Annotated in this window: 57 protein-coding genes (2 of these 57 running past the window's edge); 24 read left to right on the forward strand and 33 right to left on the reverse strand. The window is 67.7% G+C overall.

Translation table 11 applies throughout. The features are described from left to right. The 5 genes from BMZ17_RS17035 to BMZ17_RS17055 form a co-directional block, all read left to right on the forward strand. Window positions 1–334, forward strand: the 3' portion of a protein-coding gene (locus BMZ17_RS17035; RefSeq protein ID WP_093141433.1) for an MlaE family lipid ABC transporter permease subunit. It extends 416 nt beyond the left edge of the window; the window shows 334 of its 750 coding nt (coding positions 417–750); the start codon falls outside the window, past its left edge; it ends in the stop codon at window positions 332–334. Between the two features lie 103 nt (window positions 335–437). Beyond that, on the forward strand, window positions 438–983 hold the full coding sequence (gene mlaD, locus BMZ17_RS17040; RefSeq protein WP_093141436.1) for an outer membrane lipid asymmetry maintenance protein MlaD: 546 nt from the start codon (window positions 438–440) through the stop codon (window positions 981–983). Beyond that, window positions 980–1,642, forward strand: a complete 663-nt coding sequence (locus BMZ17_RS17045) for an MlaC/ttg2D family ABC transporter substrate-binding protein (protein ID WP_093141440.1) — start codon at window positions 980–982, stop codon at window positions 1,640–1,642. Before mlaD ends, BMZ17_RS17045 begins: the two co-directional genes overlap by 4 nt. Window positions 1,643–1,649: 7 nt before the next feature. Next, window positions 1,650–1,961 (forward strand): STAS domain-containing protein, encoded by a 312-nt coding sequence (locus BMZ17_RS17050; RefSeq protein WP_093141444.1) that lies wholly within the window; start codon window positions 1,650–1,652, stop codon window positions 1,959–1,961. Window positions 1,962–2,012: 51 nt separating this feature from the next. Continuing rightward, window positions 2,013–3,020 (forward strand): MlaA family lipoprotein, encoded by a 1,008-nt coding sequence (locus BMZ17_RS17055; protein WP_093141448.1) that lies wholly within the window; start codon window positions 2,013–2,015, stop codon window positions 3,018–3,020. A gap of 69 nt (window positions 3,021–3,089) precedes the next feature. Here BMZ17_RS17055 and BMZ17_RS17060 read toward each other — a convergent pair whose 3' ends face one another. Both BMZ17_RS17060 and BMZ17_RS17065 read right to left on the reverse strand, forming a co-directional pair. After that, complete coding sequence (locus tag BMZ17_RS17060; protein ID WP_093141452.1) at window positions 3,090–3,632, reverse strand: glutathione peroxidase; 543 nt, start codon at window positions 3,630–3,632, stop codon at window positions 3,090–3,092. 224 nt (window positions 3,633–3,856) lie between these two features. Beyond that, window positions 3,857–4,303 (reverse strand): hypothetical protein, encoded by a 447-nt coding sequence (locus BMZ17_RS17065; RefSeq protein ID WP_139202992.1) that lies wholly within the window; start codon window positions 4,301–4,303, stop codon window positions 3,857–3,859. A 386-nt stretch (window positions 4,304–4,689) separates the two neighbouring features. Between BMZ17_RS17065 and msrB the strand changes: the two genes are divergently transcribed. Continuing rightward, window positions 4,690–5,202 carry a peptide-methionine (R)-S-oxide reductase MsrB gene (gene msrB / locus BMZ17_RS17070; RefSeq protein ID WP_093141459.1) on the forward strand — a complete coding sequence of 171 codons (513 nt, stop codon included), beginning with the start codon at window positions 4,690–4,692 and terminating at the stop codon, window positions 5,200–5,202. Window positions 5,203–5,230: 28 nt separating this feature from the next. After that, window positions 5,231–5,962 carry a peptide-methionine (S)-S-oxide reductase MsrA gene (gene msrA, locus BMZ17_RS17075; RefSeq protein ID WP_093142350.1) on the forward strand — a complete coding sequence of 244 codons (732 nt, stop codon included), beginning with the start codon at window positions 5,231–5,233 and terminating at the stop codon, window positions 5,960–5,962. A gap of 25 nt (window positions 5,963–5,987) precedes the next feature. Here msrA and rmuC read toward each other — a convergent pair whose 3' ends face one another. Continuing rightward, window positions 5,988–7,571 carry a DNA recombination protein RmuC gene (gene rmuC / locus BMZ17_RS17080; protein WP_093141462.1) on the reverse strand — a complete coding sequence of 528 codons (1,584 nt, stop codon included), beginning with the start codon at window positions 7,569–7,571 and terminating at the stop codon, window positions 5,988–5,990. An 86-nt stretch (window positions 7,572–7,657) separates the two neighbouring features. Here rmuC and BMZ17_RS17085 point away from each other — a divergent pair, with 86 nt between their 5' ends. After that, entirely contained in the window at window positions 7,658–8,023 is a 366-nt protein-coding gene (locus BMZ17_RS17085) for a ribonuclease E inhibitor RraB (protein WP_175485654.1), read from the forward strand. Between the two features lie 88 nt (window positions 8,024–8,111). On the opposite strand, the gene BMZ17_RS17090 is transcribed toward BMZ17_RS17085, so the two are convergent. Next, a complete protein-coding gene (locus BMZ17_RS17090; protein ID WP_093141470.1) occupies window positions 8,112–8,624 on the reverse strand; it encodes a hypothetical protein in 513 nt (170 codons plus the stop codon). Between the two features lie 57 nt (window positions 8,625–8,681). After that, complete coding sequence (locus BMZ17_RS17095; protein WP_093141474.1) at window positions 8,682–9,695, reverse strand: zinc-binding alcohol dehydrogenase family protein; 1,014 nt, start codon at window positions 9,693–9,695, stop codon at window positions 8,682–8,684. Between the two features lie 100 nt (window positions 9,696–9,795). On the opposite strand from BMZ17_RS17095, the gene BMZ17_RS17100 reads away from it, so the two are divergent. Beyond that, the gene (locus BMZ17_RS17100) at window positions 9,796–10,707 is read left to right on the forward strand and encodes a LysR family transcriptional regulator (protein WP_093141478.1); all 912 of its coding nucleotides are present in this window, start codon (window positions 9,796–9,798) and stop codon (window positions 10,705–10,707) included. Window positions 10,708–10,716: 9 nt separating this feature from the next. Here BMZ17_RS17100 and BMZ17_RS17105 read toward each other — a convergent pair whose 3' ends face one another. From BMZ17_RS17105 to BMZ17_RS17140, 8 genes are all read right to left on the reverse strand, one after another. Beyond that, the gene (locus BMZ17_RS17105; protein WP_093141482.1) at window positions 10,717–11,223 is read right to left on the reverse strand and encodes a hypothetical protein; all 507 of its coding nucleotides are present in this window, start codon (window positions 11,221–11,223) and stop codon (window positions 10,717–10,719) included. 84 nt (window positions 11,224–11,307) lie between these two features. After that, on the reverse strand, window positions 11,308–12,756 hold the full coding sequence (locus tag BMZ17_RS17110) for a heavy metal sensor histidine kinase (protein WP_093141487.1): 1,449 nt from the start codon (window positions 12,754–12,756) through the stop codon (window positions 11,308–11,310). Continuing rightward, window positions 12,753–13,436, reverse strand: a complete 684-nt coding sequence (locus tag BMZ17_RS17115; protein ID WP_093141491.1) for a heavy metal response regulator transcription factor — start codon at window positions 13,434–13,436, stop codon at window positions 12,753–12,755. Before BMZ17_RS17115 ends, BMZ17_RS17110 begins: the two co-directional genes overlap by 4 nt. Before the next feature lie 345 nt (window positions 13,437–13,781). Next, window positions 13,782–15,176 carry a cytochrome c gene (locus BMZ17_RS17120; RefSeq protein WP_093141495.1) on the reverse strand — a complete coding sequence of 465 codons (1,395 nt, stop codon included), beginning with the start codon at window positions 15,174–15,176 and terminating at the stop codon, window positions 13,782–13,784. A gap of 10 nt (window positions 15,177–15,186) precedes the next feature. Beyond that, window positions 15,187–16,962: a GMC family oxidoreductase gene (locus BMZ17_RS17125; protein WP_093141500.1), complete on the reverse strand. Its 1,776-nt coding sequence runs from the start codon at window positions 16,960–16,962 to the stop codon at window positions 15,187–15,189. 4 nt (window positions 16,963–16,966) lie between these two features. Then, the gene (locus BMZ17_RS17130; RefSeq protein WP_093141505.1) at window positions 16,967–17,701 is read right to left on the reverse strand and encodes a gluconate 2-dehydrogenase subunit 3 family protein; all 735 of its coding nucleotides are present in this window, start codon (window positions 17,699–17,701) and stop codon (window positions 16,967–16,969) included. A gap of 192 nt (window positions 17,702–17,893) precedes the next feature. After that, a complete protein-coding gene (locus BMZ17_RS17135; protein WP_175485655.1) occupies window positions 17,894–18,805 on the reverse strand; it encodes a LysR family transcriptional regulator in 912 nt (303 codons plus the stop codon). Between the two features lie 179 nt (window positions 18,806–18,984). Then, window positions 18,985–21,780 carry a TonB-dependent receptor gene (locus tag BMZ17_RS17140; RefSeq protein ID WP_093141515.1) on the reverse strand — a complete coding sequence of 932 codons (2,796 nt, stop codon included), beginning with the start codon at window positions 21,778–21,780 and terminating at the stop codon, window positions 18,985–18,987. Between the two features lie 274 nt (window positions 21,781–22,054). Between BMZ17_RS17140 and BMZ17_RS17145 the strand changes: the two genes are divergently transcribed. Continuing rightward, window positions 22,055–23,434, forward strand: a complete 1,380-nt coding sequence (locus tag BMZ17_RS17145) for a glycoside hydrolase family 30 protein (protein WP_093142355.1) — start codon at window positions 22,055–22,057, stop codon at window positions 23,432–23,434. Window positions 23,435–23,437: 3 nt separating this feature from the next. Here the strand turns inward: BMZ17_RS17145 and BMZ17_RS17150 are convergent, their stop codons facing one another. The 6 genes from BMZ17_RS17150 to BMZ17_RS17175 form a co-directional block, all read right to left on the reverse strand. Beyond that, on the reverse strand, window positions 23,438–25,426 hold the full coding sequence (locus tag BMZ17_RS17150; RefSeq protein ID WP_093141522.1) for a S9 family peptidase: 1,989 nt from the start codon (window positions 25,424–25,426) through the stop codon (window positions 23,438–23,440). Then, the gene (locus tag BMZ17_RS17155; RefSeq protein WP_093141526.1) at window positions 25,423–26,406 is read right to left on the reverse strand and encodes an alpha/beta hydrolase; all 984 of its coding nucleotides are present in this window, start codon (window positions 26,404–26,406) and stop codon (window positions 25,423–25,425) included. The genes BMZ17_RS17150 and BMZ17_RS17155 overlap by 4 nt, the downstream gene beginning before the upstream one ends. Further along, entirely contained in the window at window positions 26,403–27,044 is a 642-nt protein-coding gene (locus tag BMZ17_RS17160) for an FMN-binding negative transcriptional regulator (RefSeq protein WP_093141531.1), read from the reverse strand. The genes BMZ17_RS17155 and BMZ17_RS17160 overlap by 4 nt, the downstream gene beginning before the upstream one ends. Continuing rightward, complete coding sequence (locus tag BMZ17_RS17165) at window positions 27,044–28,495, reverse strand: amidase family protein (protein ID WP_175485656.1); 1,452 nt, start codon at window positions 28,493–28,495, stop codon at window positions 27,044–27,046. The genes BMZ17_RS17160 and BMZ17_RS17165 overlap by 1 nt, the downstream gene beginning before the upstream one ends. Next, a complete protein-coding gene (locus tag BMZ17_RS17170) occupies window positions 28,482–30,056 on the reverse strand; it encodes an APC family permease (RefSeq protein ID WP_093141541.1) in 1,575 nt (524 codons plus the stop codon). Before BMZ17_RS17170 ends, BMZ17_RS17165 begins: the two co-directional genes overlap by 14 nt. A 157-nt stretch (window positions 30,057–30,213) precedes the next feature. Next, window positions 30,214–32,466: a TonB-dependent receptor gene (locus tag BMZ17_RS17175; protein ID WP_175485657.1), complete on the reverse strand. Its 2,253-nt coding sequence runs from the start codon at window positions 32,464–32,466 to the stop codon at window positions 30,214–30,216. Between the two features lie 316 nt (window positions 32,467–32,782). Between BMZ17_RS17175 and BMZ17_RS17180 the strand changes: the two genes are divergently transcribed. Further along, a complete protein-coding gene (locus BMZ17_RS17180) occupies window positions 32,783–33,259 on the forward strand; it encodes an Lrp/AsnC family transcriptional regulator (RefSeq protein ID WP_093141551.1) in 477 nt (158 codons plus the stop codon). Window positions 33,260–33,268: 9 nt separating this feature from the next. Here the strand turns inward: BMZ17_RS17180 and BMZ17_RS17185 are convergent, their stop codons facing one another. The 7 genes from BMZ17_RS17185 to BMZ17_RS17215 form a co-directional block, all read right to left on the reverse strand. Continuing rightward, window positions 33,269–34,633 carry an Hsp70 family protein gene (locus BMZ17_RS17185; protein WP_093141556.1) on the reverse strand — a complete coding sequence of 455 codons (1,365 nt, stop codon included), beginning with the start codon at window positions 34,631–34,633 and terminating at the stop codon, window positions 33,269–33,271. 181 nt (window positions 34,634–34,814) lie between these two features. Continuing rightward, complete coding sequence (locus tag BMZ17_RS17190) at window positions 34,815–35,237, reverse strand: hypothetical protein (RefSeq protein WP_093141561.1); 423 nt, start codon at window positions 35,235–35,237, stop codon at window positions 34,815–34,817. Between the two features lie 121 nt (window positions 35,238–35,358). Then, window positions 35,359–36,513: an aldo/keto reductase gene (locus BMZ17_RS17195; protein ID WP_093141567.1), complete on the reverse strand. Its 1,155-nt coding sequence runs from the start codon at window positions 36,511–36,513 to the stop codon at window positions 35,359–35,361. Between the two features lie 120 nt (window positions 36,514–36,633). Beyond that, a complete protein-coding gene (locus BMZ17_RS17200) occupies window positions 36,634–36,894 on the reverse strand; it encodes an SHOCT domain-containing protein (protein ID WP_093142359.1) in 261 nt (86 codons plus the stop codon). Window positions 36,895–37,071: 177 nt separating this feature from the next. Then, on the reverse strand, window positions 37,072–37,410 hold the full coding sequence (locus tag BMZ17_RS17205; protein ID WP_139202994.1) for a hypothetical protein: 339 nt from the start codon (window positions 37,408–37,410) through the stop codon (window positions 37,072–37,074). A gap of 144 nt (window positions 37,411–37,554) precedes the next feature. Continuing rightward, entirely contained in the window at window positions 37,555–37,881 is a 327-nt protein-coding gene (locus BMZ17_RS17210; RefSeq protein ID WP_093141577.1) for a hypothetical protein, read from the reverse strand. A gap of 69 nt (window positions 37,882–37,950) precedes the next feature. Further along, the gene (locus BMZ17_RS17215) at window positions 37,951–39,186 is read right to left on the reverse strand and encodes a dipeptidase (RefSeq protein ID WP_093141582.1); all 1,236 of its coding nucleotides are present in this window, start codon (window positions 39,184–39,186) and stop codon (window positions 37,951–37,953) included. Between the two features lie 205 nt (window positions 39,187–39,391). On the opposite strand from BMZ17_RS17215, the gene BMZ17_RS17220 reads away from it, so the two are divergent. The 3 genes from BMZ17_RS17220 to BMZ17_RS17230 are packed head-to-tail and all read left to right on the forward strand — an operon-like array spanning window position 39,392 to window position 41,807. Next, the gene (locus BMZ17_RS17220; protein WP_093141587.1) at window positions 39,392–39,985 is read left to right on the forward strand and encodes a hypothetical protein; all 594 of its coding nucleotides are present in this window, start codon (window positions 39,392–39,394) and stop codon (window positions 39,983–39,985) included. Between the two features lie 18 nt (window positions 39,986–40,003). Continuing rightward, window positions 40,004–41,416: an XVIPCD domain-containing protein gene (locus tag BMZ17_RS17225; RefSeq protein ID WP_093141590.1), complete on the forward strand. Its 1,413-nt coding sequence runs from the start codon at window positions 40,004–40,006 to the stop codon at window positions 41,414–41,416. A gap of 31 nt (window positions 41,417–41,447) precedes the next feature. Next, window positions 41,448–41,807 (forward strand): VOC family protein, encoded by a 360-nt coding sequence (locus BMZ17_RS17230; RefSeq protein WP_093141594.1) that lies wholly within the window; start codon window positions 41,448–41,450, stop codon window positions 41,805–41,807. 21 nt (window positions 41,808–41,828) lie between these two features. On the opposite strand, the gene BMZ17_RS17235 is transcribed toward BMZ17_RS17230, so the two are convergent. Then, entirely contained in the window at window positions 41,829–42,995 is a 1,167-nt protein-coding gene (locus tag BMZ17_RS17235) for a class I SAM-dependent rRNA methyltransferase (protein WP_093141599.1), read from the reverse strand. 414 nt (window positions 42,996–43,409) lie between these two features. Here BMZ17_RS17235 and BMZ17_RS17240 point away from each other — a divergent pair, with 414 nt between their 5' ends. From BMZ17_RS17240 to BMZ17_RS17265, 6 genes are all read left to right on the forward strand, one after another. Next, window positions 43,410–45,641 (forward strand): NADP-dependent isocitrate dehydrogenase, encoded by a 2,232-nt coding sequence (locus BMZ17_RS17240; protein WP_093141604.1) that lies wholly within the window; start codon window positions 43,410–43,412, stop codon window positions 45,639–45,641. A 112-nt stretch (window positions 45,642–45,753) separates the two neighbouring features. After that, window positions 45,754–46,098, forward strand: coding sequence for a gamma-glutamylcyclotransferase family protein (locus BMZ17_RS17245; RefSeq protein ID WP_093141609.1), 345 nt, complete (start codon window positions 45,754–45,756; stop codon window positions 46,096–46,098). Window positions 46,099–46,327: 229 nt separating this feature from the next. Beyond that, window positions 46,328–47,311: a hypothetical protein gene (locus tag BMZ17_RS17250; protein WP_093141613.1), complete on the forward strand. Its 984-nt coding sequence runs from the start codon at window positions 46,328–46,330 to the stop codon at window positions 47,309–47,311. Then, complete coding sequence (locus BMZ17_RS17255; RefSeq protein ID WP_093141617.1) at window positions 47,308–47,853, forward strand: GTP-binding protein; 546 nt, start codon at window positions 47,308–47,310, stop codon at window positions 47,851–47,853. Before BMZ17_RS17250 ends, BMZ17_RS17255 begins: the two co-directional genes overlap by 4 nt. Beyond that, entirely contained in the window at window positions 47,846–48,244 is a 399-nt protein-coding gene (locus tag BMZ17_RS17260; protein ID WP_093141621.1) for a roadblock/LC7 domain-containing protein, read from the forward strand. The genes BMZ17_RS17255 and BMZ17_RS17260 overlap by 8 nt, the downstream gene beginning before the upstream one ends. 106 nt (window positions 48,245–48,350) lie before the next feature. Continuing rightward, window positions 48,351–48,677: a hypothetical protein gene (locus tag BMZ17_RS17265; RefSeq protein WP_217645848.1), complete on the forward strand. Its 327-nt coding sequence runs from the start codon at window positions 48,351–48,353 to the stop codon at window positions 48,675–48,677. A 57-nt stretch (window positions 48,678–48,734) separates the two neighbouring features. On the opposite strand, the gene BMZ17_RS17270 is transcribed toward BMZ17_RS17265, so the two are convergent. The 6 genes from BMZ17_RS17270 to BMZ17_RS17295 form a co-directional block, all read right to left on the reverse strand. Further along, complete coding sequence (locus BMZ17_RS17270) at window positions 48,735–49,133, reverse strand: VOC family protein (protein ID WP_093141632.1); 399 nt, start codon at window positions 49,131–49,133, stop codon at window positions 48,735–48,737. A 68-nt stretch (window positions 49,134–49,201) separates the two neighbouring features. Further along, entirely contained in the window at window positions 49,202–49,837 is a 636-nt protein-coding gene (locus BMZ17_RS17275) for a Vat family streptogramin A O-acetyltransferase (RefSeq protein ID WP_093141638.1), read from the reverse strand. A gap of 59 nt (window positions 49,838–49,896) precedes the next feature. Then, window positions 49,897–50,367: a TfoX/Sxy family protein gene (locus BMZ17_RS21400; RefSeq protein WP_093141642.1), complete on the reverse strand. Its 471-nt coding sequence runs from the start codon at window positions 50,365–50,367 to the stop codon at window positions 49,897–49,899. Between the two features lie 16 nt (window positions 50,368–50,383). Beyond that, window positions 50,384–50,998 (reverse strand): glutathione S-transferase family protein, encoded by a 615-nt coding sequence (locus BMZ17_RS17285; protein WP_093141646.1) that lies wholly within the window; start codon window positions 50,996–50,998, stop codon window positions 50,384–50,386. A gap of 10 nt (window positions 50,999–51,008) precedes the next feature. Then, complete coding sequence (locus BMZ17_RS17290; RefSeq protein ID WP_093141649.1) at window positions 51,009–51,374, reverse strand: VOC family protein; 366 nt, start codon at window positions 51,372–51,374, stop codon at window positions 51,009–51,011. A gap of 11 nt (window positions 51,375–51,385) precedes the next feature. Continuing rightward, window positions 51,386–51,865 (reverse strand): Lrp/AsnC family transcriptional regulator, encoded by a 480-nt coding sequence (locus BMZ17_RS17295; protein ID WP_093141653.1) that lies wholly within the window; start codon window positions 51,863–51,865, stop codon window positions 51,386–51,388. A gap of 128 nt (window positions 51,866–51,993) precedes the next feature. Here BMZ17_RS17295 and phhA point away from each other — a divergent pair, with 128 nt between their 5' ends. The 4 genes from phhA to BMZ17_RS17315 all read left to right on the forward strand — a co-directional run. Further along, complete coding sequence (gene phhA / locus BMZ17_RS17300) at window positions 51,994–52,884, forward strand: phenylalanine 4-monooxygenase (RefSeq protein WP_093141656.1); 891 nt, start codon at window positions 51,994–51,996, stop codon at window positions 52,882–52,884. A 131-nt stretch (window positions 52,885–53,015) separates the two neighbouring features. Further along, complete coding sequence (locus tag BMZ17_RS17305; RefSeq protein WP_093141659.1) at window positions 53,016–54,008, forward strand: alpha/beta hydrolase; 993 nt, start codon at window positions 53,016–53,018, stop codon at window positions 54,006–54,008. A 117-nt stretch (window positions 54,009–54,125) separates the two neighbouring features. Next, window positions 54,126–54,782, forward strand: a complete 657-nt coding sequence (locus tag BMZ17_RS17310) for an HAD-IA family hydrolase (protein ID WP_217645835.1) — start codon at window positions 54,126–54,128, stop codon at window positions 54,780–54,782. A gap of 141 nt (window positions 54,783–54,923) precedes the next feature. Continuing rightward, window positions 54,924–54,958, forward strand: partial view of a hypothetical protein gene (locus BMZ17_RS17315; protein ID WP_093141662.1) — the beginning only. The gene runs 277 nt beyond the window's last position; 35 of the gene's 312 nt are visible here — the first part of the coding sequence; its start codon is at window positions 54,924–54,926; its stop codon lies off the right edge, out of view.

A 54,958-nucleotide genomic window follows, 5' to 3' on the forward strand; every position in this document is an offset into this window, starting at 1 on the left:
GGCCGCGGTGCTGACGGTGCCGCTGCTGACCGGCTTCTTCTGCTCGCTGGCGATCAGTGCCAGCTGGTTCGAGGCGGTCAAGGTGCTGGGCCTGGACAACGGGACGTTCTGGTCGGCGCTGCAGGGCAGCGTCGATATCTGGGACGACTTCGGCGTGGCATTGCTGAAGTCGGCCGTGTTCGGCGGCGTTGCAGCGCTGGTGGCCTCGTATGTCGGCTTCAACGCCGAGCCGACGATCGAAGGCACCTCGGTGGCCACCACCCGCGCGGTGGTCAACGGCTCGCTGCTGGTGCTGATGCTGAACTTCGTTCTTTCCGCCCTTTTGTTTCAATGATGCGAGTCCCTCGCAAGAGCCCGCACATCCATGTGCGGGGATTCAACAAACAGCTGGCTTCGATCCAGGTCGTGGCCATGTTCCGTACACAGGTGAAATAACCATGGCCGCACGCGGACCACGACTCGAATTTGCCGTCGGCGCCTTCCTGCTGCTGGCGCTGGCCTCGCTGCTGGTGCTGGCGCTGGCCTCGACCAACCGTTCCTTCGGCTTCGGCGGCGGTGGCCGCTACGAGCTGAAGGCGCGCTTCACCAACCTGGGCCAGCTGCGCGTGCAGGCGCCGGTCAAGATCGGCGGCGTGGTGATCGGCCAGGTAGCCGACATCAGCCTGGATCCCAAGCAGTTCGACTCGATCGTGACCCTGCGCATCGACGGCCAGTACAAGGATCTGCCGGCGGATACCTCGGCCGGCATCTTCACCAGCGGCCTGCTGGGCGAGAACTACATTGGCCTGTCCCCGGGCGGCGACCCGGACGTGCTCAAGCCCGGCCAGGAAATCGCCTACACCCAGCCGGCGGTGGATCTGCTGCAGCTGGTCGGCAAATACATGTTCAGCGGCGGTGGCAAGCCTGCCGGCGACGATTCCGCGACACCGCCGGCGGCGCAAGCCGCGCCGGCGCCTGCCGCCCCCACGGGAGACACCCAATGAAGCGTTCCATGATCACCCTCGCCCTGGCCGCCGTGCTGGCCGCGACCGCGCCGACCGCCGTGCTGGCGCAGGCCCCGGCCGCCGCCGCCGCCCCGGCGCAGAACTCGGCCAGCGCCCTGGTGCTGGGCAATGCCACCCGCGTGCTGTCCACGCTGGAGCAGCGCCGCGCCGAGTTCAAGTCCAACCCGGCCGCGCTGAAGACCTTCATCAAGACCGAGTTCAACACCGCTTTCGACGGCAACTACGCCGCGCGCCTGGTGCTGGGCCTGCATGGCCGCGGCGCGTCCGATGCCGAGGTCAACGGCTTCGCCGATGCCCTGGCCGACAACCTGACCGCGCGCTACGGCCAGTCGCTGCTGGACTTCAACCAGCGCCTGCGCGTGCGCATCAAGTCCGAGACCCCGCTGCCCAACAACAAGGGCGTGCGTGTTTCCAGCGAGATGCTGCGCGAGAGCGGCGACCCGGTGCCGGTGGATTACCTGCTGCGCAACGTCGGCGGCCAGTGGAAGATCTTCGACGTGATGATCGAAGGCATCTCTTACGTGCAGACCTTCAAGAACCAGTTCGACGCCCCACTGCGGACCAAGTCGATCGCCCAGGTCACCGCCGATCTGCGCGCCGGCCGCCTGCAGGCCTCCGGCAGCAACGGCGGACGTTGAGATCCCCATGAACCAGGCTTCGGTCCAACGGGATGGCAACGCGCTGGTGTTCCGCGGCGCGCTGGACCGTGCCGCGGCCCAGGCGCTGTGGCCGGCCGCCCAGCGCGCGCTTGAGGGCGCGCAGCGGCTGGACCTGACCGCCGTGCCGTCGCTGGACAGCGCAGGCCTGGCGCTGCTGGTGGCGCTGGCCACGCGCCTGCGCGGCGCCGGCACCACGGCGGTAGCCGTGGAAGGCACGCCGGCCGGCCTGGCCGAACTGTGCGCGGCCTACCGGCTGACGCCGGCACTGGATTACCTGCCTGCCGCTCGGCCGGCCTGATTGCCCACGGATGCGCCTGATGCGCGCCCGTTCCCCATAGGGATTTTGGAAATGAAGACGCTGCACCTCGCTCCCCTGTTGCTGTCCAGCGCGCTGCTGGCGGCGTGTGCCTCCAACAAGCCGGCCGACACCGCGCCGCAGGTTGCCTCCACCGTGATCGCCCCGCCGGCGACCGCGGCCGAAGCCGCACCTGCCGCCGATCCGGCCCAGGCCGCTGCACCGGCCACGCAGGCGCCGGAAGGCGCCCCGCCGACCGCGGCCGAGCAGGACTTCAGCGCGATCTACAACCCGGTCGCCGATCCCACCCTGCCGCCGCCGGCCGAAGGCGCGCCGCCCAGCTACGACCCGTGGGAGAAGTGGAACCGCAAGGTCCACGCCTTCAACAACGTCGTCGATCGTGGCGTGGCCAAGCCGCTGGCCACCGCCTACGTCAAGGTGGTGCCGCGCCCGGTGCGCAACGGCGTGCACAACTTCTTCGACAACCTCGGCCAGCCGCTGACAGTGGTCAACAGCCTGCTGCAGGGCAAGCCGGGCGAAGCCTGGGACGCCTTCGGCCGCTTCCTGATCAACACCACCGCCGGCGTCGGCGGCGTGTTCGACGTGGCCACCCGCGACCAGGTGCCCAACACCAGCGAGGACTTCGGCCAGACGCTGGGCGTGTGGGGCTGGAGGCAGTCACGCTATGTCGAACTGCCGCTGTTCGGCCCGCGCACCGTGCGCGACACCTTCGGCCTGGTCGGCGACGCGCCGTTCTCGCCGGTGCAGCGCATCGAGAACGACAAGGTCCGCATCTTCACCCAGGGCCTGCAGCTGGTGGACGTGCGCACCCAGCTGATGGCGATCGACTCGATGCGCGAAGGCGCGCTGGACGAGTACGCGCTGTTCCGCGACGGCTGGCTGCAGCGCCGCAACTACCAGATCAGCGACGAGGGCGAGCGCAACCGGCGCAAGGGCAAGGCCAGCGACGACCTGCCGGCCTACCTGCGCGACGAGGACGACAACCCGACCGTCCCGATGGACGCGATGCCGACGCCCAACATGTTCCCGGGCGGCGGCTGATCGCCACGCGCATTGCATGAAAAAGGCCGCCCGGTGGGCGGCCTTTTTTGTTCCGGCAATGCGCGTGAATCAAGCCGCCAGCGCGGCGTCCACTGCGGCCAGCAGGCCTGCGTCATCCGGTGCGGTGTCGGGCGAGAAGCGCGCGACCACGCGGCCGTCGCGACCGATCAGGAACTTCTCGAAGTTCCACAGCACGCCCGGCGCCGGGTTCACCTTGATGTCCATGCCGGCGAGCTTCTCGCGCAGCGGGCCTTCGCCTTCGGCCACCGGCTGGGCGTTGATCAGCGCCTGGTACAACGGATGCACCGAGTTACCGGCCACCGAGATCTTGGAGAACATCGGGAAGGTCACATCGAACTCGGTGCTGCAGAAGCTGGCGATGTCGGCATTGCTGCCCGGCTCCTGCTCCAGGAAGTTGTTGGCCGGGAAGCCCAGCACTTCCAGGCCGGCCTCGTGCTTGGCGCGGTACAGCGCTTCCAGCGCGGCGTACTGCTTGGTCAGGCCGCACTTGGACGCCACGTTGACCACCAGCAGCACCTGGCCGCGATAGTCGCCCAGCGTCGTCGGCTGGTCTTCGATGGTCTTGAGGGGGATGTCGTAAAGCGTCGTCATGGGGGGGCCTGCGGAGCATGAGTGGGAGGGCTGGCGGCGCAGTCTAAGCGCACGACGCCCGCGACGGTGTTAGCGCGATGTCGGGATCGTGTGGCAAGGGTTGCAAGGCACCCCGATCCACTCGAACGCAGCCGCGTGCTGGCTGGCTTGGTCGACCTGCGGTCTCGTGCTGCCGCGCTTGATCCTCTGGCGACCGCGGACAGGCGCGCAGCCCTCGAGGCGCTTCAGAACGCGACCGGTTTCGAATCCAGGGTGCAGCCCGCCTGCGGCGTTGGCGTCCGGTAGAGATCCTTCGAACCGACCTCGACCTTCTTCTCGAACGAAAGCGCTTCTTCCTGCTCGGTTCCAAGGTTGTCGGAAATCATGAGCCTGTAGGTGCCGTGACGCGTGAACAACGGCACGGAGACAGGATGTCCCTCCAAATCCCACACCACGCCCACCGCGGCGTGCGGATCGACGTAAAGCACCCCATCGACGACCACGATGCCCGGGCAATCGATCTCTGGCGTTTTCAGGAAGAAAAAATCGCCACCCTTCTGGTACGCCCCGATCTCATTCTGGAGCGGGTCGATGGCGGCGATGCGCCTGTATCCGGATGAAGGCGTTCCCGCGCGGACCTCGCAACTGCACAGCAATGACAGCAGCACGAACGCAACGGTCTTGGTCTTCATCGCTGTGTCCGCATGCATTCAGACGACCTCCTGTCCATGAAGTTCACTCGTGTGCCGTGAGCCCGGCGCGTCGCCCAGCGGCCCAATCTTCGCACCGTTGCGATGGCCCTCGATCTTTGGTGTGTTGAAGGCCGACCAGACCCGCGGAAGGAACGATCTGCGCGCCCAGCGCATTGCAGACGACAGTGGCAGCGCGCCCACGCCGGAATGGCAGGGTTATCGCCCGATCGGCCTGGGCCAGTCGCCGCACGCTTCGGCCCGGCAAGGCCAGGCGCTGATTCAGCCGCCTGAACCCTGGCCTTCCCGCCGAGGGAATAACGCACGCCACCAGACGTTTTCATAGAGACGCCCGCATCCGCTGGGCGGCCCGGACCGTAGAAGGTCATATGAAAACGCACCTATCCCGCAGGCGGTTGTTGATCGGTGGGAGCCTGGCCGCAACGGGCGCCCTGTTCGGACTGAGCGCGAGTGGCGCATCGCCACCCGCGCCCGCTGCGCCGCGCCGCAGCGCCTACGCGTTCACCCTGACCGAAGCCCAATGGCAGGCGCGGCTGACGCCAGCCCAGTACAACGTGCTGCGCCGCGCCGGCACCGAGCGCCCCTATTCCAGCCCGCTCAACCGGGAGCATCGCCACGGCACCTTTGCGTGTGCCGGCTGTGCGCTGCCGGTGTTCTCGTCCAACACCAAGTTTGAGAGCGGCACCGGCTGGCCGAGCTTCTGGGCGCCGCTGGCAGATGCCGTCGATGAGGATCGTGACACCACGCTGGGCATGGCACGCACCGAGGTCCATTGCCACCGCTGTGGCGGCCACCTGGGCCACGTCTTCGAAGACGGCCCCCGGCCGACCGGCCTGCGCTACTGCATGAACGGCGTGGCCATGACCTTCACCCCTGCCTGACCCGCTGATATCCCTGTTGGAGCACACCATGCACATCGCATTCGACAAGCTGATCGCAGGCGCCTGTTCGGCAGGCATTGCCGGCCTGCTGCTCGTGGGCTTTTTCACCGCGCAAAATCATGTCGCGATGGCGGCAGAGACCGCGACCGACGTGCCCGCGCCGCTGCAGGCGACCGCGCCCACGGCAAGCACGCCGGACGGGACGCAGACGGCCATCTTCGCTGGCGGCTGCTTCTGGGGCGTGCAAGGCGTTTTCCAGCATGTGAAGGGCGTGCAGAGCGCGGTGTCCGGCTACACCGGCGGCGCGGCGAACACCGCGCACTATGAGGTTGTCAGCAGCGGTCGCACCGGGCACGCCGAATCGGTCCGGGTGACCTACGACCCAAGCCAAGTGAGCTACGCGCAATTGCTGCAGCTGTTCTTCTCGGTGGTGCACGACCCGACCCAGCTGGATCGCCAGGGCCCGGATCGCGGCACGCAGTACCGCTCGGCGATCTTCACCACCACGCCGGACCAGCAGCGCGATGCCGCCGCCTACGTTGCCCAGCTGCAAGGCGCGCACACCTTCCCCGCGCCGATCGTGACCACGGTGCAGCCGGCCAAGCCGTTCTACGCCGCCGAGCGCCATCACCAGGACTACCTGACCCTCAATCCGGGTGCGGCCTACATCCGCTATTACGACGCGCCCAAACTCGCCGACCTCAAGCAGCGCTACCCCGCGCTCTATCGGGAGACCCCGGTGCTGGTTGCCAAGCGCTGAGTCGATATCGAGCGCTGCGCCGCGATCAACCCTCGTCGTCTTCGCCTGTCGTCTCCGCCTCATCCGCAGCGTCGCTGCCCAGGTCCCCCAGCAACGCTTGTGACTGCGAATCGGTGAGCGTTTCCACGCCGCGCAGGCGGCGTTCGATAGTGCGGGTCTTGCGGCTGGCTTCGCCCAGGCTCTTGCCGACGGTGTTGATCTGCTTCTCGGCCTTTTCCAGGATGCCGGCGAACTTGCCGAACTCGCCCTTGACCGCGCCCAGCAGTGCCCAGACCTCGCTGGAACGCTGCTCGATCGCCAGGGTGCGGAAGCCCATCTGCAGGCTGTTGAGCAGCGCGGTGACGGTGGTCGGGCCGGCGATCACCACGCGGTGTTCGCGCTGCAGCAGGTCGACCAGGCCGGGGCGGCGGATCACTTCGGCATACAGGCCTTCGGTGGGCAGGAACATCACCGCGAAGTCCGTGGTCTGCGGCGGGGCGATGTACTTGTCGCTGATCGACTTGGCCTGGATGCGGATCGCACGCTCCAGCTGCGCGCCGGTCACGCGCACGGCGTCGACATCGCCGGCTTCCTGCGCATCGAGCAGCTTCTCGTAATCCTCGTGCGGGAACTTTGAATCCAGCGGCAGCCACACCGGCGTGTCCAGGTCGCCGCGACCGGGCAGGCGCACGGCGAAATCCACCATCTCGTTGCTCTCCACGCGCACCTTGACGCTGCGCGCGTACTGGTCGGCGGTGAGGGTCTGTTCGAGGATGTTCTCCAGCTGCACTTCGCCCCAGCCGCCGCGCGACTTGACGTTGGTGAGCACGCGCTTGAGGTCGCCCACGCCGGTGGCCAGCTGCTGCATCTCGCCCAGGCCGCGCTGGACCTGCTCCAGCCGCTCGGACACCAGCTTGAAGGACGAATCCAGGCGCTCGTTGAGCGTGCCCTGCAGCTTCTCGTCCACGGTCACGCGCATCTGCTCCAGGCGCGCGGCGTTGTCGGCCTGCAGGCGCTGCAGCTGCTGGTCCAGGGTGGTGCGCATCTCGGTGATGCGCGCCTCGTTGCGCTGGGTCAGTTCGGTCAGGCGCAGGCCCTGCGCGTCGGCGAAGCGCTGCTGCGACTCGCCCGCCTCGCCGCGCGCCTTGCGCGCGTCTTCGGCCAGCTGCTCGCGCAGGGACTTCATGTGGGTGTCGCTGCGCGTGATCAGCTCGGTGAGCTGCTGGCCAAAGGCCAGGATCCGTGCCTCCTGCTGCTGGCCGAACGCATCGAGCTGGGTGCGCATGTCCTGCAGGCGCGCGCCGAGCAGGTCGGCCGTGCGCTGCTGGGCCTGCGCGCCTTCCTCGCGGGCCTTGCGGGCGTCCTCGCCCAGCGCTTCGCGCAGCTGGTCCAGGCGGGTGTCGGTGCGGGTGGAGAGTTCGGTCAGGTGGCGCGCGAAGGTGTCCATGCGCGCGTCCTGCTGGCGGGCCAGGCCTTCGAGCTGTTCGCGCAGTTCGCCGCGGCCACTGCGTTGCTCTTCTCGCAGGGCGTTTTCCAGCGCGGTGGTGTTGGAACGACGCAGCAGCAGGGCCAGCTGCAGGATGAGGACGGCGACGATCAGGCCGCCCAGGATGAGGAATTCAGGTTGCATGGACCGCAGTGTATCGGGCGGTGTCTCAGCAGATGCGTCGGACGGCGCTATCCTGCCCGCCCGTCCCATGGCCAAGGACCGCCAGCATGCAGCGCAACCCCACGCTTTTCCCCGACGACGACAACGGCGATGTGCTGTGGCGCCTGGCCAGTGCGGGCGATGACCTGAGCATCCCGCGCGAGATCGACTTCACCCTGGATTTCGACACCGAGCAGTCGGCGCTGGACTGCGGGATGTTCCTGTTCCGCAACGAATTGAAGGTGCAATTGGAAGCGCCGGACGACGAAGACGAGGACGCGGCCTGGACCGTGCTGGTGGTGGCCAACATGCTGCCGCGCCACGCCGAGATCACCCACTTCGAGCAGTACCTGCAGGACGTGGCCGAGCACTACGCCGGCCACTGCACAGGCTGGGGCTGCGCGCAGCAGGCGGGACTGCCGGTTGGGAATTGAGGGCCGGAAGTGTGGGCGCTGCTTCAGCAGCGATGTGGCTTCACCGGGAAAGCGCAATCGCTGCTGAGGCAGCGCCCACAACAATCCATCAGCGGCGCGGCCTCTGTGGCGGCCAGAGCCTTGCGGCGACACTCCGCGCTGCAGGCGTGTCCGCCACGCCGACGCCGATGCCGCGACGGGCGAGTTGTTCGGCCAGGTCAATCACGGCCGCATCCGGCAGGCTGCGCAGGTTGAGCACCAGCGGTTTGGTGCCGTGCACGGCCAGCACCAGCATCGGCAGCGCGCGCCAGTAGGACCAGGCGCCGCGCGGCGCTTCGATCCACGCGGCGCTGACCTGCTCCAACGACAGCGTGCGAACGTCAAGCAGGGTGCGCAGGCGCAGTTGGCGCGAAGTCACTTCCAGCCGCAGCCGCCAGGTCACCAGCAGCGGCAGTGCTCCGACCACCAGCGCGATGGCCGCCAGCACGAACTGCCCGCTGCGCAGGCCGGCGCCGGCGAACACCAGCGCCAGCACGCCGATCACCGCGCTGCCTGCATAGGCCAGCGCGGTGGCGCGATAGGTCCGCACGCCTGCGGCGGGTGGCTGCTGCCGACCGTCCATGTCCCCGTCGTCCCCTGTGATGCCAGGGGCGAGTATGCGGGACGCGGACGGCGCGACTCAGTCGTCGAAGCCTTCCAGCACCAGCTTGCCCTTGGCCTTGCCGCTTTCGATCAGCGCATGCGCGCGACGCAGGTTGGCGGCGTTGATGCGGCCGTAGTGCTCACCGAAGGTCGTGCGCAGCGTGCCGGCGTCGATCAGGTCGGCCACGCGGGTCAGCAGGTCGTGCTGGGCCTGCATGTCCGGGGTCTGGTAGACCGAGCGGGTGAACATCGACTCCCAGTGCAGCGAGATGCTCTTGGCCTTGAACGGCATCACGTTGAGCGTGGCCGGGTCGTCGATCAGCGCGAACTGGCCCTGCGGCGCCAGCAGTTCGACGAACTGGTCGAAGTAGCTGTCGGTGTGGGTCAGGCTGGCGACGTGATCGACCTGGTCGATGCCGGCGGCCTTGAGCTGCGGGCCCAGCGGCTGGGTGTGGTCGATGACGTGGTGGGCGCCGAGTTCGGCCACCCAGGCTTGCGTCTCCGGGCGCGAGGCGGTGCCGATCACGGTCAGCTGGGTGAGCTTGCGCGCCAGCTGGACCAGGATCGAGCCGACGCCGCCGGCCGCGCCGGTGACCAGCAGGACCTGGCCTTCGCCCTGGCCTTCGGGGATGCGCAGGCGGTCGAACAGCACTTCCCACGCGGTGATGGCGGTCAGCGGCAGGGCCGCGGCCTGGGCGTCGTCCAGGCTGGCCGGCTTGAGGGCCACGATGCGCTCGTCGACCAGCTGGTACTGCGCGTTGCTGCCGGCACGATTGATGGTGCCGGCGTAGTAGACGACCTCGCCCGGCTTGAACAGCGTCACCGCCTCGCCCACCGCCTCCACGGTGCCGACCGCATCGAAACCCAGCACGCGCGGTTCGGTCGGCTGGGCGCGATGTCGGACCTTGGTGTCGACCGGGTTGACCGAGACAGCGTGGACCTTGACCAGCAGATCCTGCGGGCCGGGCTGCGGCCGTGGCAGGTCGAGGTCGATCAGCGCGGCCGGATCGTCGATCGGCAGGGCGGCTTGGGTGTAGGCGACGGCTTTCATGGGACAGCTCCAGTGGACGGGGGAGAGACCTGCATTGTGACGGGCGCTTTTCCACGAAAAACCCGCACAATCGGGAAGCAGTTTCACTGCTGGAGTGAAAATGATCCGTCTAGACGATCTGGGCCTGTTCGTCCGTACCGCGGCGCTGGGCAGTTTTTCGGCGGCCGCGCGCGAGGCTAACCTGCTGCCCGGCCAGGCCAGTGCGGCGATCAAGCGGCTGGAGCGCGAGCTGGACCTGCGTCTGTTCGTGCGCTCCACCCGCACCCTGCGCCTGACCACCGAGGGCGAGCAGTACCTGGAGACGGCGCGCGAGGTGCTCGACACCCTGCACGCCGGGCATGAGCGCCTGCGCGCGGCCGATGGCCCGCTCAGCGGCGTGCTGCGCGTGGCCGCGCCGTCGGACCTGGGCCGCAACGCGCTGCTGCCGTGGCTGACCGAATTCCGCGCCGCGCATCCGGCGCTGGTGCTGCGGCTGTTCCTGTCCGACCAGGTGACCGATGTGTTCCGCGATCCGGTCGACGTGGCGTTCCGGCTGGGGCGGTTCGAGGACGCCCGTTACGTGACCCTGCCGCTGGCGCCGGCCAACCGCCGGGTGCTGGTGGCCTCGCCGGCCTACCTGGCCGCACGCGGGCGGCCCCAGTCGCTGGACGAACTGCGCCAGCACGATGGCCTGCTCTACACCCTGGGCGGTCGCACCCACGACCAGTGGGCGTTCGAGGTGGACGGCCGCCGCCAGGTGGTGCCGATGCGCGCGGCCCTGCTCAGCGACGATGCCGAGATCACCCGGCGCTGGGCCGTGGCCGGCCAGGGCATCGCCTACAAGTCGTGGCTGGATGTGTGCGACGACGTGCGCGATGGCCGCCTGGTGGCGCTTTTCGCCCAGCATGGCGAAAGCGTGCCGCTGCACCTGGTGTGTCCGCACCGCAAGCAGTTCTCGCCCGCGATCCGCCAGCTGCACGCGCTGCTGCGGCCGCGCTTCGAGGCGTTGACCGATCGGCTGCCTACTGGCTGATCCGGCGCCTCAGACGATGCAGGTCATCAGCACCAGGAAGGCCTTGGGTTCGCCGACGATGCTGGCGCTGAAGCCGGCCACCGGCGCGTCCAGGCTGCACGCGCCCTGCTCGGTGCGGATCACCGGCACCAGCGCCTGGCGCGGCGCCGACCAGACCGCGACGCGGCCGGCTTCGATCAGCGGGATCAGGGCCAGGCCGGCGTCGCCGGCCTCGGTCAGGCTGAGCGACTGGCAGCCCTGCGCATCGCGCGTGGCGGTCTTCACCTGGGCGACCAGCGTCTTGGCGCGCATACCCATGATCCGCGCCATGCGCGCGTCCAGCGGCAGGCCGGCGGCGTCGGCCTTGGCCAGGGTCTCCAGCGCGTCGGCGGAGACCAGCAGGTGCGAGCCTTCCGGCGAGCCCTGGTAGACGGCGACGCAGCGTGCAGGCAGCGTGGCCTGGACCTGCACGGCCTGGGTGGTGGGCGCAGCGGCCGCCGTGGCAGCCAGCAGCAGGGAGAAGACGGTTGCGAACATAGGCCTTCCGCGCCCCGGCGCGGGGCGATGCGTTGGCCGGCACTGTAACGGCGACACCGGCCCGCGGGCCAGCCGCGAACGGGCTCAGGCCGAGGGCTGCGGACTGACCTTTGGACTGCGGCCCGGGCGCGTGGCCGGGCGCTCGACGCGTGCCGGCTGGCCCAGCACGGCCACCCGCGGCAGGCGCAGGCCGACCGAGACGTAGCCGCCCTCGGACATCGCGAACACCGTGCCGCCATGCAGCTGGGCGATCGCCTTGACGATGGCCAGGCCCAGGCCATGGCTCTGGTCGCTGCCGGTGCGCGACGGATCGGCGCGGTAGAAGCGGTCGAACAGATGGTCCAGCGCCTCGCGTGTGATCGGCTTGGCACGATTGCGCACGGTCACGCTGACCGTGTCGCCGGTCTCGGCGATGAACACCTCGATGCTGCCGCCAGGCTCGCCGTGGCGCAGCGCGTTGTCCAGCAGGTTGGTGATGGCGCGCGCGTACAGCGAGCCCTCCACGCGGGCGCGGGCATCGCCTTCCACCTGCAGGACCATGCCGGCGTCTTCCATGACCATGTCCATGAACTCGGCGGCCTTGGTGGTCTCCTCGCGCAGCGAGACATCGACCAGGTCGCGCGCCGATTCGCCGCGGTCGGCCCGGGCCAGGAACAGCATCGAGTTGACGATGGCGCGCAGCCGCTCCAGTTCTTCCAGGTTGGACTGCAGCGTGGTTTCCAGCGCATCGGCCGAACGCGCGCGGGCCAGGGTCACCTGGGTCTCGCCGATCATGTTGCCCAGCGGCGTGCGCAGTTCGTGGGCCACGTCGGCGTTGAAGGCGTTGAGCTGCTCGTAGGCACGCTGCAGGCGGGCCAGCGCCTCGTTGAGCGACATCACCATGCCGTCCAGCTCGGTCGGCAGGTTGTCGGCCGGCAGGCGCAGGGTGAGGTCGCGTGCGTCCAGCCGGCGCGCGTAGGCGCTCAGCCGGTCCACCGGCGCCAGGCCGCGACGCGCGATCCACCAGCCCAGAGTCGAGACGGCTGCGATCGCCACCAGCGACAGCACCACGATGCCGACGGCCAGCAGCCATTCGGCCGATTCGATGCTGCGCTGGCCCTCGGCCACGATCAGCTGCACGGCCGGACGCTCGCCGGCGGCCGGCAGCGTGTGGGACAGGGTCAGGTAGCGCTGGCCATTGGGCAGGACGGCATTGCCGAAGCCCTCGGCATGGCCATCGAACTCGGCCTGGTCCAGGAAGGTCTTGCCCACGCGATAGCGCGGATCGTCGCTTTCCACCAGGAAGTACAGGCTGCCGTCTTCGGGCGTGAAGTCGGCCAGCTTGTCGCGGAAGTACGCCCAGTGCTCGCCGTCGTTGGCCCGCGCGGACAGGCGCTCGACGATCACCAGGCGTGCATTGAGCTGGTCGCGGTTATGCCGCTGCAGCTCGTAGGACTGGAACAGGAACAGCGAAACGGCCAGCACCGCCAGCACCACCGTGGCGGCCAGGCCGAACATCAGGCCCAGCCGTGCCGCGATGGAGCGGGTGTTCACTCGGCCTCGTCCTCGCGCTGCTCCAGCACGTAGCCCATGCCACGCACGGTGTGCAGCAGCTTGGCTTCGCCCGGGTATTCCAGCTTGGCGCGCAGGCGCTTGATCGCCACTTCCACCACGTTGGTGTTGGTGTCGAAATTGATGTCCCACACCGTCTCGGTGATCACCGTCTTGGACAGGATCTGCGAGCGGCGGCGGGCCAACGCGGCCAGCAGTGCGAACTCCTTGGCCGACAGGTTCAGGCGACGCCCACGACGGGTGGCGCGACGGGCCAGCAGGTCGATATGCAGGTCGCCGACCTGGATCTGGGTGGACTCATGCGCGCGGCCGCGACGGGTGATCGCCTGCACGCGGGCCAGCAGCTCCAGGAACGAGAACGGCTTGACCAGGTAATCGTCGGCGCCCGCCCCGAGGCCGCGCAGGCGGTCGTCCACCTGGTCGCGGGCGGTCAGCATGATCACCGGGGTGTCGCGCTGGGCGCGCAGCGACTGCATCACCTGCAGGCCGTCCATGCCAGGCAGCATGATGTCCAGCACCACCGCGTCGTAGTCGCCGGTCAGCGCCAGGTGCAGGCCATCCACGCCATTGGCGGCATGGTCGACGCTGTAGCCCTCTTCGCCCAGGCCACGGGTCAGGTAACCGGCGGTCTTGGGTTCGTCTTCGATGATCAGCAGTTTCATGGCGTCATGGTACGGCGTTGGAACGTGGCTCATGCGGCGGGGTCCATGGGTTCGTCCAGACGCCCGAAGGCGGCTGCAGCGGTGGGGAATCCGCTCCACGGGCCCGGACACCTCGCCCGTGGAGTGTGCTCCGGGCGACCGTGAATCCTGGTCACCCGGCTCCCCCGCCCGCGCCGGTACAGCCGCGCCTCGCCGCCGGGGCAGCAAAGGAAAGAAGGGGAGTGCCACCGATTCTGTCGGCCGGCCCCCATCACCTTCCTGACATTGCGCTGACAATCCCGTCAGCCGGAAACGACAACGCCCGGCGGGCCGGGCGTTGTCGGGTGCTTCGGGCGGGACGCGGGCTTACTTGTCGCCGGCGTCGGCCTGGGTCGGGTCGTGCGGGGCGCCGTGCTTGGCGGTGCCTTCCTCGGCCAGGCTGGCGCGCACGGCCTTGACCTGGGCCACGGTGACCGCCGAGGCCTGGTTGCCCCAGCTGCTGCGGATGTAGGTGCCCAGCTGGGCGACCTCGTCATCGCTCAGGCGCTCGGCGAAGCCGGGCATGCCCAGGTTGGACGGCGCGGCCTGGGTGGAGGGCAGCGAACTGCCCGCCAGGATCAGGCGCACCAGGGTGGCCGGGTCCTTGGCCAGCACGCTCGGGTTGCCGGCGATCTTGGGGAAGGCATGGGCATAGCCCTGCGCGTCGGTGCGATGGCAGGCCGCGCAGTTGTCCACGTACAGCTCGGCGCCGCGGCTGTCGTTGATGCCGGCCTGCAGCGCGGTGGCGGTGGCCGGATCGGCGTTGAAGCTGGCCACGTCGCCGGGCGCGGCCGGCAGCGTCTTCAGGTAGGCCGCCATCGCGTTGAGATCTTCATCGCTCAGGTGCTGGGTGCTGTGCTCGACCACGTCGGCCATCGCGTTGCCAACCACGGCGGTGTGCGGATTGCGCGCGGTCTTGAGCGTGTCGACGATGTCCTGCTGCGACCAGCTGCCCAGCCCATCGGCGGTGTTGCCGCGCAGGTTCACCGCGACCCAGCCATCGATCACCTGGCCACCGGCCAGGTACGCGTCGGCCTGGCCGTCGTGTTCGCTGAGCGCCACTTCCTGCAGGGTTTGTGCGCGCGGGGTGTGGCAGGTGCCGCAGTGGCCCAGGCCTTGCACCAGGTAGGCACCGCGGGCCAGTTCGGGATCGCTGTAGGCGCCGGCCTCGAAGCCGGTCTGCTGCGGATCCGGGGCGAAGGTCTTGCGCCAGATCGCCAGCGGCCAGCGCATCGACAGCGGCCAGGCGATGTCGGCGCTGCGATTCTCTGCCTTGATCGCCGGCACGCCGAACTTGAAGTACGCATACAGCGCGCGCGTATCGGCATCGGTCATGCGGATGTAGGACGGATACGGCATCGCCGGATACAGCGTGCCGCCGGCCGGGGTGATGCCGTGGCGCACCGCGCGGTCGAAATCGTTCAGCGTGTACGTGCCGATGCCGGTGTCCGCATCCGGAGTGATGTTGGTGCTGTAGATCGTGCCGATCGGCGAGGCGATCGGCAGCCCGCCGGCGAACGGCTTGCCGCCCGGCGCGGTGTGGCAGGCGGTGCAGTCGCCAGCCGCAGCCAGGTACTTGCCCTGCGCGATCAGCGCGGTATCACTGGCGGTCGGCTCGCCGCCGGCGACGGCCGGCGTGGTGGTCGGCAGGAAGGCGTACACCAGCGCGGCGACCAGCACGATCACCGCCAGCGCCACCAGGATCAGAAGCAGCTTCTTCATCGTCTGCTCCTTATGCCCGCACCATCGGGCCGGGCGACTTGATGTACTGGGTGCGGATGTTGTGCGCCGCCCAGTACGCCAGGCCGCCGACCAGGCCGGTGGGGTTGTAGCCGTTGTTCTGCGGGAACGCGTTGGCACCGATGGCGAACACGTTGGGCACGTCCCACGACTGCAGGTACTTGTTCAGCGCCGAGGTCTTGGGATCGTCGCCCATGATCGCGCCGCCGCAGGTGTGGGTGCTCTGATACTTGGTGATGTCGTAGTGGCTGCCGTCCTTCTTCGCATCGCCGGAGATCGACGTCGGATTGAGGAAGCGCGTCATCTGTTGGGCCTGGTCGACGAAGAACTGCGAGGCCTTGATCTCGTTGGGATGCCAGTCGAAGGTCATGCGCAGCAGGGGCCGGCCGAAGGCGTCCTTGTAGGTCGGGTCCAGGCTCAGGTAGTGCTGGCGATACGACATGCACGCGCCCTGCACTTCGTAATAGAACGAGTGGCGGAAGTTGTCGGCCACGGCCTGCTTCCACTTCGACCCCCAGCTCGGCGTGCCCTCGGGCACGTTGATGCCGCGCACCGGGCCGGCGCCGGGCTGGCGCGCCCACACCAGGCCACCGCCGACGAAGCCGACCTTGCTGTTGTCCAGCTGGTTGCCGTTGAGGTCGTCCATCGTCGTGCCCGCGCCGCCGATGCCGATGAACTGGTTGGCCTGCACGCTCTTGTCGAAGAACATCACCACGCGGTTGAGGTTTTGGTAGGAGTAATTGCGCCCGATCGTGCCGGTGTTGGATTCCGGGTCGTAGGGCTGGCCGATGCCGGAGACCAGCATCAGGTGCACGTTGTAGAGCGAGAACGCGCACAGCAGCACCATGTCCGCCGGCTGCTCGACCTCGCGGCCCTGCGCGTCCAGGTAGGTCACGCCGGTAGCCTTCTTGCCGGTGTTGTCCAGGTTGACCTTGAGCACGGTGGCGTGGGTGCGCAGCTCGAAGCTCTTGCGCTGGCGCAGCACCGGCAGGATGCAGGCGTTGGGACTGGCCTTGGAGTAGTTGAGGCAGCCGTAATCGCTGCAGAAGCCGCAGGCGTTGCACGGCCCCATCTGGCAGCCATACGGATTGACGTACGGGCCCGACGCATTCGACGCGGGGATCGGATATGGATGCCAGCCCATCTGCTTGGCCGCGCCATAGAACATCTCCGCGCCCAGATAGTTGGGATTGGGCTTGAGCGGATATTCGCTGGAACGCGAGCCTTCGAACGGGTTGCCCCCTTCCTGCAGCACGCCGTTGAGCACGCCGGCCTTGCCGGAAGTGCCGCAGACCTTTTCGAACATGTCCAGATGCGGTTCCAGGTCGTCATAGCTGACTGGGAAATCCTGGATTGTCATGTCTTCGGGAATGAACTTCTTGCCGTAGCGCTGCTCGACATTGCTGCGCAGGCGCATGTCTTCGGGCAGCGGGCGGAAGTGGCAACCCGACCAATGGCTGCCGGCGCCACCGACGCCGGTGCCCGGCTTGAACGACCCCATCTGTCGGTACGGCACGGCGGTGTCGCCGGGCGTGTGGCGTACGGTGACCGTCTCCTGCGCCAGGCTCTGCAGGTAGCGGCGATGCACCGAGCCTTCCAGCTCGTCGACCACGCGCGGATAGGCGAAGTCCGGCTGCGTATCGCGGTCCGGGCCGCGCTCCAGCGCGACCACATTCAAGCCCGCGTCGGTGAGCTCCTTGGCCAGGATGGCGCCCGTCCAGCCCATGCCGACGATCACGGCGTCCACTTTCGGTTTCACGGTTGCCATGTCATCAGCCTCGCTTGCCGGCCAGGTCGACCGGCGGCAAGGGATAGGCCTTGTCGCGCACGGTGATCCAGTCCATGTAATCGGCGCGCATGCCCGGATACCCGATCATTTTCCACGCGCCCATGTTCTTGTTGCCGCCATGCTTCGGGTCAGCGAAGTAGCCGTTCTTCACTTCGCCCAGGAAGTAGGAGAAGAAGGTTTTGGCGGAGATGCCCTCCAGTTCCACCTTGCCGTCCTGCGCGGCCTTGAGCAGGGTGTCCTGCGCATCGGCATCGAGCTGGGCAAAGGTCTTGCCGTCGAAGGTCTTCTTGCAGTGCGCGTCCATCGCGCCGATGCCCACGCGCAGCATGTCGCGCAGCGCCAGCTTGCCCTGGTAGCCGAACTCCTTCGCCGCTTCGACGAACGGGCCCTGCATGTACCAGATCGCACCGGCGGCGTAGGCGCTCTGCATGTGCTTGTCGAGGAATTCCGGCACGCCGGCTTCCACCGCGCCCGGGCCGATGTCGTCATGCGGAATCAGCCGGCCGCACGCGGCCACGACGAAGGCGTATTCGACGTCATTGAAGAAGCTGGGCTTGAAGTCTTCCGGCTTGGACGAGGCAGACGCCGCACCGTTGGCGGCGGTCTTGTCGTCACTGCAGCCGGGCAGCGCCGCGGCCAGCGGGATCAGGGTCAGACCCTGGAAAAAACGGCGGCGCGAAGGCGACACCGACGATGCATCGTCGTCCGAGGCGGACATGGCTGGCTCCCTGGAGAGAGTTGGCTGGGCGTCGCTCGCCTGGGGTCCGGATCGGGCACACAAACACGCAACGCCTGCGGCAAACCTTGCAGCAGGCTGTCATTTTTGACGTGAACGCTTCAGCCGCCCAATGCCGTTTTTACATGGCGCGATGCACCAGCGGTATCGGCCTGCGTGAGGCGGCGCGTTGATCTAGCGTGCGTGCGCGGTCGCCGCGGCCCACAGGATCTCCGCCGCAGGCGTCAGCGGCGCGGTCTTGCGCTGCAGGCAGATTTCCATCGGCACATCCCAGCTCGCGTTGCCGGCGCGCACCAGCGTGCCGACATCCAGCTGGGTGCGCACCAGCGTCTCCGGCAACCAGCCCACGCCACGGCCTTGCACCGCCATCGCCGCGACCACGCTGGAGGCATGGGTCGCGAACACCGAACGCAGGTGTGCCTTGGTTTTCAGCAGCGCGTCGATACTGTCCACCACCCGCCCCAGCCCGGCCTGCGCGGTGTAGGACAGGTACGCGGCGGGTTCCTCGCGCGTGCCCGGCAGGCGATGCAGCGGCTGCTTCCCGCCCGGCTTGGCCGGCGCCGAGACCGGCATCAGCACGTCCACGTCCAGCACCTTCTGCAGGTAGTCGGCCGAATCCAGCGGGCCGTTGGAGCCGCTGGGCCGATGGGCCAGCAGGAAGTCCACTTCATCCTTGAGCAGCATGCGTTCGCAGGCTTCCAGGTGATTGGTGGTGAACTGCACCTGCAGGCCCGGCACCTGCGCTTCGAAGCGCGAGATCCAGTGCGGGAAGAAGCTGAAGGTCAGCGCGTTGGTCGCGCAGAAACGTACTACGCCCGGCGGCTGGAATGCCGCCGCTTGGGCCACGCCGCGGGCCACTTCGAGCCGGCTGAGGATGTCGCGCGCCGCAGGTAAAAAGCTCTTGCCGGCCTCGGACAGGGTGACGCCAGCCGGCGTGCGCACGAACAGCGGCACCCCGACCCAGTCTTCCAGCGCATGGATGCGCCGGCTCAGCGCCGGCTGGGTGACATGGCGCACGCGCGAGGCCGCGGCATAGGTGCCCGACTCCACGATCGCAACCAGGTCCTTGAGCCAATCCAGCAGCATGGCGACGTCGTTTCCCCCAAACGAAAGACGGCCATTATACGAAGCGTGGCGAAACGATCCGTCACCTGAACCCGCAAAAACAGCGGTTTTCCGCGGTGTCATCGCTTGGCGCTGCGCGAAGATCCCAATGGACGCCCACGTCGTCACCCCGCTGGCGAGGTGACGACGCGCGGCCTTGCTTACAGCTCGTAGCGGAAGCCGAGCATGTATTGGCGCCCGTACTTGGTGTACTCCTCGGGGAAGAACAGGCCGGTGCCGGTGCTCTCGCTGACCTCGACCCGGAATGGCTCGTCGGTGAGGTTGTTGACCTGGCCCAGCAGAGTCAGGCCATGCAGCGCGCTGGTTTCGGGGAACTCATAGCTGAGCTGGAAATCCACGGTGCGCTCGCTCAGCGTGTTGCGGTACTGGCGCTGGCCGAACAGGGCGCTGTATTCGCCGCGGTAGCCGTCACGATAGCGCTGGCTCAGGCGCGCGGAGAACCCGTGCTTCTCGTAGTAAAGCGTCGCGTTGGCCACGACCTTGGACAGGCCGGGAATCGTGTCGGTGCCCGGCGAATCGTCGTTGGGATCCGGGTCGATCGACGATTCGGTGTAGCTGACGTTGAGCTGCGTGCCCCAGCCGTCCAGCCAGTCGCTGAGCAGGCTGCCGGACAACGCCGTGGAAAGCTCCGCGCCCCGCATGTAGCCACCGGTGCCATTGGCCCAGGTGCTGAAGGTGCCCATGTTGGAAATCGGCGGCGGCGCGTCGGGGTCGGGCGTGTAGCCGCTGAAATCCCAGTCCAGGTTCTGCCGGTAGATGTAGGTCTGCAGGTTCTTGCGGAACAGCGCCAGGCCGACATAGCTGCCTTCGCCGAAATACTTCTCGAACGACAGGTCGAAGGCGTAAGCGCGATACGGCTCCAGGGTCGGGTTACCGCCGCTGCCGGACCACACGAACGGCGCGGTGGTGCTGACGCCGGCGCTGGAATCGGCGCTGAGGTAGTTGATCGGCGGACGCATCATCACCTTGGCGGCCGAGGCTCGGATCAGCCAGCCTTCGCCGAAGTCGAAGATCAGGTTCACGCTGGGCAGGAAGTCGCTGTACTGCGCGCCGAGGGTCTGCGAGCCAACCACCGATTCATTGGCCGCGTTGAAGCCGGTGGAGGACTGATCGCTGGTGATGTACTGCATGCCGGCGTTGCCGCGCACGCGGATTCGATCGGTGAGATCCATGTCGAGGTTGGCGCGCACGTAGTACGTGTTGATCTTTTCCTCGACGATGAAGTCCTTGCGCAGGTCATCGTTGGATTCGCTCAGCTCCACGTTGTAGTACTGGTCCAGCGCCGTCCACGGATTGAACGCCAGGATGTTGCCCATCCCGACGAAATCCAGCGACACCGGCGACTGCAGCAGCGACGGATCGACCAGCGTCGGCGTTTCGCCCGGCAGGAAGGCGAAGAACACATCGGCCACCTTCTGCTTGGTGCGCTTATTGATGTTGACGCCGGCATCGACGCTGCGGATGACCGCGTTGTCCAGCTCGTGGTTGAAGTTGAAGCGACCGGCCTTGATGGTGTCCTTCTGCTCGGAGATCTCCAGGCGGCCGTCGTGGTTGTAGTGCTGCGGATCCCACAGGTAGACCGCGTTGGGATCGGACATGTCCGGCAGGGTGAACTGCGAATAGCCCGGCGTGGTCTTCAGGTCGAAGTCGATGCTCTGGCCGTCCAGGCGGCCGGCATAGAGCTCCAGCGCGGACTGGTCACGCTTGGCGCGCGAATAGCTCAGGTCGGCGGTCAGCGTGCTGCGCTCGCCCAGCTTGAAGGCATTGTTCCAGCCCACTGAAAACAGCTTGTCCTGGCGGCGGTTGCTGTTGTTGCTCACCAGCGGCTGCACGTTGTTGAGCGTGCCGCTGGTGACCACCGGATAGCCGTCCTTGTCGGTGGTCTGCGCGTTGCTGTAGGTGATGCCGCTGCCGTTTTCGCCGACGAAATCCGAGGCGCTGGACCACATCGTGCCGTGGGTGATCTCGTCCTGGTCGAACTTGGAGTAGTACAGGTCCAGGATCGAGTGGAAGCGGTCGTTGGGCTTGAACTCGAACACGCCCATCACGCCATCGCGCTGCAGGTCGCGTGACTTGATCCAGGCTTCGTCACCCTGCAGGGCGATGGCGTTGAGCGGCCGGCCGGCCTGGTACGGGCCGTCCCAGTCGACGCGATCCAGGTCCGCCCACCACCACGACTTGTAGTGCTGCTCCTGGAACGGCGAGTTGAGCCGTGCCACGCCCAGCGCCACGCCGATGGTGTCGTCGGCGAACTGGTCCACGTACGACGCACTCGCGCGATAGCCGCGCTCCTTGCCGTCGTCGCTGAGCTTGCCCAGCGAGTTGTACTCGCCCTGGCCGCCGACCACGATGCGCCGCTCGGACAGGTCCAGCGGACGGATGGTCTGCAGGTCCACGGTACCCGACAGGCCCTGGCCGATCAGCGCCGCGTCCGGGGTCTTGTACACGGTGACCGCGTTGATCAACTCGGACGGGTACTGGTCGAACTCCACGCCGCGGCTGTCGCCGGTGCTGACCTGTTCGCGGCCGTTGAGCAAAGTGCCGGCGAACTGCTCGGACATGCCGCGTATGTTGATCACCTGCGCGCGGCCATCCACGCGCTGGGTGGCCAGGCCCGGCAGGCGCGAGATCGAGTCGGCGATGGAGACATCGGGCAGTTTGCCCAGATCCTCGGCCGAGATGGTCTCCACGATCGAGGTCGCTTCGGCCTTCTTTTCCACTGCGTTGGCGATGGCGGCGCGGATGCCGGTGACCTTGACGCTGTCCAGGGTCTTGGCCTGGTCCTGCGTGGTGGTGTCGGTGGCCGAAGCGGGGGCTTCGGTTTGTTGCTGCGCGTGCGCCTGCATGGTCAACAGCACCAGGCAGCAGGCGGCGGCGAGGCGTGCGACCGGCGCACGCGGCTTGGAGGCCCACGGCCTCCGCGAATCGATGTCCATCGTGCCCTCCCAGGCATCGGTCTGACAGCGCTGTCATAGCGACGCGTGTCAAAGCGTGTCAATCGTTTCAGCCACGGCGATGTGCGTGCATCCCCGAAAAGCCCATCGCACCGCGGTGTTGCACTGGAAACGTTCTCGCGTTGCGCCGCGCTGCAGCATGCGATTGGCGCGGGTCTGGGGCAGGTTGTTGGCCCGCGCCGACCTGTGATGCCCGATGCCTTGTCCTCGCCGCTGTCATGTTGCCCGTCTCGTGTTCGCCTTGATGACGCTGGCGATGTCTTTGCCCGTGCTGGCGCAGTCGCCGCGCAAGGCGCAGGTGTGGCTGACCACGCATGGCCATCAGTACGCCCTGTCGCCGATGGCGCCCGCGGTGTTCGGCGCGCGCGAGGCGTTGCCGATCGCGATCGAAGTCGATGCGACCGATACCCGCCAGGCGATGGTCGGCTTCGGCGCGTCGATCACCGATGCGTCCGCTTACCTGATCCAGGGCCTGGCGCCGGACGCGCGGGCGAAGCTGCTGGAAGAACTGTTCGGCCGGCAAGGCGATGGCATCGGCCTGAGCTTCGCGCGCCTGACCATTGGTGCGTCGGATTTCTCGCGCAGCCACTACACGCTGGACGACACGCCGGGCAACGCGCCCGATCCGCAGCTCACGCATTTTTCCATCGCGCCCAACCTGGCCGACGTGGTGCCGGTGACAAAGGCGGCGCTGGCGATCAATCCGCAACTCAAGGTGATGGCCTCGCCATGGAGCGCGCCGGCGTGGATGAAATCCAACCGCAACCTGATCCAGGGCACGCTGGACCCGGCGGCGTACGACGCCTTCGCCCGCTACCTGCTCGAGTATGTCGATGCCTATGCCGAACAAGGCATCCTGATCTGGGCGCTGACCGTGCAGAACGAGCCGGATTTCGAGCCCAAGGATTACCCTGGCATGCGCTTCAACGCGCCGGCGCGCGCGCGCTTCATCGGTGGCCATCTCGGCCCGCTGCTGGCCGCGCGCGGGTCGTCGGCGCCGCTGCTGTTCGACTGGGACCACAACTGGAACAAACCACACGAGCCGCTGGGCGTGTTGAACGATGCGAAGGCCAATCCCTTCGTCAACGCGGTGGCTTGGCACTGCTACGGCGGCACGCCCGACGCGCAGTCGCCGGTGCATGCCGCGTTCCCGGACAAGGACGTCTACATGACCGAGTGCTCGGGCGGCGACTGGGAGCCGCTACGCAGCGGTGGACTCACGCTGCAGGCGCGTCGGCTGATCATCGAATCGGTGCGCCACGACGCGCGCGGCGTGCTGTTCTGGAACCTGGCGCTGGACCAGGACGGCGGCCCGCACGCCGGCGGCTGCGACACCTGCCGCGGCGTGGTCGACATCGACACCCGCGACGGCGCGCTCACCCGCACCGACGAGTACTACGCGCTGGCCCATGCCAGCCGCTTCGTGCCGCCAGGCGCGCATCGGGTGGGCTCATCGGAAGAAGTCGACGGCGTGGACAACGTGGCCTTCGTCAATCCCGATGGCGGCCGCGTGTTGGTGGTGACCAATTCGGCGCCGGTGCCGCGCACGTTCTCGGTGCGGGAGGGCGATTCGGCCTTTCACTACACCTTGCCCGGCAAGAGCCTGGCGACCTTTACCTGGTCGCCAGCGCCTTAGCCGTCACTGCAGGTGCGTCTGCAGCCAGTCCAGCACGCGCTGCTGGACGTCGCGGCCGGCGGCCTGCTCGGTGAACCAGTGCGGCCCGCGTGGATAGGTGACCATCTCCACCGGCGTGCCATGGAACTTGAGTGCGCGATAGAACATCTGGCCCTGGCTCAACGGCACGCGCGCATCGACCTCGCCGTGCAGGATCAGCACCGGCGTGCTCACTTTGTCCACGTAGCGAATCGGCGAATGCGCGTCGTACTCGGCGCGGTTGGTGACCGGGTCGCCGAAGTAGCCCGGCAGGTAGGTCGGCACGTCGGTGGTCAGCGCCATCGCACCGATGTCGATCACGCCAGCGCCGACAATCGCGGCCTTGAAGCGCTTGGACTGCGTCACCGCCCACGCCGACATGTAGCCACCGTAGCTCCAGCCGCCGATCCCCAGTCGCTGCGGATCGATCACGCCTTCGCGCTCCAGCATGTCGACGCCATCGAGGATGTCCTGGAAGTCCGCACCGCCCCAGTCGTGGCGGGCCAGTTCGGTGAACGCATGGCCCTGGCCTTCCGAACCGCGCGGATTGGGCAAGAACACCGCATAGCCGCACGTACTCAGCAACTGCGCCCAGTCGTGCCACGAGCCCATCCAGCCCGACCACCACGCCTCCCCTGGACCGCCGTGCAGTTCGACCAGCGTCGGCAGCGGCGTGCCGGCCTTCCAACCCGGCGGGGTGATCAGCACGCCGGTGATGCGGCGGCCGTCCTTCGAGGAATTCCATGCGAGTTCGCGCACCTGGCCATGCGCCCAGCCGGCGACCTGCGGATTGCTGTCGGTGCGCGTGGCGAGCTTGCCGCCGTCCAGCGTCCACACCTCGGCCGGCTGGTCGTCGCGCAGGCCGATGAAGGCGGTGCGACCGCTACGCGCGGTGCTGAAGCTGGGATAGGCGATCTGCGGCCTGGCCAGCGTGCGCCACGCGCCGGTGTTGGCATCGACGCGCAGGAACTCGCCGCGCACGCCATGTAGGCCCTGCGCGATCAGCGTGTCGTCGTCCTGCCAGCGCGCCAGCCACAGCGTGCCCGGCCAGTCCTCGGCCAGCGCCACGCGCTTGCCGCTGGCCAGGTCGTGCGCATAGACCGTGGCGACCATGCCGTACGGCGCGATGTGGCCGTACAGCAGCTTGCGGCCGTCGGGCGAGAACTGCAGCGGGAACGCCGACGACAGGCTTTCCAGCGGTGCACTCAACGTCCCGTCGGCCAGCGACAGCAGCACCACGCGCGACTGGTACCAGTAGCCGCTCAGTGTGGTGTCGTCGGACACGCGCAGCGCCAGCGTCCTGCCGTCCGGCGCCCACGCTACGTCCTGCACCTGCAGGTTGGGCGGGCTGATCACCCGCGCCTGGCCGGTGGCGAGATCCTGCACCCAGAGGCGCTTGAACAGCGTCGGATGCCCGACTTCGACCGCGTCGTCCTTGGCGGCGATGCGCGCCTGCGCGGCCGGCGACGGCGGATCGGTGGCCAGATACGCGAGCTGGGCGCCATCGGTCGAGAGCGCGAAGGCGGCGATATCGCCGGCCGCGCGGGTGAGCGCCTTGGCGTTGCGACCGTCGGCGTCGGCGCGCCAGACCTGCATCGCGGCCGGTTTCGCGGCTTCGCCTGCATCGGGCAGTTTTCGGTCGGAGAGGAACAACACCTGGCGACCATCAGCCGACCAGTGCGCGCCAGCATCGTTCGCCGCGCCCGCGCCGTCCAGCGGCCGTGGCGCGGCCTTGCCGGTGGCGGCGATCAGCTTGAGCTGGCTGTGCGCGGGCTTGCCATCGCCCTGCGGCGTGGCCACGCCATAGACGATCTGCGTGCCGTCGGGGCTGATCTGCGGATCGCCGACCTGGGCCAGCGCGACGAAATCGGCCGGCGTGGGCAGGTGTGGCGTTGCCGAAGGTTGCGCAGCGGCGGACAACGCGCCGATGCAGCATGCGGCGCCGAGCAAGCGGCGAAAAACAGCACGCGTCATGCGGCGCTCTCCTGGGATGAAGGAACAAGATACCGACGCAGCCACGCTGCACCACTGCCGACCGCCGCGCGCGCCTGGTCGGAGACCGACATCGCCTCGACGAAGCTGTGCGGCGCGCCGCGATAGCGGCGCAGCTCGGCCACGCTGCCGGCCGCCTGCAAGCACGCAGCCATCGCCTCGCTCTGTTCGCCCAGCACGTCGCGGTCGCCGTACAGCAGCAACGACGGCGGCAGGCCGTGCAGCGCGGCGTGCATCGGCACGGCCAGCGGATCACGGCACTGCGCCCAATCCGGACCGAGATAACAGGTCCAGAACTCAGCCATTTCCGGCACGGTCAGCAGGTCTTCGGCCGTGCCCAGGCGCGCGGCCTGCGGCGAGATGGCGATATCGAACGCGCCATAGTTCAACAGCAGCGCCGCGATGCCGGCCAGCTGTCCGCTTTCGCGCAGGCGCAGCGCGGTGGTCAGCGCCAGGTTGGCGCCGGCCGAATCGCCACCCAGCGCCAGCCGCGAGGCGTCGATGCCGAAATCGCCCGCGTGCTGGCGCAGCCAGTCGATGGCGGCCACACACTGATCCTGCGCGACCGGGAAGCGATGCTCCGGCGACAGCGCGTAGTCGATCGCCACCACCACGATGCCGGCGCCGTGCGCGTACTCGCGCAGCAGCCGGTCGTGCGTGTCGATACTGAACATGCACCAGCCGCCACCGTGGATGTAGACCAGCGCCGGCGCGGTGGACGGCGCCGTGGATGGACGCAGCACGCGCACGCGGAACGCGCCGGCCGGCGCGTCCACGGTGATGTCTTCGCTACGCAGCATTTGCGGACCGCCTGCGCGCCACGGCGTGCGCACGATCTCGGCGATCACCCGGCGCTGCGGCCAGTCCAGCTCACGGCCGGCACGCAGGCGCGCGCCCTTGCTGCACACGTCTTCGACGAAGCCGCGGATCTGCGGGTCCAGCGCCTCCAGCGACGCATTCATGCCGCGTCTCCGCGCTCGCTGGCGGCGAAGTCCTGCATCAGCGCGACCAACGCGTGTTCGTCGCCACGAATTAGCCCAGCGATGATCTGGGAAAAATCATGCGGCGCTTCGTCCTGGCCCAGCTTGAAGGTGCTGTGCAGGCCGGTGATGCGCGCGCGCAAGGCGGTGACGCCGACGGCGAGTTTCTCGTAACGCGCGCCCATCTCGGCCACCGCCCAGGCGCGTTCGCGCCCGGCTTCCATCTGGGTGACCAGCGCATCGAGTTCGTCGGCGATGTCTTGCGGCGCTTCGCTCACCGTAATGTCGAGCTGGAACACCGCGGCGGCGTAGTTCCAGGTCGGCGCCTGGGTGCGGTCGTCCAGCCAGCTCGGCGAGACGTAGGCGTGCGGACCCAGCACCAGCGCCACTGCCTTGGGATCGCGCGCCAAGCGCGCCACGTGCGGATTGCGCCGCGCCATGTGGCCCATCAAGCCGACCAGCTGGCCGGCGTCATCCAGCTGCGCACGCAGCGGCAGCGGGCTGAAGCAGGCATCGTCGCCACCGGCCGACACCAGCCAGGCAAGCGGGTGCGCGGCCAGCAGGCGCAGCACATCGTTGGTATCGCGCGCGGCGAAGCGGCTGTCGCGGGCATGTCCCATCAGCGGGGTTCCTTGCAGGGTTCAGAAGCGGCCACCGACACCGGCGGCCAACGATCGCGCCACGGCGCGGCGGATTCCAGTTGCAGGGCCAGCGCAAGCAGCAGCGGCTCCTGGCCACGGTCAGCGGCGAACTGCACGCCGATCGGCGGGCCGTCGGCGCCATGCACCAGCGGCAAGCTGATCGCCGGCGTCCCGGCCAGGTTCTGCAGCGGTGTGTAGCCCATCCAGTCGAACATGCCGGCGAACACCGTCGCGAAATCGCCATCCGGCGCGAAGGTGCCGATGCGTGGCGACGGCGTGCGCAGCGTCGGCGTCAGCAGCACGTCGTATTGCGCGTGGAAGGTGTTGAAGGCGCCGGGCAGCGCGGCCAGCACGGCGTAGGCGCGTTCCAATTCGGCAAAGCCGCAATGCGCGCGGTTCCAGTCCGACAGGCCGACGGTGAACGGCTCCAGCGCCGCGCGCGCACCGTCCGCGCCAAAGGCGACTTCGGCCAGCTCCAGCGCATCGGCGCCCAGGTGCGACCACAGCGTCATCCCGGCATCGAAGACCTGCGCACCCGGCAGCGGCAACGTGGCGACCTCGACGCGATGGCCGAGCGCTTCGCACAGCGCCACGGCCTGTGCCAGAGCGGCGGCGACCTGCGGCTCGGGCGCGACACCCTGCAGCGTGTCGCTGACCACGCCGATCCGCAGCGCGCGCGACAGCGGCACGGTCACCGGCGCGGGTTGCTGCGGATGCAGCGCGGCGAAGGCCCACGCGGTATCGCGCACGCTGCGCGACATCAGGCTGTCGGCGACGATCAGGTCTTCGATCGGATGGCGCGACCGCACCCGCACCGTGGTGCCGCGACCGGGCTTGAGGCCAACCACGCCGCAGGCCGAGGCAGGAATGCGGATCGAGCCCGCGCCATCGCTACCCTGCGCCAATGGCACCACGCCGGCGGCCAGCGCCGCGCCCGCGCCACCGCTGGAACCGCCGGGCGAATGCGCGAGTGCCCAAGGATTACGCGTCACCGGCCCAAGCAGCGGCTCGGTCACGCCCATCAGGCCGAATTCCGGCATCGCGCTCTTGCCCAGCGCCACCAGGCCGGCATCCGCACAGCGCTGTGCGAACGCATGCTGGTCGGCCGCCGGCGCACTCGTGCGGCTACGCGACCCGCCACGGGTCGGCATGCCGAGCACGCGCAGCGAATCCTTCGGCAACCACGGCACGCCACGCATCGGCGCGTCGACGTCCGGTTTCGCCAGCGTGGCGGCATGGGCCAGCGCGCGTTCGAAATCGCGGTGGCTCAACGCGGCCAGCGTCGGTTCGAAATGCTGCGCGCGCGCGATCGCCGCGGCAGTCAGTTCGGCCGGGGACACCTCGCCACGAGCAAGCAGCGCAGCCTGGTCGTGCGCGTCGAGGCGGCCCAGCGCGAGCGCCTGGGCCAGGGGAACTTCAGGGAACGACATCAGCGTGCGGGTCCTGCGCGGCCAACGCCCGCGCATGTGCGAGCCGGCGCGCGTGGCGCTGGCCATAGGTGAAATAAAGGATGAAACCGGCCAAGACGTAGCCGGCCAGGATCAGCGCCGGCAGCGGATCGCCACGACGCACCTGCTGGGCCATGTCGCCCAGCACCGGCGCCATCATGGTCAGGCACAGCACGATGCCCAGCACCGGCACGGTGCCGATCCAGGCCTTGCCGATCCACATGCCGCCCAGCGGCACGCGGAAGCCGCCACGAAGCTCCGGCCGCACCGAGCGCAGCCACATCACTGCGATGCACACCACGATGAAGGCCGAGGCGATCCCCAGACAGATCAGGTCGCCCAGTACGCTGATCGGCAGCAGCGCGGCGAGTAGCGCGGCGATCACGCCGAACACCAGGTTGCCCAGCCACGGCGTGCGGCGGGTCTTGTGGACCTGCGCGAACAGCGGCGGCAGCAGGCCGTCGCGGCCGATGTTCACCGCCACGCGCGACACGCCGTAGCCGTTGGCGAGCAGCACCGAGCCCAATCCAGTGAGCGCGCCGATCTTGATCAGCACCGCAAAGCCCGGCCAACCCATGCGATCCACCGCCAGCGCCACCGGATCGGGCACGCCGAGTTCGCGGAACGGCACAATGCCGGTCAGCACCGCGCCCGCGGCGATGTACAGCAGCGTGCACACGATCAGCGAGCCGAGAATGCCGAATGGCACGTCGCGGCGCGGATTGCGCGTCTCCGAGGCCGCCATCGACACGGTTTCGAACCCGAGATAGGCGAAGAACAGCATCGCCGCCGCACGCATCACCCCGGGCCAGCCAAATGCGAAGCCGCCTTCGTTGGGCGGCAGGAACGGCTGCCAGTGCGCCGGTTGCACATAGCGCGCGCCGACCACGATGAAAGACACCAGCACCGCGACCTTGATCACCACCAGCACCGCGTTGACCAGCGCCGACTGGCTGACGCCGGCGATCAACACCAGCGCGGCGACCAGCACCGCCAATGCGGCGACCAGGTTGAAGCCACCGCTGTTGGCCAGCACGGTGTGGCCGTGCTGCTGCACGGCGGTCAGCGTGGAGGTCGTCAGCCACGCCGGCACGTGCACGCCCAGGTCGCCGAGCAGGCTGCTCAGGTAGCCGGCGAAACCCGCGGCCACGGCCGAGGCCGACAGCACGTATTCCAGGATCACCATCCAGCCCAGCGCCCAGGCGCAGCCTTCGCCCAGGGTTACGTAGCAATAGCTGTAGGCCGAGCCGGACACCGGGATGACCGACGACAGCTCCGCGTAACACAGGCCGGTGAATCCGCACGCCAGCGCGGCCAGCACGAACGAGAGCAGCACCGCCGGCCCGGCGAAGCTCGCCGCGGCCTCGCCGGTCATCACGTAGATGCCGGCGCCGAGGATGTTGGCGATGCCCAGGATCAGCAGGCTGCCGGCGCCAAGCTTGCGCTGCAGGCCGGCGCGTTCGGTATCGGCGACCACCGCATCGATCGACTTGCGATGCAGCGCCTGGCGCCAGCGCCCCAACGGGAGGAAGGCATCGCTCATGGCAGGGCTCCTGGCATCAAGGGACGTGCTTGCACGCGACATCGCGGCGCACGGTGGCGCCGCGTATGGGGGAAAGCAGGAAAGAAAAGCAACGACATCATGGTCTCGGCCTGGCCGGTGCGTCATCGCAGGACGGCGCACCGGCGCGGGCAATCGATCAGTACTTCCAGTGCACCGTCATGCCGACGGTGCGCGGACGCACGATGCCCTGGCCGATGCCGTTGACCTCGGCCACTTCGCGGGTGACGCCGCGCTTGTCGGTGAGGTTGGTGCTCCACAGGCTGACCTCGGTGCTGCCGAAGGTCATGCTGTAGCGCAGGTCGAACAGGTTGTAGTTGCCCTGCGCGTTGGGCGTGGCGCCGGGCACGGCCGAGTTGAGGTCGCTGATGCCGCTGCCCAGGTACTGGTGCGACAGCGCCAGGGTCGGTTCGTAGGCCGCGTCGAAGTGATAGCGCAACGTGTTGTTGATCGACCAGTCGGCCGAGCCCGGCAGCTGCGAGCCGGCCGGCGCGGTGCCGTAGTACAGGATGAAGAGATCCTCATCCAGGCGGGCCTGCTGCCAGGTCACGCTGCTGGCCCACTCGAACTGGTCGGTCGGACGCCACTGCGTGGACAGCTCGATGCCGCGGCTGTACGCCTTGCCGCCGTTGGCCGCGTAGTTGTAGAAGTCCGGCGTCTGCAGGCGCAGCTGGATGTCCTTCCAGTCGACGTAGAACGCGGTGGCATCGACCAGCAAGCGGCCATCGGCCCAGCTGGTGCGCGTGCCCAGTTCGTAGTTGACCAGGCTGTCGGACTTGGAGCCGGAGGGAATCGGGTATGCGCTCAGGCCGCTCGTATTCGGCGTGCCGAAGCGGAAGCCTTCGGACACCAGGCCATAGAACATCACGGTGTCACTGGGCGTGTAGGACAGCGAGACCTTCGGGTTGAAGCCGCTTTCCTTGGTCTGCGACGGCGTCACCAGCGGGTCGCCCGGATAGGTGGAGAAGCCGACCTGGGTCGAGGTCGACTCGACCTTGGTGCGGAACAGGCGGCCGCCGACGGTGAGCTTCCATTCGGGCGTGAAGGAGAACGAACCTTCGCCGAACAGCGCGGCTTCCGAGCCATCAAGGTGCGTGTAGAACGCATTGAAGATGCGGCCATCCGGCGCGATCACCGCACCGGCGCCCGGGCCGTACAGCGAGGAATTGTCGAACGCCGCGGCCGCGCCATCGGCGCCGATGGTTTCGTACAGGTCCTTGCTGGTGTCGAAGTACATGCCGCCGACCAGCCACTCGAAGCGACTGCCCTTGTCCGACGCCAGGCGCAGCTCGATGCTCTTGCCGGTGCTTTCGCCGCCGGAATAGATCGACAACGGGCTGGTCAGGTCCAGATCCAGGTCGGCGTTGTAGGCGCCGCGGATCGGCGTGTAGTCGAAGCGCCAGTCCTGCTTCTTCTTCTGGTAGGCGGCCAGCGCGGTGAAGGTCATGCCATCGAAGCGCTGGTCCAGGCGCAGGCTGTGCACGGCCACCTTGGTATTGGTGTACTCGGGCACGGCGGTGTTGCGCTTGAGGTCGCCCAGGCCTTCGATCTGGTAGGCGTTGTCGTCCGAATCGGTGTTCTGCAGCAGGCTCAGCCAGCTCAGCGTGGTGTCTTCGTTGGGCGTCAGCACCGCGGAGAAACGGCCACCGGCCAGCTTGGTGGTGTTGGCGCCGTCCTTGCCGGTGCCGATGTTGTCGATGTAGCCCGGGTCATCTCGGTACTGCGCCACCGCGCGCACGGCCAGCACATCGGTCTTGATCGGCACGTTGACCATCGCCTTGCCGCCGAAGCCGACATCGGCGTTCTTGGTCTTGCTGACCGTGGCCTCGGCCGCCGCGTCGAAGCCGCTGGTGTCAGCCACGTTGGCGATGTAGTTGATCGCGCCGCCCATCGAGGCCGAGCCGAACAGCGTGCCCTGCGGCCCGCGCAGCACTTCGACACGGTTGAGGTCGAAGGTGTCGATGTCCGGCACCACGATGGTGAAGCCCGGCTCGGTCAGCGGCACTTCGTTGAGGAAGTAGCCGGTGGTGGTCTGGCCCTGCACGTTACCCGAGCTGGTCGCGATGCCGCGCATCACCACGTGCGACACGCCCGGCTGGTAGCTGTTGAACACCACGCCCGGCGTACGCTGGATGTAGTCGGACATGCTCTGCGCGCCCAGCGCGTCCAGTTCGGCCGCGGTGACGGCGCTGACCGAGCCGGCGATCTCGCGCACCGATTCGTTGCGCTTGCCGGCGGTGACCACGACGGTCTTGAGGTCCTTGGCCTGCGCGGTGGTCGCGCTGGCGCTGCTGTCCTGGGCGAAGGCCGGCGCGGCGCTGGCTGCGGCGAGGCCCAGCACGCAGGCGGCGCGCACGGCGCGGGAGAGGGCGGTGGTGGTCAGCGACTTCATGGTGATCGGTCCCCTTTGGACGTTGGCGGGTTGCGGGGACATCCGGTTTCCCCGTGGGCCGGCGGCGATCTCCCCATCGCGCCGGCAGCGAACTCCTGCTGTGCAGCAGTAGTAGGTGAAATCCAAAATCGCGTCCAGCAGAAACCACGGAGGGCTGAAATCTCACAATCCACTGAAATTCAAGGGAATTTATTTCGATCTCGCCGCAGGAACGGTGGGTTACCATGGGCAATAACGCAGGATCTGCAGCCTGCACCTGCCAATTGCGCACATCGTGCAGTGCGGTCGCGGCCGCTTTCACCGGAAACCCCTCGCCATGTCCAGCAAATCGCCCGACCGCACCGACCTGAAGATCCTCGATGTGCTGCAGCAGGATGCACGGATCACCAACCAGGCCCTGTCCGAACGCGTCGCGCTCTCGCCCAGCGCCTGCCTGGCGCGGGTGCGGGCGCTGGAAGAGCGCGGCCTGATCCGCAGCTATCGCGCGCACGTGGCGGTAGACCGGATCCGCTCGGCCACGATCGTGCTGGCGCAGGTGACCTTCAAGCAGCACGCGCTGGAGGAATTCACCGAGTTCGACCACCGCATCCTGGCCATGCCCGAGGTGGTCGAGGCCAGCCGCGTGTCCGGCTCCTACGACTACCTGCTGCGGGTGATCGTGCACGACGTGCACCACTGGAAGGACATCGCCCGCTCGCTGCTGGGCGGCGATTACGGGGTGGAGAAGATCGTCTCCCACTTCCTCATGGACGAGGTCAAGCCGTTCTCCGGCTATCCGCTGACCGCGGCCTGAGACGCGCCTTCAGTGGCCGCGTGCGGCGGCCAGCGCCAGGCCCTGCACCACGCCGAACGACGGATCGCCGTGGACCAGGCGCGAACGCGGGAAGGCTTCGGCCGTGGCCTGGCGCACGTACGGCGCGCGCGACATGCCACCGGTGAGGAACACCGCATCGGGATCGTGTCCGATATCGGCGGCCACCTGCGCCAGCAGTGCGCGCATCTCGCTCAGGAAACCGCCGGCGGCAATGGCCAGCCCGTCGGCCTGCAGCGGCGCCACCAGGCCGGCTTCGATGTAGTCCAGCGTGGCCACGTGCGTGGGCGCGGTGCTCAGCGCGATCTTGCTGCGCTCCACCCCGCGCGACAGGCGCGCGGTGTTGCCGGTGTCCTGCAGCGAGATCAAGCGATCGCGGAACGGCTGCGGCACCTTGTCGCCGAACTTGGCCCGGGTGAAATCGCGCTGGCGGGTGAGGTCGTGCACGGTCGCCGCATCGGTGTAGTGGTGGTTGGGCACGCGGGTGACGCCGCGGCCGAACAGCGGCATGAAGCCGGCCAGGCTCAAGGCCAGGTCGATATCGGTGCCACCGCGCGCGATGCCCCAGGCGCGACGCACGCGCGGCGCCTGCTGCCCGCCGACATCGGCATGGGCCACGTCGGTGGTGCCACCGCCGATGTCCACCACCACCACTTCATGGCGTGTATCGCTGGCCGCGTGGTGGCGCATCGCCGCAGCCGAGGGTTCTTCGAGGAAATCCACCGCATCGAAGCCGGCCGCCAGCGCCGCCTCGTGCAGGATGTCCAGCGCCTGCGTATTGCCGCCATCGCCCATCGAACTGCGGAACTGCACCGGCCGGCCCAGCGTGGCCGCGCGCACCGGCTGGCCCAGCTGGCGCTGCGCGGTCAGGCGGATGTGTTCCAGGATGTGGGTGGCGATACCGGTGATGGTCTGGCGCGCGCGCGGATGCAGGTCGTAGCCCAGCATCGACTTGGGGCTCTGCACCAGGTTGCCCTCGCCCTCGGCGAAATAGGCGTCCAGCGCGTCCTCGCCGTAGACCGCGTTCTGCAGCAACGCCGCTGAACTGCGCGGCTCGCGCATCTGCGCTTCCATCCACTCGCGGCGCACCACCCGCAGCGCGGCCGCGCGCAGGGCCGCGTCGGTGCGGACCTGGCCCAGCGCCTGCGCCTCGCGACGGCCGGCGTCGACCAGCTGCTCCAGCTGGAACTCCTGCGCGCTGGTCAGCTTGAAGTCGTCCGCTTCGCGCATCACCTCGGGGAAGTACACCGAGGTCTTGAACTGCGCGTCGTCGCCGAACTGCACCGGCACGATCGCCCCATCCACCACCGCGGCCGCGGCCGAGTTGCTGGTGCCGAAATCGATGCCGAGCTTCATGGCCAAGGCCGTGCCTGTGCTTAAGGGCCGCGCACTGTGCCGCAGCCCTCGGCAATGTGCAAACCGGTGCGCCGGAGTCGAACGCGTGCTCTTGCGGCTTGTCGCGAGCGCCGCAAGCCTGCGTGGACGGCGGGTTGACGCCAAACGGGACGCGCGCCCGTTTGCGCCTTGTCCCGCGCGGTTACACCAGCCAACGGCGCTGGATGCCGCGGCGCGCCAGCAGGAGCAACGCGATCCCGATCACCAGCACCAGCGACTGCATGACCACCGCCACCGGCCCGGCCAGGTGCGCGCCGTCCACCAGCACGAACAGGCCGATGTCCTGCACCACGATGCCGATCAGCGAGATCACCAGCAGCCACAATGCCCATGCCCGGCCCAGCAGCAGGCCGATGCAACCCAGCGCGCCGCCCAGGACCGCGGCTGCAGTGGCCGCGATCGCCCAGGCCGGGCGCGCCGCATAAAGCGCCTGCTGCGCCTGCGGAAGTTGGGCGATGTCCTCCGGCGACAGCTGCAGGTCCGCCGCGAACGCCAGGCAGCCCAGCAGGTTCCACAGCAACGCAACGACGGCAACCCCCTTGAACCAACGCGGTGAAGTCTTCATCCGACGCTCCATGGCCGGCCGGGAAGGCCGGGGTCTCGACGCGCGGAGCATAGCGCTGTGGGCCACGCGCAACGCTGGTCCATCTTGGACGTGGAAACGTCGCGGAGCGGCGCCCGCGCGATCAGGCGCTGCGCGGCACCGGCGCCTCGGCGGTGATCACCTTCGCCCGGCGCAGGTCCTCCCAGAACGCGGCCGGGATCGCCACCCGCATCGACTCGGCATTGGCCGCCGCCTGCGCCGCATTGCGCGCGCCGGGAATGATCGAAGACACGAGCGTCGGTGCGGCCGCAAACTGCAGCGCGGCGGTGCGCAGGTCTACGCCGTGGCGCTGGGCGATCTCACCGGCCAGGCGGCGCTTCTCCGCCGCGCCTTTGGGCACCGGGCGGCCACCGTAGAGATAGCGCTCGCGCCCGACCAGATAGCCGGCCAGCAGCGGCGATCCCACCATTACCGACACATCGCGCGCCTGTAGTTTGGGGAAGGTCTCGCGCAGCGCTTGGTCGTGATCCAGCAGCGAGTACTGGCAGGCCAGCAGCATCATGTCCGGGTCGGCGACCTCAATCGCGCGTAGCGCCGGCTGCGGCGTGTTGACGCCCATGCCCCAGGCCTTGATCAGCCCTTCTTCGCGCATCCTAGTCAACTCGGGGAAGGCGCCTTTTTCGGCCTGGGTGAAGTACTCGGTCCAGCGCGCGCCCATGTCGCCATTGTCCGGCGACAGGTCGTGCACGTAGACGATATCCAGCCGCGACACGCCCAGCCGCTGCAGGCTGTCTTCCACGCTGCGACGCACGCCGGCCGCGCTGTAGTCGTAGCGATAGTCGAACGGCGAGGGCTGCTTCCAGCTGGTTTTCGACGGCGCGCTGCTGGCGGTGAGCACGCGCCCGATCTTGGTCGACAGCACATACGCATCGCGCGGCTGGTTGCTCAGGAAATGCCCGAAGCGCCGTTCGCTCAACCCCAGTCCGTACCACGGCGACGTATCGAAGGTGCGCATGCCGCCGTCCCACGCCGCCTGCAGCATCGCGTCGATGTCCTGCGGCGTGTTGGCCTGGAAGTTGTTACCCGCCGGCGCCCCGCCCTGGCCGATGCGCGTGACCGGCACGAAGCGCTTGAACGTGCCGGGTGCATTGATCGGCATGGGCAGCGCGCCGCGTGCGCCCTGCGTGGGCACCACCGCCCCGATCTTCGCCTCGCCGCTTTGCGCCATCAGCGGGGCCGCCGCGAACAGGGCCGAACCCGCGGCCGCGGCCGCCAGGAAATCGCGTCGTGTGTTCATGCACGTGCTCCTTGTGGGGGAAGCACGAGTCTTCAATCGCCGGCCCAACGCGAGGGTGAAACCGGCATGACAATCAGGTCACGGGCGATGCTCGCGACGATCGATTGCGCCGGCCGCTCGCTAGATGGCTTGCAGGATGGCCGTGCGCTGTGCGGTGTATTCGGCCTCGTTGATGAGACCTTTCGCATACAGGTCCTGCAGCGCGTTCAAGCGTTGCTCGGGCGTGGCGTGCGGAACCATCATCTGGCAATGCGCTTGAGTACCTGCAGGAACCTGCCGTTTCGTTGCACGGATCACCAACCACACGATCAGGCCGATGGCGACTGGAATTCCCAAGACGATCAGCACGACGATCCAGTGCCAGATGCTCAATCCACCCACGCTGCGCACTCCTTTGCATGCCCCACTGCCGAGAACCTTCGATGGGCGTCGAAGGGCTGAAGGCCAGATTGAACCACCTTGCTGCGATCGGTTCTAGCTGCCCACAAAATACGCCACTGCCGCGAGGCATCCATCAAAAGCTATGTCCTGCGCAATGGCCTTGGCCCGATTCCGCACTCAGCCGGCTTTCCCGCTCCCCGCAGCGTTCGCGGCAGGCCAGTAACCCACAACGAACGAGCACGCGCGATCCACCAGCAGGCAAGCCAACACGCTCGTCGCCCACGCGCCGAGGAACATGTCTTCGGCAAAGGCCATCGCCAGGACCAGCAGTGCGATGCAGCCAAGCCAGCCCAGCACGGTCGCCGTTCGCGTCGAAGTGCCTGCCCGCGCGGCACGCGACCGCAGGATGCCCATCACGCTCCCAAGGCCAAGCCCGAGCAACGTCAGCCACCATGGCTTGGGCGTGGTGGTCGCAAATGCCGCGACCCACCCGGACAGCAGGATGGCGATGACCAAGATCCGGCCCACCCTCTTCATGGCCTCACGCACCGCAACAGACGCCCCGTGTCGCAACAGGAGATGCTGCCGATCCACCGCGACGCGACGTCTGCATGCATTGCGGGAAGACTGCTCAAAGCTGCTTTCGATGCGGCCTGAAGCTCAGTCATCCACGCGCTCCCGCCACGGTTCTTCCGGCGCAAGGCGATACCAGTGCCGCCAGCCATAGCGATAGGCAGGCTGGAGATACGGGCCGCGCACGATCTGTTCCTTGGTCTCCGAAGCCGCTGCATTGCCCAGCAGATAGACCGCCGCCGCGTGCGGCGCGACGCGCGTGTGCGGCACCAGCGAGAGCTGACGATCCACCAGCGCCGCGGCGCTTTCTACCGAGTGCGCCTGGACCAGGAAGCAGGTGTCCGGGCCATCCGGGCCGCCGGTCAGCGGATGCGCCGCATCATTCCCCCAGCGGATGACTTCCAGTAACAGCATGGTCGGCCCTGATGCTTCTATTGAAGCGCGGCGCCCGGCACGAAGCCACGGGCGCCGCACGCTTGCGCCTTACTTGGGCTGCTTGGCCGCCCAGTCCTGCGCCTGCTGCATCACGCGCAGCACGTTGCCGCCCCAGATGCCGGCGATCTGCTTTTCGGTGTAACCCTTGCGCAGCAGCCAGGCGGTGATCTTGGGCAGGTCGGAGACATCTTCCATGCCTTCCACGCCGCCGCCGCCGTCCCAGTCCATGCCGATGCCGACGTGTTCGGGGCCGATCAGCTTGAGCGTGTGTTCCAGATGTTCCAGAAAGTCATCCAGCGTCGCGTGCTTGACCGGGTATTTGGCATCCAGCGCCTTCAGGTCCGCGGTGAGCTGCGCGCCATCGGCGACCTTCATGTGCTCCCAATCGCCGTACTTGCCCATCAGCGCGCCCTCGGCGGTTTTGCGCTCGGCGCTGGCGCCGTTGTCGATCAGGTAGCCGCTGTAGGAGTTCATCTGGATCACGCCGCCGTGCTTGGCCAGCACTTTCAGGCGGGCATCGTCGATGTTGCGCGGATGATCGTGCACGGCGCGCGCGCCGCTGTGCGAGAGCAGGATCGGCACCGGCGACATCGCGATCAGCTGGTCGAACACCTCATCGGAGGCATGCGACTGATCGATGACGATCCCGAGCTTCTGCGCGTCCTGGACCAGCTGTTTGCCGGCCGGGCTCAGGCCATGCCATTCCGGGCCCTTCGGATCGGTGGCCGAATCGGCGAACTCGTTGTTGAGGAAGTGCGCCGTGCTCATCAGGCGCAGACCCTGCTTGTAATAGAACGACAGCAGTGACGGATCGGCCACCAGCGGGCTGGCGTTCTCCATGCTGATGTAGACGATGCGCTTGCCCTCGCCCTTGATGCGCGCCGCATCGGCCGGCGTGGTCGCTTCCTCGAACTTGTCCGGATGCGCGGCCAGCAGCTGGTGGATCACAGACAGGCGCTGCAGGCCGTCATCGCGATCTTCCAGGTGCGCCTTGGCACTGCGATCGGTCTGCCCGGTGTAGACCGCCCAGAAGCCGCCATCCAGCGCGCCGGCCACCATGCGCGGGTAGTCCACCTGCGACAGCTTGTTGTCCGGGTGCGCTGCCAGGATGTCGAAGTCCGCCCGCTCGAAATTGGCCGGCGTATCCAGATGCGAATCCAGCGTCACCAGCTTCTTCTGCAGCGCCGTGGCCCGGGCCAGCTCGGCCTGGGTGAACTCCACCGCCGCCGCCTGGCCAGCTGCCAGCGACAACGCAACGAACAGGGAAAGACCGCGCAGTTTCATGGTGTCTCGAAAGGGGGTGAGGGTGATCCGATCATAGGGGCAATGCACGGCGGCGTGCGCGCTGACAAAGGCTTTTTGGCGCTGGCGAAATGTTGACCACCGCGCGGGCCAGGTTGCAGGGTCGCCGGCCAGGTGGTTCACTCGCCGGGCGCTCCTGTCCAGATGGCTGCGCGCAAGGCATTGCTGCATGAGGATCACCCGCCGCATGAGCCCTACCCGTTCCATTACGTTCCTGCTGGCCACCTGCATGGCGCTGCCAGCGTGTTCGCATGCCCCGCTGTCCAAGCCTTCCAAGGAGGAACCCGCCATGACCACTGCCACACCCACGGCCGCGCCCAGGCTGGACGCGTCGCTTGCGCTGCAGCGCGTACTCGACCTGATCGGCGATAGCCAGGGACTGGCTGACCTGACGCCTGCGCACATCAGCCAGAAACTAGGCGTGCCGATGGAAGGCGCACGCAATGGCAGCGCGCGCTATGGCTTCGGTGAGTCGCTCAACGCGCAATGGACCTACGGTGTGAGCCTGGATGCCACCGCGCCAGGCGCAGCGAAGTTCGAGTTCAGCTTCAACCCTTCGCAGGCCGATGCACCGATGACGGGCATCTGCCAAATGGATTACGACGCCTTCACCGCGAAACTGGAGGCACTTGGATTCAAGCGCACGCCATATAGCGCCGAGCACGGACGGTTTGTGAGTGAGTGGTTCGACAAGCCGGGCCTGCGGGTCAGCGTGTACCCGCAGGGCGAAACCGCAGAAGCGGCCGCCCATCGTTGCGTCCGCATGGTGACCATTCCCTAAAGGCCAAGGAGTGCCGACATGCCATTGTCCAAGGAAGCCCAGGGATTGCTGGATGAATTCGCCAAGCAGCCTGGCGTCAGCGCCGACCACGCCAGCAACCTCACCAGCATCATCAACAATTCCCCCGCCCTGGTGAGCCAGATCAACGAGGCGGTCAAGCAAGGCCACCTCAAGCACATCGTGCCCTTGCCCGTCGGCACAAACGCCGGTGGCGAGTACAACGGCACCGATAAGGAAATGCGCCTGCCGCTCTCCGTGCTGGCCAGCCCGCCTGCGGGTGTCCCGTTCGACGCGGGCGAGCCCACCTTTGTCCTGGGCCACGAGCTGCAGCATGGCTTCAACCACGCCGCGACCGAAAAAGCCACGAATGACTTCATCGCCGGCGCCAAGACCGTCGCCGAAGGCAAGGGACCCACGCACGACTACACGCCCGTCTTGGGCACCCTGATCGCTGCCAACCGGCGCGACGAGGCTGGTGCCGAAGTGGCCGGCTGGAACGCGCTGGTCGGCATGGTCCAGCACACCAAGCCCAATGCGACGCTTGAAGATGTCTACACGGCCAGTCCGTTCCGCGCAGCAGATTTCATCGACCGTGCCGGCACCGCGCCCAACTACACCTACACCGCCAAGCCCAACATCAGCCTGGATGCCAACCTGCACATGCAGCCGACTGCGGCCAATGTGGAGGCGATGGGCAAGAACTACTTCGATCATTCTCCAGCGCGGGCCAGGCTTGGCCACCATGGCAACTCCGACTACGCCAACTATTACGGCGCCTGGGGCACCGGCGTGATTGTTCAGTCCGAGCGCGCCTACGGCGATGGCAAGGCGCAGCTACAGATGAACCTGCAGCAGCTGCACCTCAGTGAAAACCTGATGGAGCAGAACGGCATCCACCTGGGCAGCGATACCCGGCCGATGCCCTATCAGGACACCAGCACCACGCCGCCGACCGCGCATCATTTCGACCACACCGCGACCACGTTCACCCATGTGCCGATCGTGTTCGAAGGGGTCAGGACACCTGGCGTCATCCCGGAACGCAACGGCGCAGACCAGCCCAGCCACCCGGACCACGCCCTCTTCAAGCAGATCGAGGCCGGCGTCTCCGCGCAGGGTTACGGCCATGGCGAGGACACCAACCGCATGAGCCACAGCCTGCTTGCCCTGGCCAAGGAGCAAGGCTTGAGCCGCGTGGACCACGTGATGCTCGGGCGCGACGCGGGCGATGGAAGCAGCGCCAGGGTGTTCCTGGTGGAGGGCGGCCTGCAGGATCCCGCCCAGCGCCGGGCCTCGATGGAGGTCGCCCAGGCCCTTCAAACACCGCAGGCGGTTTCTGCACAAAAGATCGAGGAGATCAACGCAAGCCGAACCCTCGCACCCCAGACCACGTCGGCGCCGGCCCAGGAGCCGGCACGCGTGACGCTGTAGACCGGATTCGCATCACGACCAGGTGGCCGTCATGTTCAAGAACCTGATCCCCAAGCTCTTCTATGACCGGTTGGATGACGGGCTGGCCTTCTTCGTCGATGCGCTGGGGTTTGAGCTGCTGTATCGGGACGACGCCATGGCGGTCATCGCCCGCGACGGCGCCAAGGCCTACGTTGTCGCCAGCCCCGAATACGCCGCCAAGGACCGACCCGAGCTGGGCATCGAGGTGGACGATGTCGACGCGGTGTATCTCGAAATGGCCGCTCGTGCGCCGCTGCTGCTGCATCCCAATGCACGCACGGTGCAGCTCAAGCCGTGGGGCGCGCGCGAGTTCGCAATGCTGGACGCGACCACGGTCTGCGTAAACTTCCGCGAATGGCCCAAGGCCTGAGCCCAGGGCCCTCATCGCGGATCAGAACACCCGGCAGAACACCGCCTTGAGGTAGCGCGATTCCTGGACGTGGGCCATGAAGGGGTGGTCGGGGCCGGCGCCGGAGACCTTGAGGATCTGGATCGTGCGGCCGGAGAAGTAGGCCGCGCGGCGCAGCATGTCCAGGAACTGGTCTTCGGCCACCAGGCCGGTGCAGGAGAACGTGGCCAGCAGGCCGCCCGGCTTGACCACGCCCAGGGCCAGCTTGTTCATGTCCAGGTATTTCTTGAGCGCGGCGATGACCTGCTCGCGGTCGCGGGTCATCTTGGCCGGGTCCAGGATCACCATGTCGTAGGCATCGCCCCGGGCGGCGGCGTCGCGCAGGTAGGGGAAGATGTCGGCCTGGACGAACTTGGGCCGCACGCCGTTGAGCTTGGCATTGCCCTTGGCAATGGCGATCACGTCCTCGTCGATGTCCACGCCGATGACTTCGCTGGCGCCACGCGCGGCGGCGTACACGGCAAAGCCGCCGGTATTGCAGCACAGGTCCAGCACGGTCTTGCCGGCCGCGTGCTGGCTCAGCCACTGGCGGTTCTCGCGCTGGTCGGCGAAGAAGCCGGTCTTGTGCGCGCCGGCCGGGTCGGCACGGAACTTCACGCCGTACTCGGTGATGACCTCGGCCTCGGTGCCGGAGGTACTGTGGAAGTCGAAGCTCTCCTGCTTCTGCACGTGTTCTTCGGCGAAGGCATGGAAGCGGCAGCCCGGGAACTGCGCGCGCAGCGCCTCGAAGATCCATTCGCGATGGCGGAACATGCCCGCTGCGAAGAACTCGACCACGATCAGGTCGCCGTAGCGGTCCACCACCAGGCCGGACAGTCCATCGCCCTCGCTGTGGACCACGCGCCAGGCGTCGGACACCTCGTCCAGCTTCAGCACCTCGCGGCGCAGCGACACCGCCTGGGCGATCTTGTCGTGGAACCAGGCCTGGTCCACCTGCACATCCGGATCGGTTTCCAGGATGCGCACGGCGATGCGCGAGTGGCCGTTGTAGAACCCGCGGCCCACCCAGTCGTTGTCCACGCCGAACACGTCGACGATGGTGCCGGGCTTGGGCTTCTGCGGCGGCTTGTCCACCAGTTTCTGGAAGATCCAAGGATGGCTGGAACGCCAGGCGTTCTTCAGGCGGACGGCGGGATTGGGCATATTCATCGGCCTATTGTAAGAGGCGCGCGGCCTGCGGACGATTTTCCGCACGCTGATCAGGCCACCGAATTGCGCCACTTGTGGGAGCCGCTTCAGCGGCTATGACGCTTTCCCCGGAAAAGGCCCTTTCGTCGCTGAAGCAGCTCCCACAAGCGATGTCAGACGATTTCGCCGGCAACCAAATCGCCGCAAACACACGCTGAAACACAGCAACCCGCGCCAGACGCCGCCGTCGCTTTGCCCTGTCACGCGCCAGCGGCGACAATGGCGCGCTTGGCCGCTCACGGCCCCGACTGCGCAAGGAACCTGCTGCAGGCCCGGCCTTGATGCCAGCGGCACGCTGTTTTCGCGCATCCCCCGATCCGCACCGGCGTGCTCCGCGCTTTCCATTCCCGCATCCGCAAGAGAGACAGATCCCGCATGTCCAGCACGCCCAAGATCATCTACACGCTGACCGACGAAGCGCCCTTCCTCGCCACCCAGTCCCTGCTGCCCATCGTCGATGCCTACACCGACACCGCCGGCATCGTGGTCGAGACCCGCGACATCTCCCTGGCCGGCCGCATCCTGGCCCAGTTCCCGGACCTGCTGAGCGCCGAGCAGAAGATCGCCGACGACCTGACCGAGCTGGGCGAACTGGCCACCACGCCGGAAGCCAACATCATCAAGCTGCCCAACATCTCGGCCTCGGTGCCGCAGCTCAAGGCCGCGATCAAGGAACTCCAGGACCATGGCTACCCGCTGCCGGCCTACCCGGACGAGCCCAAGACCGACGCCGAGAAAGACATCAAGGCCCGCTACGACCGCACCAAGGGCAGCGCAGTGAACCCGGTGCTGCGCGAAGGCAACTCCGACCGCCGCGCGCCGCTGTCGGTGAAGAACTACGCCCGCAAGCACCCGCACCGCATGGGCAAGTGGTCGACCGAGTCCAAGACCCACGTGTCGCACATGGAATCAGGTGACTTCTTCGGCAGCGAAAAGTCGACCACGATCGCCGAGGCCGGCGCGCTGAAGATCAGCTTCGTCGGCGCCGATGGCACCACCACCGTCCTCAAGGACAAGGTGGCGGTGAAGGCCGGCGAGATCGTCGATGCCGCGGTGATGAGCAAGAAGGCGCTTGCCAGCTTCATCGATACGCAGATCGCCGATGCCAAGGCCCAGGGCGTGCTGTTCTCCGTGCACCTGAAGGCCACGATGATGAAGGTCTCCGACCCGGTGCTGTTCGGCATCGTGGTGGGCGAGTTCTACAAGGACGTGCTGGCCAAGCACGGCGCCGCGCTGAAGTCGGTAGGCTTCGACGCCAACAACGGCATCGGCGACCTGTATTCGGTGATCGCCAAACTGCCGGCCGACCAGGCCGAGGCGATCAAGGCCGACGTGGACGCCGAATACGCCAAGCGCCCGGCACTGGCGATGGTCAACTCCGACAAGGGCATCACCAACCTGCACGTGCCGTCGGACGTGATCATCGACGCCTCGATGCCGGCGATGATCCGCGACAGCGGCAAGATGTGGAACGCCAAGGGCGAGCTGCAGGACACCAAGGCGGTGATCCCGGATCGCTGCTACGCCGGCGTGTACCAGGCCACCATCGACGACTGCCGCGAACACGGCGCGTTCGACCCGGCCACGATGGGCTCGGTGCCCAACGTGGGCCTGATGGCGCAGAAGGCCGAGGAATACGGCAGCCACGACAAGACCTTCCAGATCGCCGGCGACGGCAAGGTCGTGGTGACCGACGCTTCGGGCGCGACGGTGTTCGAGCACGCGGTGGAAACCGGCGACCTGTGGCGCATGTGCCAGGTCAAGGACGCGCCGATCCAGGACTGGGTCAAGCTGGCCGTCACCCGCGCGCGCCTGAGCGAGACCCCGGCCGTGTTCTGGCTGGACAAGGCCCGCGCGCACGACGCGCAGGTGATCGCCAAGGTCGAAACGTATCTGAAGGACCACGACACCAGCGGCCTGGACATCCGCATCCTGCCGCCGCTGGAAGCCACCAAGTTCTCGCTGGCGCGCATCCGCAAGGGCCAGGACACCATCTCGGTGACCGGCAACGTGCTGCGCGACTACCTGACCGATCTGTTCCCGATCATGGAGCTGGGCACCAGCGCCAAGATGCTCTCCATCGTGCCGCTGATGGCCGGCGGCGGCCTGTTCGAGACCGGCGCCGGTGGTTCGGCGCCCAAGCACGTGCAGCAGTTCGTCGAGGAGGGCTACCTGCGCTGGGATTCGCTGGGTGAATTCCTGGCCCTGGCCGCCTCGCTGGAACACCTGGGCCAGACCTACGACAACGCCGCCGCGACCGCGCTGGCCAAGGCGCTGGACGTGGCCAACGGCAAGTTCCTGGACAGCAACAAGTCCCCGGCACGCAAGGTCGGCGAGATCGACAACCGCGGCAGCCACTTCTTCCTGGCGCTGTACTGGGCCCAGGCCCTTGCCGCACAGGACGAACACGCCGAGCTGAAGTCCAAGTTCACCCAGCTGGCCAAGACCCTGACCGAGCAGGAAGCCACCATCGTCGGCGAGCTCAATGGTGCGCAGGGTGCGCCGCAGGACATCGGCGGCTACTACCACCCGGACCTGGCCAAGTGCGCCGTGGCCATGCGCCCGAGCAAGACCTTCAACGACGCACTGGCGCTGCTGGGTAAGTAAGCCTGCCCATGTGGTGATGCAGCGGGCCGTCTTTCCCTGGAAAGGCGGCCCGTTCTTTCTTCAACCGACTGAATTTTGTGGGGCCGCTTCACGCCCACACGCCTTCGACCCCATGACCGACACGATCCACCTGCTGTTTTCCTACGGCACCCTGCAACTGGCCTCGGTCCAGCAGGCGCAGTTCGGCCGCCTGCTCACCGGCCGCGCCGATGCCCTGCCCGGCTACGCCCGCAGCCTGGTGGAGATCACCGACCCGCACGTGTTGGCCGCCAGCGGCGAGCGCTTCCATCCCATCGTCGCCCACACCGGCAATCCGGACGACGCGGTGGACGGCATGGTGTTCGAAGTCACCGCCGCCGAGCTGCAGTCGGCCGACGATTACGAAGTGGACGACTACGCACGCGTGGCAGTGATGCTGGCCTCGGGCGTGGAAGCCTGGGTGTACGTGCAGGCCTGAGCGCGGCCTCGCCATCAAGGGACAGCTTGCTGGTGCGGCATCCAAAGCACTCGATCCCGCGAACCCGCCTGTCCGAGAGAACACATGACGCCTTCCGCGGCAGTGACATGAACTGCGCGCTGGATCACCACCTGCCCCAAAGGCGCTGCCCTACGCTATCGCCCTAAAAGGCCGCCAAGGGGTTGCGGCCGGCAAGGCGTGGCGCGCGGCGCAATGGGGAAAGGACAGCGTGACCAAGGTGTTGATCATGGGCTCGGACCTGCGGGGCGAGTTGGCCCTGCTGCAGCGGTTGCAGGCCGTGGCGCAGACGCCGGGGTTGTCGCTGAGCCTGTGCCACGATTTCGCCGATTGCGACCTGCTGGTCGTGCGTGACGATGCCAGCCTGCGCAGCGCCGCCCAGCGCATCGTGGCCAACCATCCGTGGCTGCCGATGTGGTCGCTACATGCCGACGGGCGCCTGTCCGATGCCCTGGCCGAGCCGCAGGCGCCGCTGGACGACCACCACATCCGCACCGTGCTGCAGCGGCTGCACGTGATCGCGCGCTCGCACGCGCCGTCGTCCGCCAACGCTGCCGAATCGACCGTGCATGAGCCGCTGGGCCTGGCCTTGCGCAAGCGCCTGGCGTCGGCCGATACCGTGGCGGCGCTGACCCTGGACGGGCGCGACCTGCTGCTGCTCGACTTCCGCCGGTTGCTGGCGATCACGCCACCCGGCGCCACGGGCCCTGACGACACGCCGGCGCAGGTGCTGGGCCGCGAGTTCGCAAGGCTGTCGCTACGCACGCTGCCGCCGGCGCGCTATTCGACCCTGTTCGTCGACCTGCCCAGCCTGCCGATGATTCCGCTGCTGTGGCAGGCGGCCTTGCGCATGGCCGTGGTGCCGGAGCTGTTGCCGCCGCTGCATGAAGGCTGCCAGCTCAAGCTGGCGCGCTGGCCGGACTTCCGCGTGCTGGCGCATCGGCATGACGATTTCCGCCTGTGCTCGCTGCTGCTGCGCCGCGCCTGCACGGTGCTGGAGGCCAGCCACGCGCTCGGCGTGGACCCGGGCGCGGTGCGCGCCTTCTTCAATGCCGCCTGGCTGTCCGGCTATGCCCAGGTGGAAGCGGAAAGCGCGGTGGCCCCCCCGCCACCGCCCACACGCCAGCGCGGCCCGGGCGCGTTGCTGGCCAGCATGTGGCGCGGCGTCCGTCGTGCCCGCGGAGGATCGGCGTGAAGGAACACAAGATCGTGGTGATGGGCTCGATGGGCGCGGGCAAGTCCACGCTGGTCCGCACCGTGGCCAACGGCAAGGTGGTGGATACCGACGTGCGTAACACCGACGCCAGCTTGGCCAAGGCACTGACCACGGTGGCGATGGACTACGCCGATGTCGATCTGCCCAATGGCGATCGCCTGCGCCTGGTCGGCACGCCGGGGCAGGCGCGGTTCGACTTCATCTGGCCGATCCTGCTGGCTGGCGCGGCCGGCGTGGTGGTGCTGGTCGATGGCGCCAGCGTGGAGGCCACGCACCAGTTCGACACCTACCTGGACGCGTTGGCCACGCATGCGCCGCAGGTGCCGGCGGTGGTGGGCATCTCGCGCCTGGACCTGAATCCCGAGGCCGACCTGGGCGTGTTCTACGCACGCCTGGAACGCCGTGGCCGGCCGCTGCCGGTCTTGCCGCTTGATGCAAGACAGTCCGAGCAGATCCTGATGGTGATGGACATCCTGATGAGCGAGATCGAATCCACCGAACTGGTCGGCCCCCATGGCTGACGGCCTGCCCGCCCCGCAGCGCGAGCGGCTGCAGGTCCAGCTGCAGGCCTTCGCCGAGGAGGTCGGCGGCGTGCGCTGCGCGGTGGTGTCCAGCGTGGATGGCTTCGCCCTGGCCGTGGCCAACGGCGAGCCCGGCAGCGGCGAGCGCCTGGCGGCGATGACCAGCTCGATGCTGGCGCTGGCCGCGGCGGTCGGGCGAGAACTGGCGCTGGGCCACCTGGAATCGCTGCTGGCCGAGGCCAGCGAAGGCAAGGTGGTGATGCTGGCCATTCCCGCGCCCACGCCGCTGCTGCTGATGGCCGCCTGCGAGCGCCGCATCCTCACCGGCAACGTGCTGTGGGCCGCGCGCGCCTGCAGCCAGCGCATGGCCCAGGACCTCAGCGGGCCGTGAGCCGCCCGCGTCGCTTCCACCGGCTCACACGATCGTCGTCCCTGCGTCACCACCCAATCCAACGAGGTTCAACGTGGCCAACCTGAAAGACTCGCTCGACGCCCTGATGCAGGTGGACGGCGCACAGGCCGTCGCCCTGGTCGACTACACCAGCGGCATGCTGCTGGGCTCGGCCGGCGGCGGCATCGACCTGGAGCTGGCCGCGGCCGGCAACACCGAGGTCATCCGCGCCAAGATGAAGACCGCCAGCTCGCTCAAGCTCAACGACAACATCGAGGACATCCTGATTTCGCTGGGCAAGGCGTACCACATCATGCGGCCCATTGCGTCCAAGCCCGGGCTGTTCTTCTACGTCGTACTGGACCGCAGCCGCTCCAACCTGGCGATGGCCCGCCGCGCGGTGCTGGATGCGGAGCTGCATCTGGAGATGTGATGGTCATGCCCTCCCTTTCGCCGCGAGCGAAGGGGAAGGGCGAAACCGAAGCGCAGCTCAAGCCAGGTTGAGCTGCCAGCTCACGCCGAACCGGTCGGCCAGCCAGCCGAAGCGCTGGCTGAAGCCATAGTTGTCCAGCGGCATCATCGCGGTGCCGCCTTCGATCAAGGCGGCCCAGGCGCGTTCGAGTTCCTCCGCATCCTGGCATTCGACGAACAACGACATCGATGGCGTGAAGCCGAACGCGTGCTTGGCCGGCGAATCGATGCAGGCCAGCGCTTGGCCGGCCACGGTGAAACGCGCGCGCACCACGCTGCCTTCCTTGCCCGGCCCTTGCGCGCCGTAGCGGGTGATCTCCTCGATCCGCGAATCGGCGAACAGCGATACGTACAACGTCATCGCCGCCTCGGCATCGTGGTCCTGGAACATCAATTGCGGGATCAGGGACTTGGCCATCGCTGGGCTGCCTCAAGCATCGTGGAAGAAGAACATCGCCTGCCTTTCGCGCAGGGAGGCAGACACGATCATGGCGCAGCGCGCGCCAAGGCGTCGATATCACCGTCCACGATCTGGCGCAGGTGCGCGGTGATGTGGGCGATCGGCCAGTCCCACCAGGCAATCGCCTCCAGCCGCGCGATGTCGGCGTCGGGAAAGCGCGGCTTGATCGGGCGCGCCGGATTGCCACCGACGATGGTGTAGGCCGGCACATCGGCCGTCACCACCGAACGCGCCGAGACGATCGCGCCGTTGCCGATCCGCACGCCCGGCATCACCAGGGCCTCGTAACCGATCCACACATCGTGGCCGATCACCGTGTCGCCCTTGTACGGCAGCTCGCCCGGCTGCGGCATCACCGCTTCCCAGCCGTTGCCGAAGATCTGGAACGGATAGGTCGAGATGCCCGACAGCTTGTGGTTGGCGCCGTTCATGATGAACTTCACGCCGCGCGCGATCGCACAGAACCTGCCGATCACCAGCCGATCGCCGATGAAGGGAAAGTGGTAGAGCACGTTGCGCTCGAAGCCTTCCGAATCTTCCGGATCGTCGTAATAGCTGTACTCGCCGACCTCGATCAGCGGATTGCGCACGGTGTTGCGGATGAAGCACACCTGCGGGAAGCCTTCCATTGGATGCGGATTGTCGGGACTCGGTCCGTGCATGCGGCGCTCCTGCGATTCGAAACACCGCCAAGGTTAGCTGGCACCGCGTGGCAAGGACGTCAGCTGCGCGTGGGCTTTTTTGCAGGTGTCTTCTTGACTGCTGTTTTCTTGACTGCAGCTTTCTTCGTCGCAGGCTTCTTGGCGACATTCTTGGTCACAGCCTGCTTGGTGGCGGCTTTCTTGGCGGGCGCTGGCTTGGCCGCCTTGGTCGCCGTCTTCTTCGGCTTGGGCAGCGGCAGCGCGTCGGCCGTGGCGCGCAACAGGCGCTGCAACGTGTCGGTGTCTTCCAGCGCATCGGCCAACAGGTAATGCGGCTTGGCGCCGGGATACGGCGGCTGTTCGATCACCTCGTGCAGCAGCGCGCGGCCGGGCGTGGTCGGCTTGAGGAACACCTGGTTGTCGCAGACCAGCGCAACCACCTTGTCGTCCAGGTACAGCGCGTACTCGCCGAACATCTTCTTCGACGCCAGCGCCGCGCCCAGCGCGGCCTGCGCGTGGACGTATTCGATGAAGTCCGCATCTGTGGCCATGGGAAAGTCCTTGCTGTCAGGGGATGCCGTTGCCGCCGTGCGCACGATAGCCCGGCCGGGTCTCCAGCCGTGCGACCCAGGCGTCGATCGCCGGCAAGTCAGGGCGCGTCATCGGCGTCATCCGCCAGCGGTTGGCCGACAGGCCCAGCACGATGTCGGCCAGGGTGAAGTCGGCGCCGGCCACGAACGCGCCGGTGTGCACCAGCTGTGCATCCAGCAGCGTCATCAGCCGGTTCCAGTCCGCACCGCTGGCGGCAATCAACGCTTCATCGGTATGCGCGGCGCTACCGCGCACCCGTGCCATGAAGGCGTAGCGCCAGGCGCTGTTGAGGTCGGTGGCCTGCCAGTCCATCCATTGCTCGACGCGCGCACGCGCCAGCGGATCGACCGGCAGCAGGTCATGGCGCTGCTGGCGCGCGGCCAGGTAGCGGCAGATGGTGTTGGACTCCCACAGCACCGCCTCGCCGTCGATCAGCACCGGCACCAGGCCGTTGGGATTGCGTGCGCGCACGGCCTGCGCATCGCCCGGCGCGTCCATGGGTCGGTGCGCGATCTCCAGCGCGAGTTCGTCGCACAGCCACAGCACCTTGCGCACGTTGACCGAGGTCGGCTTGCCCAGCAGGGTCAGCATCGGCGTGTGCTCAGTCGGAGGCGATGTGCCAGCACACGCCGGCCAGGTCGATCATGTGGACCTCGCGGCCCCACGGGAAATCGGTTGGTTCGCCGAGACGAAAGCCCGGAAAGCGCGTCTCCAGGTCCCGCTGTTTCATGTCCTTCCACCACGCATCCAGATCGGCCACGCAGATGCGCAGCATCAGGTTGTGGGCGAAGTGGTCGTCGTGGAAGTCCTGCAGGATGAAGCTCACCGGGCCGCTGCGGAAGCCGCAGACATCGCCGGCCTCCCACTCCTCGACGAAATCCAGCGCCGCGAACAACTGGCGGCTGGCGGCGTAATCCGCCCCACCGGGAACGAACGGCTGCAAGGCGGTGAACGTGGTCGTGCTCATGACAGGCTCCTTCAGGCGGTGAGCAGCGGAATGCCCGCCGCGTCTTTGACCGTGCGCAGGACGAAGCTGGAATTTACGTCGGCCACGCCAGAGGCGGCCAGCAGCTTGTCCAGCAGGAAACGCGAGAAATGATCCAGGTCGCGCACCAGGATCTGCAGCAGGTAATCCATGTCGCCGGTCAGCGCATGGCAGGCCACCACTTCGTCCCAGCTGGTGACCGCGGCCGCGAAGCGGTCGATCGCCGGCTGGTCGTGGTGCTCCAGCTGCACGCGCACGAAGGCCTGCAGCCCCAGGCCTAGCGCGCGCGCCTCCAGCCGGGCGCCGTAGCCACTGATCACACCGGCCGATTCCAGCCGCTGGGTGCGCCGCAGGCAGGCCGAGGGCGACAGGTTGATCTGCGCGGCCAGCTCGGCATTGCTGGCACGGCCCTGCGTCTGCAGCAGCGCCAGCAGGCGAAGATCCGTGCGGTCCAGGGTGGGATTGGCATCCATTGATCGCGCTGCAACATGAAATGACGCAACAAGATTGCGCCGATTGGCCCGTGGCGTGCAACTTTCGCAAGCCTGTTGCGCGAGCTTGGCGGTAGCGTGGCAGGCCTGTCCCATCCTTGGATCCGCCGATGAATGCCATGCCGCGCCGCGTCGAGCACCAGCTCACCGACAAGGGCCAGGTGCCGGTCTATACGACCGCCGTCGTGAGCCAGCCCTGGGACGCCTATATCGATGCCGACCATGCCACCTGGGGCGCGCTGTTCGAACGCCAACGCGCGCTGCTAGTGGGCCGCGCCTGCGATGAATTCCTGGCTGCGCAGGATGCGATGGGGATGATGTCGGACCAGATCCCACGCTTCGATGACCTCAACGTGGTGCTGGGCGCGGCCACCGGCTGGCAGCTGGTCGGCGTGGAAGGCCTGCTGCCGGAGCTGACCTTCTTCGAGCATCTGGCCAACAAGCGTTTCCCGGTGACCTGGTGGATCCGCCGCCCGGACCAGATCGACTACATCGCCGAGCCGGACCTGTTCCACGACCTGTTCGGCCACGTGCCGCTACTGATGAATCCACGCTTCGCCGACTACATGCAGGCTTACGGCCGCGGCGGCGTGAAGGCACACGGCATCGGCCCCGAGGCGCTGGTCAACCTGACGCGCCTGTACTGGTACACGGTGGAGTTCGGCCTGATCGACACGCCCGACGGCCTGCGCATCTACGGCAGCGGCATCGTCTCGTCCAAGGGCGAATCGCTGTACGCGCTGGAGTCCGACGCACCCAACCGGATCGGCTTCGACCTGATGCGTGTCATGCGCACCCGCTACCGCATCGACGACTACCAGAAGACCTACTTCGTCATCGACAGCTTTGACCAGCTGATCGACGCCACCGCGCCGGACTTCACGCCGCTCTATGCACAGCTGGAACGTGCCGATGCGCTGCCTGCCGGACGCGTGCAGGAACGCGACCGCGTATTCCATCGCGGCACCGGCGAAGGCTGGGCCGAAGGTGGGGATGTGTAACGTCGATCCGCGCGTGCAGAACGGCGCAGACGCATGACGGCGACCGGGCACGCGTGCACCGCGTGTGGACACGACGCGCGCGCAGCGGCGGGTTAGCATCGCGCCCTGGTTCAATCCTGGGAGGGACACCGATGCGTTGGATGCAGGCCGTTGCGATGATGCTGGCGATGTTCACGACACAGGCGCAGGCCGCGGATCGGCCGTCGGCCGAGTTGCCGGGCGACATGGCGCATCGCATCGTGTTGTGGCCGGGCAAGACCGCGCCGGGTTCGAACAAGGCTCCGGCGCACACCACGCTGACCGATGCCAGCGATGATCCGGCCGTGCTGGATCGCTCGATCATCGGCATCCGCCAGCCGTACATGGTCGTGCATCGGCCCGCGCATCCCAACGGCACCGCACTGCTGGTCGCGCCGGGCGGTGGCTATGCGCGCATCGTGGTGGACAACGAAGGCAGTTCGCTGGTGCCCGCGTTTGTCGACACCGCCGGGATCACGCTGTTCGTGCTGCGCTATCGCCTGCCAGCCGAGGGCCATGTCGAAGCGCGCAATGTGCCGCTGGCCGACGCCCAACGCGCGCTGCGCCTGATCCGCGCGCATGCCGCCGACTACGGCATCGATCCGGCGCGCGTGGGCGTGATGGGCTTCTCCGCGGGCGGCCATGTCGCGGCCAGCCTGGCGACGCGGTTCGACGAACCGGTTTACAAGACCATCGACAAGACCGATGCACTCAGCGCGCGGCCGGATTTCGATCTCCTGATCTATCCGGTGATCGACATGGGCATGGAGATCGCACACGCCGGCTCGCGCGAGCGCCTGATCGGCGAACACCCCAGCGACCAGTTGATCCACGACTATTCGGCGCAGAACCGCGTCACCGCGCGCACGCCGCCGACCTTCCTGCTGGCCACGCAGGATGACGACATCGTGCCGGTCGCCAACACCCTGGTCTTCCACCAGGCGCTGCTCAAGGCCGGGGTGCCGTCCGAGCTGCATGTGTTCCCCACCGGCGGCCACGGCTTCGGGGTGCGTCGCATCCAGGGCCAGACCGTGGCGGCGTGGCCGAGGCTGGCCATCGACTGGATCGCTTCGCAGACCGCGAAAAACGCCACGTCCGCGCCTTGAACCCATTGCTCGCGCGCGGCTGCGCACAGCGGCGACGTTAGACTGCACGCCCGCGCCGGGTCACGACACGCATTGCGCTCATCGCCCGGCCTTCCCGCGTTGAAAGGTCATTGCATCGTGCGCTCGCCTGCTTCCTATGCCGCCTTCCTGTTCGACATGGATGGCACCCTGCTGACCTCGATCACCGCCGCTGAGCGCGTGTGGACGCGCTGGGCGCTGCGCCACGGGCTGGATCCAGTCAGCTTCGTCCCGACCATCCACGGTGCGCGCGTGCAGGACACGATCCGGCGCCTGGCGTTGCCGGACCTCGATATCGAAGCCGAGGCCGCCGGCATCACCCGCGATGAGATTGCCGATGTCGAAGGCGTCGCGCCGATCGATGGCGCGATCGCCTTCCTCGCCACGCTGCCAGCGCAGCGCTGGGCGGTGGTGACCTCCGCGCCGCGCGCGCTCGCATTGCGGCGCATGGAAGCGGCCGGCCTGCCGCTGCCCGCGGTGCTGATCACCGCCGAGGACGTGGCGCGCGGCAAGCCCGATCCGTCCGGCTATCGCATGGCCGCGCAGCGCCTGGGCGTGCAGGCGCAGGACTGCCTGGTCTTCGAAGATGCCGTGGCCGGGATCGGCGCGGGCGAGGCCGCAGGTGCCGACCTGCTGGTCATCACCGCCACGCACCGTTATCCGCTGGAGACAGACCATCCACGTGCGCAGAACTTCCTGGGCCTGCACGTGCGCGAAGCCGGCAAGGGCCTGGAACTGGCGTCCCCGGACGCCTGAAACCGCGCCAGATCAAGGCGCTAAGCGCGGCCGGCCATCAGCCCCAAGCCCCCTAACCCTGCGTTCACGTGGCTGACCGGAGGATCGCGCTAACCCCGTTCGCCTTGGCGGATGACAGGGGCCCACGATGGAAACGACGCGATGCGCCCAAGTGCCGATGAGCTGTTCGACGAACT

Source organism: Pseudoxanthomonas sp. GM95, assembly GCF_900109775.1.
Taxonomy (GTDB): Bacteria; Pseudomonadota; Gammaproteobacteria; order Xanthomonadales; family Xanthomonadaceae; genus Pseudoxanthomonas_A.

What these genes read in the sequence shown, in the direction of transcription:
- BMZ17_RS17105 (WP_093141482.1), bottom strand. Translation starts at nt 11,223, where the DNA reads ATGTTCGCAACCGTCTTCTCCCTGCTGCTGGCTGCCACGGCGGCCGCT.
- BMZ17_RS17055 (WP_093141448.1), top strand. Translation starts at nt 2,013, where the DNA reads ATGAAGACGCTGCACCTCGCTCCCCTGTTGCTGTCCAGCGCGCTGCTG.
- BMZ17_RS17170 (WP_093141541.1), bottom strand. Translation starts at nt 30,056, where the DNA reads ATGAGCGATGCCTTCCTCCCGTTGGGGCGCTGGCGCCAGGCGCTGCAT.
- BMZ17_RS17290 (WP_093141649.1), bottom strand. Translation starts at nt 51,374, where the DNA reads ATGAGCACGACCACGTTCACCGCCTTGCAGCCGTTCGTTCCCGGTGGG.
- BMZ17_RS17225 (WP_093141590.1), top strand. Translation starts at nt 40,004, where the DNA reads ATGCCATTGTCCAAGGAAGCCCAGGGATTGCTGGATGAATTCGCCAAG.
- BMZ17_RS17235 (WP_093141599.1), bottom strand. Translation starts at nt 42,995, where the DNA reads ATGAATATGCCCAATCCCGCCGTCCGCCTGAAGAACGCCTGGCGTTCC.
- BMZ17_RS17045 (WP_093141440.1), top strand. Translation starts at nt 980, where the DNA reads ATGAAGCGTTCCATGATCACCCTCGCCCTGGCCGCCGTGCTGGCCGCG.
- rmuC (WP_093141462.1), bottom strand. Translation starts at nt 7,571, where the DNA reads ATGCAACCTGAATTCCTCATCCTGGGCGGCCTGATCGTCGCCGTCCTC.
- BMZ17_RS17100 (WP_093141478.1), top strand. Translation starts at nt 9,796, where the DNA reads ATGATCCGTCTAGACGATCTGGGCCTGTTCGTCCGTACCGCGGCGCTG.
- BMZ17_RS17145 (WP_093142355.1), top strand. Translation starts at nt 22,055, where the DNA reads ATGTCTTTGCCCGTGCTGGCGCAGTCGCCGCGCAAGGCGCAGGTGTGG.
- BMZ17_RS17065 (WP_139202992.1), bottom strand. Translation starts at nt 4,303, where the DNA reads ATGAAGACCAAGACCGTTGCGTTCGTGCTGCTGTCATTGCTGTGCAGT.
- BMZ17_RS17210 (WP_093141577.1), bottom strand. Translation starts at nt 37,881, where the DNA reads ATGCTGTTACTGGAAGTCATCCGCTGGGGGAATGATGCGGCGCATCCG.
- BMZ17_RS17150 (WP_093141522.1), bottom strand. Translation starts at nt 25,426, where the DNA reads ATGACGCGTGCTGTTTTTCGCCGCTTGCTCGGCGCCGCATGCTGCATC.
- BMZ17_RS17155 (WP_093141526.1), bottom strand. Translation starts at nt 26,406, where the DNA reads ATGAATGCGTCGCTGGAGGCGCTGGACCCGCAGATCCGCGGCTTCGTC.
- BMZ17_RS17260 (WP_093141621.1), top strand. Translation starts at nt 47,846, where the DNA reads ATGGCTGACGGCCTGCCCGCCCCGCAGCGCGAGCGGCTGCAGGTCCAG.
- BMZ17_RS17120 (WP_093141495.1), bottom strand. Translation starts at nt 15,176, where the DNA reads ATGAAGAAGCTGCTTCTGATCCTGGTGGCGCTGGCGGTGATCGTGCTG.
- BMZ17_RS17165 (WP_175485656.1), bottom strand. Translation starts at nt 28,495, where the DNA reads ATGTCGTTCCCTGAAGTTCCCCTGGCCCAGGCGCTCGCGCTGGGCCGC.
- BMZ17_RS17265 (WP_217645848.1), top strand. Translation starts at nt 48,351, where the DNA reads ATGCAGGTGGACGGCGCACAGGCCGTCGCCCTGGTCGACTACACCAGC.
- BMZ17_RS17085 (WP_175485654.1), top strand. Translation starts at nt 7,658, where the DNA reads ATGCAGCGCAACCCCACGCTTTTCCCCGACGACGACAACGGCGATGTG.
- BMZ17_RS17090 (WP_093141470.1), bottom strand. Translation starts at nt 8,624, where the DNA reads ATGGACGGTCGGCAGCAGCCACCCGCCGCAGGCGTGCGGACCTATCGC.
- BMZ17_RS17215 (WP_093141582.1), bottom strand. Translation starts at nt 39,186, where the DNA reads ATGAAACTGCGCGGTCTTTCCCTGTTCGTTGCGTTGTCGCTGGCAGCT.
- BMZ17_RS17050 (WP_093141444.1), top strand. Translation starts at nt 1,650, where the DNA reads ATGAACCAGGCTTCGGTCCAACGGGATGGCAACGCGCTGGTGTTCCGC.
- BMZ17_RS17115 (WP_093141491.1), bottom strand. Translation starts at nt 13,436, where the DNA reads ATGAAACTGCTGATCATCGAAGACGAACCCAAGACCGCCGGTTACCTG.
- BMZ17_RS17245 (WP_093141609.1), top strand. Translation starts at nt 45,754, where the DNA reads ATGACCGACACGATCCACCTGCTGTTTTCCTACGGCACCCTGCAACTG.
- BMZ17_RS17275 (WP_093141638.1), bottom strand. Translation starts at nt 49,837, where the DNA reads ATGCACGGACCGAGTCCCGACAATCCGCATCCAATGGAAGGCTTCCCG.
- BMZ17_RS17060 (WP_093141452.1), bottom strand. Translation starts at nt 3,632, where the DNA reads ATGACGACGCTTTACGACATCCCCCTCAAGACCATCGAAGACCAGCCG.
- BMZ17_RS17140 (WP_093141515.1), bottom strand. Translation starts at nt 21,780, where the DNA reads ATGGACATCGATTCGCGGAGGCCGTGGGCCTCCAAGCCGCGTGCGCCG.
- BMZ17_RS17295 (WP_093141653.1), bottom strand. Translation starts at nt 51,865, where the DNA reads ATGGATGCCAATCCCACCCTGGACCGCACGGATCTTCGCCTGCTGGCG.
- BMZ17_RS17230 (WP_093141594.1), top strand. Translation starts at nt 41,448, where the DNA reads ATGTTCAAGAACCTGATCCCCAAGCTCTTCTATGACCGGTTGGATGAC.
- BMZ17_RS17305 (WP_093141659.1), top strand. Translation starts at nt 53,016, where the DNA reads ATGCGTTGGATGCAGGCCGTTGCGATGATGCTGGCGATGTTCACGACA.
- BMZ17_RS17240 (WP_093141604.1), top strand. Translation starts at nt 43,410, where the DNA reads ATGTCCAGCACGCCCAAGATCATCTACACGCTGACCGACGAAGCGCCC.
- BMZ17_RS17125 (WP_093141500.1), bottom strand. Translation starts at nt 16,962, where the DNA reads ATGGCAACCGTGAAACCGAAAGTGGACGCCGTGATCGTCGGCATGGGC.
- BMZ17_RS17095 (WP_093141474.1), bottom strand. Translation starts at nt 9,695, where the DNA reads ATGAAAGCCGTCGCCTACACCCAAGCCGCCCTGCCGATCGACGATCCG.
- msrA (WP_093142350.1), top strand. Translation starts at nt 5,231, where the DNA reads ATGCACATCGCATTCGACAAGCTGATCGCAGGCGCCTGTTCGGCAGGC.
- BMZ17_RS17175 (WP_175485657.1), bottom strand. Translation starts at nt 32,466, where the DNA reads ATGAAGTCGCTGACCACCACCGCCCTCTCCCGCGCCGTGCGCGCCGCC.
- BMZ17_RS17180 (WP_093141551.1), top strand. Translation starts at nt 32,783, where the DNA reads ATGTCCAGCAAATCGCCCGACCGCACCGACCTGAAGATCCTCGATGTG.
- BMZ17_RS17135 (WP_175485655.1), bottom strand. Translation starts at nt 18,805, where the DNA reads ATGCTGCTGGATTGGCTCAAGGACCTGGTTGCGATCGTGGAGTCGGGC.
- BMZ17_RS17285 (WP_093141646.1), bottom strand. Translation starts at nt 50,998, where the DNA reads ATGCTGACCCTGCTGGGCAAGCCGACCTCGGTCAACGTGCGCAAGGTG.
- phhA (WP_093141656.1), top strand. Translation starts at nt 51,994, where the DNA reads ATGAATGCCATGCCGCGCCGCGTCGAGCACCAGCTCACCGACAAGGGC.
- BMZ17_RS21400 (WP_093141642.1), bottom strand. Translation starts at nt 50,367, where the DNA reads ATGGCCACAGATGCGGACTTCATCGAATACGTCCACGCGCAGGCCGCG.
- BMZ17_RS17270 (WP_093141632.1), bottom strand. Translation starts at nt 49,133, where the DNA reads ATGGCCAAGTCCCTGATCCCGCAATTGATGTTCCAGGACCACGATGCC.
- BMZ17_RS17185 (WP_093141556.1), bottom strand. Translation starts at nt 34,633, where the DNA reads ATGAAGCTCGGCATCGATTTCGGCACCAGCAACTCGGCCGCGGCCGCG.
- msrB (WP_093141459.1), top strand. Translation starts at nt 4,690, where the DNA reads ATGAAAACGCACCTATCCCGCAGGCGGTTGTTGATCGGTGGGAGCCTG.
- BMZ17_RS17130 (WP_093141505.1), bottom strand. Translation starts at nt 17,701, where the DNA reads ATGTCCGCCTCGGACGACGATGCATCGTCGGTGTCGCCTTCGCGCCGC.
- BMZ17_RS17220 (WP_093141587.1), top strand. Translation starts at nt 39,392, where the DNA reads ATGAGCCCTACCCGTTCCATTACGTTCCTGCTGGCCACCTGCATGGCG.
- BMZ17_RS17160 (WP_093141531.1), bottom strand. Translation starts at nt 27,044, where the DNA reads ATGGGACATGCCCGCGACAGCCGCTTCGCCGCGCGCGATACCAACGAT.
- BMZ17_RS17195 (WP_093141567.1), bottom strand. Translation starts at nt 36,513, where the DNA reads ATGAACACACGACGCGATTTCCTGGCGGCCGCGGCCGCGGGTTCGGCC.
- BMZ17_RS17190 (WP_093141561.1), bottom strand. Translation starts at nt 35,237, where the DNA reads ATGAAGACTTCACCGCGTTGGTTCAAGGGGGTTGCCGTCGTTGCGTTG.
- mlaD (WP_093141436.1), top strand. Translation starts at nt 438, where the DNA reads ATGGCCGCACGCGGACCACGACTCGAATTTGCCGTCGGCGCCTTCCTG.